The sequence below is a fragment of the Sabulicella rubraurantiaca genome, assembly GCF_017355885.1.
GTDB lineage: Bacteria > Pseudomonadota > Alphaproteobacteria > Acetobacterales > Acetobacteraceae > Roseococcus > Roseococcus rubraurantiacus.
This window is the reverse complement of the sequence record NZ_JAFEUU010000007.1, coordinates 166,586-220,673: the sequence shown is the minus strand read 5'-3', so window position 1 is coordinate 220,673 and position 54,088 is coordinate 166,586. Positions and strand designations below refer to the sequence as shown.

Sequence of the window (54,088 nt, the reverse complement as noted above, 5' to 3'; positions counted from 1 at the left end):
AGCAGACTTCGCGTCGCTGGACGCGTCGAGGCACGATCCGCACTCCTTTCGATGATGATCCGTCCCGCATTCGCGCGGGTCGGCACTCTGGTTCCGAAAGGAACATCCTATGCCCACCGGCACCGTCAAATGGTTCAACGCCACCAAAGGCTATGGCTTCATCCAGCCCGAGGATGGCTCAAAGGACGTTTTCCTTCACATCTCCGAGGTGCAGCGCTCCGGCCTCACCGATGTCCGTGAAGGCGACAGGCTTGAGTTCGAGCTCCAGGCCGGCCAGGGCGGAAAGACCTCCGCGGCGTCCATCCGCAAGGCTTGACGCCAAACTCGAAGGGCGGCCCTTGGGCCGCCCTTCTGCTTTTGAAGGAACACGCGCATGCCCCTGCCCATGCATCGCTTCGGCGTCGGCCAGAGTGTCGAGTTCATCACCGGCCACGGCGCCTCCCATCTTCCACCGGGGCTTTTCACCGTGCAGCGCCTGCTGCCCAACGACCAGCTCGACCGCGAATACCTGCTGCGCGGCGCCGCAGCCGGCGAAACGCGCGTGGCGCGCGAGACCGAGCTGCGGGAAGCGCAGCTGCATCCCAGCGTGCAGCCGAGCCCGCGCAAGCCCTGATCGGCGGCGGCGATCGCCGCCATCGGCGCGCCGTCCCTCGACCTTCACTCTCTTGGGTGGCACGGAGAAGGCATCGGAACCCAGCAGGAGACTCGACCGATGCGCTCCCTTCTCGCCACAGCCCTCGCCACCACGATGGCCGTTGCTGCCTTGCCCGCGCAGGCCCAGGACATGCGGGCTTGCGACGGCGCGGTCAGGGCCTCGATCATCCCGCGCATGGAGTCCGGGCATATGGTCTACCGGGTGCGCCTCGACATCGTCGCCAACGACTTCGTGCCGCGCAACGTGACGCTGCACTTCAACCCGCCCGCCCCCATCACGGTGGATCCCTCCGGCCCCGTGCTGGTGTCGCGCGCCGGCCCGGTCTTCCACCCCATCGGGTATGCGCCGATGCAGGCCGGGCTGCCGAACACTTCGCAACTCCTGCAGCACCTGACGCTGTCCTGCTCGTGACGCGCGGAGCAGAAGGCGGGCGCGGCCCTGCTGGTTAGAAGCAGCTGAAGCGCAATCCGTCCCGGCGGATCATGCTTCAGCCACGCACCCGCACCAGCGCGTCGAGGGCGAAAGCCCCGTCGGAGCGCACCAGAAGGGGATTCACCTCGACGCTCTCGATCCCCTCCTCCGCCGCCGCCAGCTCCGACACGGCGACCAGGGCGGAAACCAGCGCGGCACGGTCACAGGGCGCGGCGCCGCGCCAGCCTCCCAGCAGCCGCGCGCCGCGCACGGAATCCACCAGCGCCCCGGCCCGCTCCGGCGTCAGCGGCGCGCTGGCGAAGGCCACGTCGGCGAATAGTTCCACCGACACGCCGCCTAGGCCGAACATCACCATCGGGCCGAAGACCGGATCGCGCTGCGTGCCGATGATCGTCTCGACGCCGCCCTTCAGCATGGGTGCGACCAGCACCCCGTCCAGCTTTGCCTCCGGACGCATCGCACGAGCCCGGCGCATCAACTCGGCAAAGCCGGCGCGCACTGCATCGGCATCCGCGACGCCGAGCAGGACACCGCCCACCTCCGTCTTGTGCGGGATGTCGTCGGACAGGATCTTCATCACCACCGGGTAGCCGAGCGCATCGGCGGCCGCGGCAGCCGCCTCCTCCGTCGCGCAGGCGTGCTCGGGCGGAACGGGCAGGCCCGCCTCGCGCAGCAGGGCCTTGGCCGCGGCCTCATTTCCCGCGCCCGCCAGCCGCACGCCGGAGGGGCGCGGTGCCGGGGGCGCGGCCGCCTCTGCCTGCAGGTCGCGCAGCCGCGACGCGGCGGCAACGGCGCGGACAGCACGGGTCGGGTCCTCGAAGACCGGGATGCCCAGCGCCTCCAGCCGCAGCCGGATGGAATCCACATGGGTCATCACCGCGACCACGAGACGATCGGGGAAGCGCCGTCGCAGCGCGGCCATGGCCTGCTCCAGCGGCGGGAAGCGCTCCTCGTTGCGGCCGAGATGGGCGAGATAGAACAGGAGGGAGCCAAGCTCCGCGCCCTCCATCATCACCTGGCTGATGCCTTCGAAGACATGCATCCGGCCATTCAGCTGGGCCGTGGTGTCGATCGGGTTGCGTCCGCCCGCGACGGGCTGGATCTCGGTGATGCGCGACAGCGTCTCCGGCGGCATGGGCGGCACGGGCAGCCCCGCCTCCACCGCCGCGTCGGCCATCAGCACGCCGATCCCGCCGGAGACCGACAGGATGCCCACCCCCGGCAGCGGCGGCACCGCCGCGACGGAGCAGAGATAGGCGATGTCCAGCATCTCCTCGATGGAGGAGGCGCGGTAGGCGCCGCATTCGCGGAACACGGCGTCGATCACGCGGTCCTCGCCCGCCAGGGCGCCGGTGTGGGTGGCGGCGGCCGCAGCGCCCTCCTCCGTCCGACCCACCTTCATGACGACCACCGGCTTGCGCGCGGCGGCGGCCTTCAGCAGCGCCGCGCGCAGCCGCTCGCCATTCCGGCACCCTTCCAGCGAGGCGCAGATGACGGCGGTGCCTTCATCCTCCGCGAGGTAGTCGATGCAGGCGGCGACATCGAGATCGGCCTCGTTGCCCGTCGCGATGGCGCGGCTGATGCCCAGGCCGCGGAATCCCGCCACCGCATAGATGTGCGAGCCATAGGCGCCGCTCTGCGTCGCGACGCCGATGCGCCCCGGTCCCGGCCGGGCCGTCGCCAGCAGGGAGGAGAAGGTGCCGAAGAACCCATCGGGCGGGCTGATGGAGCCGAGGGCGTTGGGGCCGGTGAAGCGGATGCCGGCGTCGCGCGCGATTGCGACGAGGCGTTCCTGCATGGCGACGCCCTCGCCCCCCTCCTCCGCGAAGCCGGAGGACAGGATCTGGACGTGGCGGATGCCCTTCGCCACGCAATCCTCCAGCGCCGCCGCGACCAGCTTGGCCGGCAGCACGATGAGGGCGCAGTCCGGAACCTCCGGCAGATCGCGTAGGCTGGGCCAGGCGGGCAGGCCCTGCACCTCGCGGCTGGACACGTTGATCGGGTAGATGCGGCCCGAGAAGCCCAGCTCCTTGATATGGAACAGGGTGCGGCCGCCCAGCTTGTCGGGATCGCCCGAGGCGCCAACCACGGCGACGGAGCGGGGGCGGAACATGGGGTCGAGCGGGTGCATGGAACCTCTCACGCGGCCAGGAGGCGGCGGGCCTGGAAGACGCGCCCGCCATGCTCGAACTCGGCCATCAGCAGGCGCTTGCACAGGCGGATCGCCGGCAGCTCCTCCGTCATGCCCATGCCGCCATGGCACTGGATGGCGGATTCCGCCACCTCGCGCCCCGCGATGCCCAGGCGCAGCTTGGCGAAGGCAATGGCACGCCAGGGCAGCACATCCTCCGTGGTGGCGGCGCGCAGCGCGGCGGCGGTGATGCCGCGCAGATTCTCGTACTCCACGTACATGTCGGCGACGCGGTGGCGCAGCGCCTGCTGCGTAGCGAGCGGCGCACCGAACTGCACGCGCTGGTTCAGATAGGCAACGGTCTGCTCGATCAGCGCGCCCATCGCGGAAACGCCCTCGACGCAGGCCAGCAGGGCGCCGAGATCGCGCGCCGTTTCGACACGCCGCCGCGCCTCGTCGCCCTCCGCCAGCACGGCTTCGGGCACGGCGCCTCGGCACCGGATGTCATAGGCAAGGCGGCCATCCACGCGCAGGCTCGCCACCAACTCCATGCCGGGCGCGTCGGCGCGCAGCAGGAGCAGGGCGGGTGCGTCACCCTCCACGAAGGCGACGACATGCGTGGGGGCGGGCGGCGCTTCGATCCCCACCGCGGCGCCGTGCAGCGCCCCATTGGGCTGGCGGCGCAGCGCTTCCTCGCCGGGGTCCTGGGTCGCGCCGGGCAGGATGGCTGCGATGCGGGCGCTGCCCGACGCGGCATCGGCAAGAAGCGGATGCCCGGACAGCAGCGCCGGCACGACGCCGCAGGCGGTGGCCAGCGGCAGGGCCAGCCCGGTGCGCCCTGCACCGCAAAGCAGTGCGGCGAGTTCGGCGAGGTCGCCCCCGGCGCCGCCCTCCTCCTCCGCCACCGCGATGCCGGGCCAGCCCAGCGCGGCGATGCGGTCCCATTGCGCACGCAGGCACGCGGCCTGGGCGGAAGGCTCCGCGAGGGGCGCAAGCTCGGCGGCGGCTTCCTCGCCGAAGCGCAGCGCAGTCTCATAGGTCTCGCCCGCGACGAGCGGGGTGGCGGCGAAGGGCATGGGCGTCAGTTCCCGAACAACTGCCTGGCGATCACGTTCTTCTGCACCTCGCTGCTGCCGCCATAGATCGTGCGGACGCGCGCGTACATGTAGTTCTGCACCCATTCGAGGCCGGGCGGGTTGGCATTCGGTCCCTCCCCCTCGACGCGGCGGAAGCGGGAGGCAAGGCGCGACCCGACCGCATCCAGCGCCACCTGGCTGATGGATTGCATGGTCACGCTGGTGGAGAGCTTCACCACGGAGGGCAGCAGGCCAAGCGGCTTGCCGTCCATCACCGCCTGCACCGACTCCCGGCCAAGCTCCGCCGCGCCGAGCAGTTCCGCCTCGGCTTCCAGGAGGCGGTGCAGCAGGAGGCCGCGTTCCTCCTCCCGCGCTGGGCCGGCCAGTTCCGTGCGGACGAGGTCGCGCACGCGCTCCAGCGCCATGCGGTGCGGGGCGATGTTGGCGCCGCCCAGCCGCTCCCGCTCCAGCAGGAACTTGCCGTAGGTCCAGCCCTTGCCTTCCTCGCCGATGCGGTTCTCCACCGGCACGCGGACGTTGTCGAGGAACACCTCGTTGACGTGGTGCCAGCCATCGATGGTGCGGATGGGACGGATGGTGATGCCGGGGCTGTCCAGCTTGACCAGCAGCAGGCTGATGCCCTGCTGCTTCTTCTCCTCCTTGGAGGTGCGGACCAGCGTGTACATCCAGTCCGCTTCATGCGCGTGGGAGGTCCAGGTCTTCTGCCCGTCCACGATGTAGTGGTCGCCCTCGCGCCGCGCCGCGGTGCGGAGCGAGGCGAGGTCGGAGCCGGCGCCCGGCTCGGAATAGCCCTGGCACCACCAATCCGACCCGTCGAGGATGCCGGGCAGGAAGCGCTGCTTCTGCTCCTCCGTCCCGAACTCGATGATGACGGGGCCGAGGTGGCGCAGCCCGTGATGGTATTGCGGCGGGCAGTCGCACTCCGCCATCACCTCGTCGAAGATCACGCGCTGGCGGGCATCCCAGCCGGTGCCGCCGTACTCCTTCGGCCAGGACGGGGCGCCCCAGCCATGGGCGTGAAGGATGCGCTGCCAGGGCGCCCAGATCTTGCGCGACAGCTTGCGGTAGCTCGCGACCACTTCGCGGATCTCGGGCGGACAATGGGCGAGGGCGAAGCGCCGCACCTCCTCCCGGAACGCGTCGTAGTCGGGCTCCGCCATCTCAGCGGCCCTTGAAGACGGGCTTGCGCTTTTCCAGCTGCGCCATCCGCGCCTCCTTCGCGTCCTCCGTCTTGGACAGCTCGTAGGTGAAGTTCTGCTCGAAGCGGTAGGCGTCGCGCGGCGGCATCAGCTCGACGAAGTTGCAGCTGTTCTTGGCATACTTGATGCCCAGCGGGCTCTTGGAGGCGATGCGCGCCGCCATCTTCATCGCCTCGGGCAGGAGCTCGTTCTCCGGCCAGACGGAGTCGATCACGCCGAGGCGATACAGCTCCGCGGCCGGGATTCGGTCGCCGGTGAACATCAGCCGCCGTGTCCAGGACTTGCCGAACAACTCGCGGATCATCGCCGCGCCGCCCGCGAGCCCCACGTCGATCTCCGGCATGCCGAACACCGCGTTCTCCGAAGCCATCATGATATCGGAGGAAGCCATGAGCCCGAAGCCGGCGCCTAGCGCCGCGCCGTTCACCGCGCAGATGATGGGCTTCGCGCATTCGCGCATGGCATTGCCCGTCTCGCGCGTCACGCGGTTGTGGCGCCAGTACTGGCCGGGCACCCTCGGGTCGGGACGCTGCTTGAGGTCAGCGCCGGCGCAGAACACCTTGCCCTGTGCCGTCAGCACGACGACGCGGATGTCGTCGCGGTCCGTCGCCTCGTCGAAGATCTCGATCAGCCGGTCGCGCATCTCGGCGTTCACGGCGTTGACGGGGGGGCGGTTCAGCGTGGCGACGGCGATGTGGTCCGCCACCTCCAGGGTCACGACATCCGACGACATGGGCTTCCTTCCCTTTGCGGCGGCCAACCGACCGACCGTTCGGTCGGGAGACTAGGCGCGGCGCGGGGCCGCCGCAAGACGGGGGTCAGCCGGGCGCCGCCTTGCGCCGTACCGCCGCCGGGGCGCGCAGCCCATCGATGATCATGCCGCAGAAGCTGTCCGCGATCTCGGCGGCGGAAAGCGGCCCGGCCGGGTCGTACCAGCGCGGCATCCAGTTGATCGAGCCGAGGACGAAGCGCCCCGCGATCCGCACATCCATCTCGCGCAGGTCGCCGGCCTCGATCCCGGCCTGCAGGATCTCGCGCAGCAATTGCTCGTAGCGGTCGCGCCAGGCGATGCGCTCCTTCCGGGCGCGGGTCTTGGGATCACTCCAGAAGGCGGTGGACCCGGCGATCCAGGCCCAGCGGAAGCGCTCGAAGAAGCGCGCCGTCTCCACCAGGAAGGAGCGCAGCCGGACGAGGGGGGTCGCGGCGGGATCGTCGTGCTTCGCCACGTGCTGGAAGAGCGACCGGGTGGTGCCCATCGCGAGCGGCCGCAGGATCGAGTCCTTGTCGGGAAAGTAGTGATACAGCGTGGCCTTGGAGACGCCGCATTCCGTCGCGATGTCGCGCATGGACACGCCGTCGAAGCCGCGCTGGGCGAAGAGGCGGCAGGCCACGTCGAAGATCTGAAGGATGCGCCCCTGGGGCGGCTCGCCCCCTTCATCCAGTTCCAGCAACTCAACGATCGTGTCCATGGAAGCAGTTGCACATGGCCCCGGCCCGCCCGTAAAGGCCCCCTCCCCCCATGCGGAACGGCGTTGGCCCAGGCGGGGCGGACTGCTATCCTTCCCGTCATGCCACGCGTCGCGGCCGCCCGGCTGCGCTCCGAGGCCGCTGCGCGCCGGTCGCCCCCCAAGCCGTCGCACCCCCCGAGCGGGCCAGTAACCCGCCCTGCCCGCCCCGCGCGCCGGAGCCTCGGCCTGCGGCTGCTGCGGCTCGCCGTGCTGGTGGCCATCTGGGGCGGGCTGGCCCTGGCCGCCGTGCTGCTCTTCTTCACCTGGGACATGCCGCGCGCCGACGAGGCGCTGGCGCGGCAGCGCCGCCCTTCCGTCACGCTGCAAAGCAGCGACGGGAATATGCTGGCGACCCAGGGCGATTTGTATGGCGAGACGCTGCGGCTGCGCGACATGCCGCGCCACCTGCCCGCCGCCATCCTCGCCATCGAGGACCGCCGCTTCCGCGATCATTTCGGCCTGGACCCGGTGGGCATCGCCCGTGCGCTCTACCGCAACTTCTCCGAGGGCGACGTAGTGCAGGGCGGCTCCACCCTCACGCAGCAATTGGCCAAGAACCTGTTCCTGTCTTCCGAGCGCTCCTTCCGGCGCAAGGTGCAGGAAGCTCTCATGGCGCTGTGGCTGGAGAGTCGCTTCAGCAAGGACCAGTTGCTGGAAATCTACCTGAACCGCGTCTACCTCGGCGCGGGCGCGTGGGGGGTGGATGCGGCGGCGCGGGTATATTTCGGCGTCTCGGCGCGGCGGGTGACGCTGCCCCAGGCAGCGATCCTGGCCGGGCTTCCCCAGGCCCCTTCCCGCCACAACCCACGCTCCAACCCCGATGGCGCCATGGCGCGGGGGCGCGACGTGCTGATTGCGATGCGCGACACCGGCGCCATCACCGATGCCCAGATGGAAGCGGCGATCGAGGAGATGCAGATCCCGCCGCGGCCCTCGCGCAATGGCGGGTGGTTCGCCGACTGGATCTTCGAGGACGTGCCGACCAAGTTCCCCGACAGCCGGGACCTCGTGATCCGCACCACGCTCGACCGGCGCTGGCAGCAGGCGGTCGAAACGCGCCTCGCCGCGCTGCTGGACCGCGAGGGGGCAGCGGCGCGGGTGGGTCAGGGTGCAGTGGTGGTGCTGGACGTCGAATCCGGCGCGGTGCGAGCCATGGCGGGCGGGCGCGACTTCCGGCTTTCCCCCTTCAACCGCGCCACCGATGCGCGGCGCCAGCCCGGCTCGACCTTCAAGGCCTTCGCCTTCCTCGCGGCGCTGGAGCGCGGGGCCTCGCCGGGCGACGCGGTCGCGGACGGGCCGCTGCGGATGGGCGGCTGGTCGCCCTCCAACGGGCACTGGCGCACGCGCGGCTCGATCACGCTGGAGGACGCCTTCGCCCATTCGGTGAACACCGCCGCCGTGCGGGTCATGCAGCAGGGCGGCGGACCGCGCGCGGTGGCGGAAGCGGCGCACCGCCTGGGCGTCGAGGGGCGATTCGGACGCGATGCCTCCGTGGTGCTCGGCACCGGTGAGGCGACGCTCCTCGACATGACGGCCGCCTTCGCCGCCCTGGCCAATGGCGGGCGCCGCGTCACGCCCTATGGCATGGCGCGGATCGAGGGGGTGAACCTCGCCATGCCGGCCATGCCGCAGGTGGTGGATGCAGGGACGGCGGCGCAGATGCGGCGGATGATGCAGGCCGTCACTGCGCGCGGCACGGGGCGCGCCGCGGCGGTGCCGGGCATCGTCACCGGAGGAAAGACCGGCACGACGCAGGATTACAAGGATGCCTGGTTCATCGGCTACGCCGCCCTGCCGGGCGGAACCGTCGCCATCGGTATCTGGATGGGCAATGACCGCAATCAGCCCATGGAGGATGTGCGCGGCGGCACCCTGCCCGCCCGTCTGTTCCGCGAAGTGATCGAGGCACGGCTTTCCGGGGGGTAACGAAGCGCGCCTCCTTGCCTTATGTCTTGGCCGCAACATCTACCGAACGCCAGGACAGGACCGACCATGGAAATCCTCCTCGACAGCCCCGGCAGCGATCCCATCAAGGACGGTGACCAGCGCACCTTCATGAAGGACGTCATCGAGGCCTCGCGCGAGGTCCCGGTGCTGGTGGATTTCTGGGCAACCTGGTGCGGCCCCTGCAAGACGCTGACGCCCGCGCTGGAGAAGGTCGTGCGTGCCGCGCAGGGCCGCGTGCGCCTCGTGAAGATCGACATCGACAAGAACCAGCAGCTTGTCGCGCAGCTGGCGCAGATGGGGCTGCCGCTGCAATCCGTTCCCACCGTCGTGGCCTTCGTGAAGGGCCAGGTGGCCGACCTCTTCCAGGGCGCCCTGCCCGAAGGCGAGCTGAAGCGCTTCATCGAGGGCATCCTGAAGATGGCCGGCGGCCAGATGCCCGGTGCCGACATCCTCGCCGAGGCGAAGGCGCTGCTGGAGAACAACGAGCCGGCCGCCGCCCTCGAACTCTTCGCCAGCTTGGCGCAGCAGGAGCCCGAGAACGCCGAGGCGCTGGCCGGGCTGGCCCGCTGCCTCCTCCTGCTCGACGAGGAGGAGCAGGCGCGTCACATGCTCGACAACCTTCCCGAGAAGGTGCGCGACCACGCCGAGATCGTCTCCGTGCGCTCCGCGATCGAGCTGGCGGCGCAGGGGCGCGAGGCGCAAGGCAAGCTTGGTCAGTTCGAGCAGCGCCTCGCCGCCAACCCGGATGACCACGAGGCGCGGATCGACCTGGCGGTGGCGCTGAATGCCATGGAGAAGCGCGGGGAAGCGGCGGAGCAGCTGCTGGAGGCGATCAAGCGCGACCGAACCTGGAACGAGGAGGCGGCGCGCAAGCAGCTCCTCAAATTCTTCGAGGCCTGGGGCTTCGACGATCCCGCAACGTTGAAGGCCCGGCGGGGATTGTCCGCCTTGCTGTTCCGGTGAGTCCCTTCCACCCCCAGCCGGAGGCGCTGCCCGAGGAGATCGCGATCTTCCCGCTCTCGGGCGCCCTGCTCCTTCCCTGGGGGCGGTTGCCGCTGAACATCTTCGAACCGCGCTACCTCGCCATGACGGAAGATGCGCTGGCCCATGGCCGGATGCTGGGCATGATCCAGGGGGACCCGGCTAGGCCGAAACGCCCCGATGGCGGGCCGCAGATCTTCTCCGTCGGCTGCCTCGGTCGCCTGTCCTCCTTCGCGGAGACGGATGATGGGCGCTTCCTCATCACCCTGACCGGTGTCGCTCGCTTCCGCGTGGTGGAGGAGCTTGCGATGCGGCGCGGCTATCGCCGCATCCGTGCCGACTACGCCCCCTTCCTGGCCGACCTGGAGCCCGAGACCCTTCCCGTTCCGCGCACGGAGATCATGACGGCGCTGCGACCCTATTTTGCGGGGCGGGGCATGGAGGTGAACTGGGAGGCGATCGAGGCGCTGAGCGACGCTGCCCTCGTCACAACGCTCTGCATGGTCTGCCCCTTCACCGTGGCGGAGAAGCAGGCGCTGCTGGAGGCGGACACGCTGCCCGAGCGGGCGGGGACCCTCGCCACCCTGCTGCGCATGGCGGTCCATGACGGCGGCGACCTTCCGCCGACTGGCCTCCCAAGCTAGTTTGTCCGCCATGACGGACAACGCCGCCCCCGTGGACCCGAAGCTCCTCGAGATCCTGGTTTGCCCGCTGACCAAGGGCCCGCTGCGCTACGACCGCGAGCGAGGCGAACTGGTGAGCGACAAGGCCGGCCTCGCCTATCCCGTCCGGGACGGCATCCCCATCATGCTGCCGGACCAGGCCCGCAAGATCGAGGGCTGATGCCCAACGCCACCGTCACGGAACTGCGCTACCGCCGCGAGGATAAGGTGCTGGACGTCGCCTTCTCCGACGGCGCCCGCTTCTCCTTGCCCGCCGAGTTGCTGCGCGTGGAAAGCCCCTCGGCCGAGGTGCAGGGGCATGGCCCGGGGCAGAAGGCGATCATCGCCGGGCGGCGCCATGTCGGCATCATGCGGATCGAGCCGGTCGGTCACTACGCCGTGCGCATCGCCTTCGACGATCTGCACGACTCGGGCATCTACTCCTGGGCCTATCTGCGCGAACTGGGCGAGCGCCAGGCCGAACTCTGGGCCGAGTACGAGCAGGCCTTGGCCTTCAAGGGCTTGTCGCGGGAACCTGCGCGCCGAGGATAAAAAGCGCTAAACCTTTCCCGTCGCTGGCACGTTCCCTCCGCATGAAGCGACGCGGATTTCTCATGGCACTGCTGCTAGCCCCCGCGGGGGCGCATGCAGCGGTTGGTGACACATCCAGGCTCTCGGCCATGCCCGACCCCCTGGCCGATCTGGCCCAGTGGGACCCACCCCCGGGGCCGCCCCCCGGTTATTACCCGGAAGGCCGTCGCCGTCGCCGCCCCCGCTGCTGGATCGAGCGGCACCGCGAGCCGGTGCGGAATCGCTGGGGCCGCATCGTGGATTGGCGCTACGTGGAGCGCCGCGTCTGCCGCTGACGCGGCGCTCAGACGCCCATCGCGCGCCGCGCGAAGAAGCGCTTGAGCGGACCGATGCGGTCCACTGCCGCGATGCCCAGGCGCCGCGCGAGTCGCAGCACCCGGACGTCGTTGCCGAAGAGCCGCTCCAGCGCATGGGTAGCGCCGATCATCATCAGCGCGTCCGGCCGCCGCTCCGCCTGGTAGCGTGCCAGCAGGGCGGGGCGGCCCACATCCTGGCCGAGCGCATGGGCCTCGCCCACGAGGCGCGCCAGCGCCCCCACGTCGCGGAAGCCGATATTCAGACCCTGCCCGGCGATGGGGTGCATGCCATGCGCCGCATCCCCCACCAGCGCCAGGCGCTGCGCGACGTAGCGCGTGGCGTGCATGGCGGTGAGCGGGTAGTGCCAGCGCCGCCCGATCGGCTCGATCACCCCGAGCCAATTGCCCAGCCGGCGGCGCAGCTCGCGCGCAAAGCCCGCGTCGTCCAGTTGCAGCACGCGCTCCGCGACCTCGCGCTTTTCCGTCCAGACGAAGGCGCTGGCATGAGGCAGGGTGGAGGTGCCGAAGGAGCCGAGATCGGTCAGGGGAAGCTGCGCGAAGGGCCCTGCGGGCAGGAACAGTTCCAAGGCGCGGTTTCGGTGCGGGTACTCATGCGCGAAGGCGCCGACCAGCCCGACCTGCCCGTAATCATGCCGCATGACGCGGATCCGGGCCTCGTCCCGTAGGGCTGAGCGCCGTCCCTCCGCCCCCACCACAAGCTGGGCGCGGATCACCGTGCCATCCGCGAGGGTAAGGGTGGCGCCGCTTTCCCGCCGCTCGGCGCGGGCCGTCATCGGGGCGAAGACGCGCACGCCCGGCAGTTCGGGCAGGTGGGCATTCAGCGCGACGCGCAGGGCGCGTGCCTCCACCATCCAGCCAAAGGGCTCGCTCCCCACCTCGAAGGCGTCGAAGTCGAGATCGAGGCTGGAAGGCGCCTCGCCCACGCGCCCATCCGCCACCTTGATCGCCTCGATCGGGCAGGGCTCGATCGGCAGGCGCGCCCAGACCCCCGCCTCCTCCAGCACGCGGCGGGAGGCGAGGGCGATGGCGTAGGCGCGCCCGTCAAAGCCCGCCACCTCCATCGGCGGCAGGGGCTGGGCGTCCACCACGGCGCAGGGGACGCCCCTCGCCGCCAGAGCGGCCGCCAGGGTCGCGCCCACCGGTCCGGCGCCGACGATGGCGACGGGGCATTCGATCTCGCTGCTCATGGAACGCATGTTAGCGCGGAAGCAGCGCGCGGCAGAGGGAGCGGGCGAATCCCCGAACTCCTGCACAAGAAACAGGCAATCGTTCCCTCGCTCGTCCGTTTTCCCCTGCCCTGCCCGCTGGCGAGGCGCCCTTCCCCCGTGTCACCCGTGACGACGGCGCAGCGAGGTTCCGCGCGCGGAATCGGAGGGAGAGGCAGGCTGATGAAGCTCGTGATGGCGGTCATCAAGCCCTTCAAGCTGGACGAGGTGCGCGACGCGCTCACCCCGCTCGGCGTGCAGGGGCTGACGGTGACGGAGGTGAAGGGGTTCGGCCGGCAGAAGGGCCAGACCGAGATCTACCGCGGCGCGGAATACCAGGTGAGCTTCCTGCCGAAGCTCAAGATCGAGGTGGTCGTCCCCGGGGAACTCGCGGACGCGGTGGTGGAGGCGATCAGCGCCTCGGCCCGCACCGGCAAGATCGGCGACGGCAAGGTCTTCGTGCTCGACGTGGAGCGCGCGCTGCGCATCCGCACGGGCGAAGTGGACACGGCGGCGCTTTGAGAACGACAATGCACGGGAGATTTGCAGCAATGACGCAGATGACGCGCGCCGGCCTGCTGGCCGCGCCGCTCGCTTCCCTCGCCCTGCCCGCCTGGGCCCAGGGCGCCACGGTGGACACGGGCGATACGGCCTGGATGCTCACCTCCACCGCCCTGGTCCTGATGATGACCATTCCCGGCCTCGCGCTCTTCTATGCGGGCATGGTCCGCAAGAAGAACGTGCTGGCGACGCTGGCGCAGTCCTTCACCGTCTGCGCCCTGGTGTCGGTGCTGTGGGTCGTCGCCGGCTACTCGCTCGCCTTCGGCGAGGGCAATGCCTGGATCGGCGACCTGTCGAAGTTCCTGCTCTCCGGCGTGGCGCTCACCTGGGACCAGCCCTTCAGCCTGGGCAGCGGCGATGCCGCGGTGGCGATGACCATCCCCGAAACCGTCTTCATTATGTTCCAGATGACCTTCGCCATCATCACCCCGGCACTGATCACCGGCGCGCTTGCGGACCGGATGAGGTTCTCGGCGCTGCTGCTCTTCACCCTGCTGTGGTCGCTGCTGGTCTACTCGCCCGTCGCTCACTGGGTGTGGCATCCGAATGGCTGGATCTTCGGCCTGGGCGCGCTGGATTTTGCGGGCGGCACGGTGGTGCACATCAATGCCGGCGTCGCGGGGCTCGTGGGCGCGCTCGTGCTCGGCAAACGGCTGGGCTACGGCAATGACAACATGGCGCCCTATAACCTCACCTACGCGGTGATCGGCGCCGCCATGCTCTGGGTGGGCTGGTTCGGCTTCAATGCCGGCTCCGCCGTGGCCGCGGGCGGGCGTGCCGGCATGGCGCTGCTGGTGACGCATGCCGCCGCCGCCGCCGCCGTGCTCGGCTGGCTCGCCGCCGAGTGGATGATCAAGGGCAAGCCCTCCGTGCTGGGCGCGGTGTCGGGCGCTGTCGCCGGCCTCGTTGCCATCACCCCGGCCGCCGGCTTCGTGCTGCCCGGCCCGGCGCTGATCATTGGCTTCGCCGCCGGCCTGTCCGGCTTCTGGGGCGCCACGGCGCTGAAGCACTGGCTCGGCTACGACGACAGCCTGGACGCCTTCGGCGTGCACGGCGTCTGCGGCGTCCTGGGCGCGCTGCTCACCGGCGTCTTCGCCTATGGCCCGCTCTCGGCCACCACGGCCGCGCCGGAGGGTGTCTCGGGCAGCCTCGACCAGTTCTTGATCCAGATCTACGCGGTCGTTGCGGTGTTCGTCTTCACCGCGATCGCCAGCTTCATCCTGCTCAAGATCGTGGACGCGATCGTCGGGCTGCGGGTGAGCGAGGAGGAGGAGCGCGAGGGCCTCGACGTGACCCAGCACGGCGAGCGCATCGCCTGACCGTCCCTCCCGGACCGGAACCGGCCCCGCGAGGCGACTCGCGGGGCGCTTTTTCATGCGCGGCGCAAGGCCTGCAGCGCCGGCTCCAGCGCGGCTAGCAAGGAGGCCGGGTCGCCAGGGCGCTCATCGGGCCATTCCGCCTCGAACTCCGCGAGCTCGATGCCGCCCAGTCCGGCTTCGGCCAGCACGGCGCAGGAATGGTGCAGCGTGTCCAAGCTGATGCCCCCGGGCACCGTGTACTCGCTCGGAACCTGCCCAGGCTCCAGCACGTCGCAATCCACATGCAAATAGGCCGGGCGTCCTGCCAGCGCCTCACGCAGCCTCGCGGGGAAGTTTGGTCCCGGCGGGACATGACGGATGCCGTATTGCTCGATCACCGCGCGCTCGGGCGGATCGATGTCGCGCACCCCGGCCAGCACGACACGCGACAGGTCGAGCCCCGCGCCGAGGCCGGAATCCCACAATCCGGCAGCGCCGGTCAGCACCATGCCACCGAGATAGCCGGTTGCCGTCGTCTTCGGCTCGTTCAGGTCGGCATGGGCATCGAACCAGGCGATGGCGAGGGCCGGCCGCGCCTTCGCCACCGCCGGCAGGGTCGCGAGCGAGGCGGCGCAGCGCCCGGCGACCGTCAGGCTCGGCGCGCCGGTCGCCAGCTTGGCCGCCAGCCTGTCGCGCAGCTTGAGGAGGCCTGGGCGCGCCGCCGTCAGCTGCGCCTCCCAGCCGCCCTCGACCGGCGGCAAGGGCTCGCCCACCGCCACCGCGCCGACTCCGAGATGGCTGGACAGTGCGGCGGAGAGCTTCGCCGCCCCCGCCATGCCGCGCCGGTTGCGGTCGCCGGCGCGGCCCAGGAACACCGTCGCCGCCAGGGATTCCGTCATCTGCATGAAGGGGCAGTTAGGTGCGGCCTGCGCGCGCAGGAAGCCCTTGACCCGGCGCGACCCCATCACCTTCTCTGAGTCCATGGCCGATTTGACCCTGGTGAAGCGCGGGGACGAGGATACGCTTTGGGCGGTGGTTGCCACCGTTGGAAAGCTCAACCGGGTCGCCGAAGTCTACCGCTCGCGCAACCAGGCCGTGGAGGATCGCGACTGGCGCGCGCGAGAGGTAAGCGCCTACGCGGACTTCCTGCGCCGCTCGAAGCAGCCCGTGCCGCATTACAGCGTGACGCCGATTCGCCGTTCCGACCTGCCGCGCAAGTGGACGCCCCTTCCCGCCCTGGGCTTCTTGCGCGGGCAGTTCATCTAGAAGCCGTCACAGCAGCCGCTCGACCCCCGCCGCAATGGCGAAGAGCCGCGCATCCATGCCGCGCGGCGCCATCAACATCAGCCCTGCCGGGGCGTCGCCCGGCTGGTGGCAGGGCAGGCTGATGGCGCAGATATCCAGGAGATTGGCGATGGCGGTGTTGCGGAGCAGCAGCAGGTTCAGCCGCCCGTACTCCGCTTCCTCCTCCACCTCGGCCAAGCTGGGGGGCGGGATGGGAACGGTGGGGCAGATGACCGCATCGAAGCCTTCCATCTGCGCTGCACATTCCGCCTGCAGCTCGCGCCGCGCCGCCATGACGGCGAGGTAGTCCGCCGCGCTCATCGCCATGCCGCGCTCGATGCGCGACAGGATGCGGGGGTCGTATTCGGAGCGGCGCTCGGCGATCAGTGCTTCGTGCAGCGCGATCGCCTCGGCCGCGGTCAGCCCACCCTTGCGGTTGATGGTAGGCAGGCGCTCCAGGGCGGGAAGGGAAAGATCGGAGATCCGGGCTCCTGCCGCCTCCAGCCGCGCCAGGGCGCGACCATAGGGGCGCGCCACCTCACCGGTCAGACCCTCCTCCACCACCGTGTGCAGGACGCCGAGGCGCAGCCCCGCCACCTCGGCCGGGATGAGGTTCGGCACCTCGTCCGCGCCGGAGATCACCGCGTCGAGAATCTGGCAATCGCGCACGCTGCGCGCGATCGGCCCGATGGAGTCGAGCGAGGAGGAAAGCGGAAAGGCCCCTTCCAGCGGCACGCGATGCGCGGAAGGCTTGAACCCCACCACTCCGCACAGCGCCGCCGGAATGCGGCAGGACCCGCCCGTGTCGGTCCCCAGCCCTCCGAAGCCCATGCCGTCCGCCGCCGCCACCGCCGCGCCGCTGGAGGATCCGCCAGGCAGGCGCCCCGTTTCCCGATCCCAGGGCGAGAGTGGCGTGCCGTAATGCGGGTTCACGCCGAGACCCGAGAAGGCGAACTCGCTCATGTTGGTGCGGCCGAGCACCACGAAGCCGTGGCGGATCAGACGCATCACCGCGGGCGCGGTGTGGGGCGCGGGGCCGCGATCCAGGGCGCGCGACCCGGCACGGGTGACGATCCCCTGCTCGTCGAACAGGTCCTTCACCGTCACCGGGATGCCGGCGAAACGCGACGGCGCGCGCCCGACCTTGCGCAGCGCATCCATGGCCAGGGCGGAGTCGCGCGCCGACTTGCTGTGCAGCGCGGTGAAGGCGCGTGGCCCCTCCCCGTCCCGCGCGCGCGACAGCGCCTCCTCCACCAAGGTGGCGGCGGAGACCTTGCCAGCCTCCAGCATTTGGGTGGCGTCGTTCAGCGTGGGGAAGCCATGGCGCGTCATGTCGCGTTCCGTCCTCCGGATTCGGTTGGTGAGATGATGGGCGAGAGAAAGCGGTGACGGAACCCGTGCTGCTCACCGGCGCGTCGGGGCAGATCTGCGTCGGGCTGGCGCGGGCCATGGCCGAAGCCGGCATCCCCTTGCGCCTCACCGACCGCGTGCCCTTCCCGGACCCCTTGCCGCCGGGCACGCGTTTCACGCAGGGCGAACTCGCCGACCCGGCGCTGCTGCGCGGCCTGGCGCAAGGCTGCCGCGCAGTGGTGCATCTGGGCGGCATCAGCGGCGAGACGGGATTCGCGCGCATCCTGCGTGCCAACATCCTCGGCGCGCATCACGCGCTGGAGGCGGCGCGCCTCGCACGCTGCGGCTTCATCTATGCCGGGTCCAACCACGCGATCGGCATGCACCCGGCCGGAACCGATCTGCCGGTGCGCTGTGCCTTCCGTCCCGACGGGTATTACGGCCTGTCCAAGGCCTTCGGCGAGTTGCAGGTCCAGGCGCATCACCGCCGCACCGGGCTGCCCGTCACCTCCGTCCGCATCGGCTCCTGCTTTCCCGAGCCAGAGGATGCGGCGATGCGGCGCACCTGGCTCGCCCCTGCCGACATGCATGCGCTGGTTCTTCGCGCCCTCGATGCCACGGGCAGCCATCACATCTGGGGCGTGTCGGCCAATCCCGGATTGTGGTGGCACCACGATGACCGCGACAGGATTGGCTGGACGCCGCGCGACGGCACGGGCCGCTTCCCGCCCGCGCCGCCCAATCCCGATCCGGTGTCCCGCAAGCTGACCGGCGGCGACTTCGCCGCCTTCGGCTACCATCCGGAGGAGAAGCGGAGGGAACGCGACATGGCGAAGGACCGGCCTGTGCTGCTCACCGGCGCCTCGGGCGCGCTGGGGCGGATGCTGGCGCGCGAATTGTCGGCGGCGGCGGTCAGGCTGGTGCTGACCGACATCGCCCCCTTCCCCGACGCGCTGCCGCCCGGTTCCCGCTTCGAGCAGGCGGATCTGGAGGATGGCATCGCCATCCTTCGCCTCGCCGAATCCTGCCGCGCCATCCTGCATTTCGGCGGGGTGAGCGTGGAGCGTCCCTTCGAGGAGGTGATCGGCCCCAACATCCGTGGCCTCTATCACGTCTATGAAGCGGCGCGGCGCGAGAGGGCGCGCGTGCTCTTCGCCTCCTCCAACCACGCCATCGGCTTCCACGAGCGCTCGGAGACGCTCGACATCACCTGCGCCTTGAGGCCCGACGGGTATTACGGTCTCTCCAAGGCCTATGGCGAGTTGATGGGGCGTCTCTACTGGGACAAGCACGGGGTGGAGAGCGTCGTCGTCCGCATCGGCTCCTGCTTTCCCGAGCCGCGCGATGCGCGGATGCTGCACACCTGGCTGTCCTATCCCGACCTGGCGCGGCTCTGCCTCGCCACGCTGGCGGCGCCGGAAGTGGGATATGCGCGCATCTGGGGCGTGGGCGACAACCCGGATGCCTGGTGGGTCGAGGATGACCGGGCGCGGATCGGCTGGCAGCCGCACGACGGCACCGCGCCCTTCCGCGACGCGCTGGCCGGAAAGACGAGCGACGACGCGGTGGCGGAGCGCTTCCAGGGCGGCGCCTTCTGCAGCATGGGCTACTCGCGCGGCGACTGAAGCGGGCGTGCGAGGGATGCTTCGAGAAGCCTAGTCTAGCGGCGCCCCCGCCGCGACCCAGGCGACGAGTCGCGCGCGTTCCTCTTCCGTCATCTCCGTCAGATTGCCGGGCGGCATGGCTTCGCTCGCCACTTGCTGGCGCATCGCCTGCGCCCAGCGACGCAATTCCGCCGGGCGTTCCAGCACCACGCCCTTGGGCGGGATGGCGATGCCCTCGAAGGTGGGGCGTGCGGCGTGGCATGTGGCGCAGCGCGTGGCGGTGATGGTCTGCACCTCAGTGAAGGCGGGCGCCTCCGCCCCCGCGAAACGCGCATCGTGGCGCGGCGCGACGACGAAGGCGGTGGCGGCCAGGGCGGCTGCACCGCCCAACGCCATGGCGGTGCTGGTGCGGCCGGAATGGCGCAGGACGAAGAATTGCCGAATCAGCGCCCCTGCCACGACCAGCAGCAGCAGCGCCACCCAGTTCCACCGCCCCTGGGTCAGCATCGGGTAGTGCGGCGACAGCATCATCACCAGCACGGGCAGGGTCAGGTAGGTGTTATGGACGCTGCGCTGCTTGCCACGCTCCCCATGCACCGGGTCGGGCTCCCGTCCCTCGGCGATGGCAGCGACCATCTTGCGCTGCCCCGGGATGATGATGTGGGCCACGTTGGCGACCATGATCGTCCCGAGCGCCACGCCGACCACTAGAAAGGCGCCGCGGCCGGAGAACAGGCTCGTCGCCAGCAGCGCCAGCACGGCGAGCAGCAGAAACCCGGCGCCGAGCAGCGCAGACTCCCGCCCTTCCAGCACCCGGCAAAGCCCCTCATAGGCAATTTGCGCGCCGACGATCAGCGCGAGCGACAGGAGCACCGCACCCCAGACCGGCAGATCGGCCACGGCGGGGTCGATCAAGAAGGTGCTGGCTTGGCCCCAATAGATCAGCGCGAAGAGGGCGAAGCCGCTGATCCAGGTCCAGTAGGCCTCCCACTTGAACCAGTGCAGCCGCTTAGGCAGCGCGGGCGGCGCGCCCTTGTATTTGCGCTTGTAGTAGAAGCCGCCGCCATGCACCGACCATTGCTCGCCGCGCACCAACGGGTCGCCGTCCTTCGGCGCCTCCAGCGAGTTGTCGAGGGCGATGAAGTAGAAGCTGGCGCCGATCCAGGCGATGGCAGTGATGACGTGCAGCCAGCGCAGGCCCAGATTGGCCCACTCCCACAGGAAGGCAGCATCCACCCGCTCAGCTTCCCCGGTAGGTGGTGTAGCCGAAGGGCGAGACGAGCAGCGGCACGTGATAATGCCGGTCCTCGCCCAGGCCGAAGCTCAGCGTCACCTCGTCCAGGAAGGGCGGGTCGGGCAGGGAAACGCCCTGGGCGCGGAAATAGGCCGCGACCTGATAGACGAGCTGGTAGCGGCCGGTCTGGAACCCCTCGCCTTCCAGCAGCGGCTTGGGAGCGCGGCCATCCTCGTTCGTCTCGCCCTCGGCCAGCTTCACGCGGGCATCGCCCTCCAGCCGGAACAAGGTGAAGCGCATCCCGGCGCCGGGCCGGCCATGCGTGGTGTCGAGCACATGGGTGGAAAGGCGGCCCATCGGAATCCCCTGCTGTGCCGCAAGCCTGCCGCGCTCCGCCGCGCGGTGACAAGGCCGCACCCGGCATCCCCCGATGGGAGCCATGCCAGCTGCGGCCTTGATCGCTGCTCCCCCTCCCCCTAAGCCCCCAGGGGAGGAGAGCCTCCATGCCCGACACCACTGCCCCGAACCTCGTCGCCGCCGTCAGCGAGGCGCGCCACTGGGACCAGATGATGGCAATGGCGCGGATCGGCGCCTTCACCGATCCGGACGGGAACGAAGGCGTGAACCGCCCCTGCCTTTCCGCGCTGGACCGCGAGGCGCGGCGCCTTCTCATCAAGGAGGCGCAGGGTATCGGTCTCGGTGTTTCCATCGATGCCTGGGGCAACCTCTTCCTGCGGCACGAGGGCACGGATGCGACGCTCGCCCCGGTGCTGACGGGCAGCCACATGGACAGCCAGCCCAATGGCGGCCGTTTCGACGGCATCTGGGGCGTGATGGCCGGTCTCGAAGCGGTGCGCGCCATCCGCGAGGCCGGCATCGCCACGCGCCGCCCGATCGAGGTGGTGGCCTGGACCAACGAGGAAGGCGGCCGCTTCGCCCCTGGCTGCATGGGCTCCATGGCCTTCACCGGCTTCGCGCGCCCCGACACCTGGGATGCGGTGGCCGACAAGGACGGCATCACGGTGAAGGAGGCGCTGGCCGAGCACCTGGCGGAAGAAGCGGACATCCCGCGCCGCCCCCTCGGCGTGGTCGAGGGTCGCGCGCCGCACGCCTATGTCGAGGCGCATATCGAGCAGGGCCCGCTCCTCGAGCGCGAGGGGCAGGATGTCGGCATCGTCACCGGCATCCAGGGCAGCCGATGGTTCCTGGTGGAGATCCAGGGCCGCACCGACCATGCCGGCACCTCCCCCGTCTCGCTGCGGCAGGATGCGGTGCAGGACGCGGTGCGCGCCATCAACGCGCTGAACGCGCTGATGCACGATCCCACGGACGTGCTGCGCTTCACGGTGGCGTCCATCGAGGTGTCGCCAAACACCTCCAACACCGTGGCCGACCGGGTGCGCTTCACCATCGACTTCCGCCACCCGGACAACACGGTGCTCCAGGCGCGCGGCAACGCCATCGCCGGCGTCATCCAGTCGGCGCTGCGCCATTGCCGCTTCACCCTGACCGAGCGCTTCCACGCCGCCCCGGTGGAGTTTCAGCCCCCCGTGCCGGACGCGCTGGAACGCGCGGCGCGCGCCCAGGGGCTGAAGGCGAAGCGCATGCCCTCGGGCGCCTTCCACGACGCCCAGTTCCTGGTCCCGCACTGCCCGACCGGGATGCTGTTCATCCCCTGCCGCAACGGTGTGTCCCACCACCCCGCCGAGTACGCGTCGCCCGAGGCCCTGGCCGCCGGCACCCGCGTCCTCGCCCAGGCCCTCCTCCAACTGGCGAACGATTGATGTCCCTCTCCGAGACGCCCGAGCGTCTTTCCCTCGCCAAGGGGCGCATCCGCGCCCTCCTGCTCGAGAACATCTCCCCCACCGCCTCCGCCCTGCTGGCGGAGGAGGGCTACACCAACGTCCAGCACGAGAAGAAGGCGCTGGAAGGGGCGGTGCTGGCCGATGCGCTGCGGGGGGTGCACATGCTGGGCATCCGCTCCCGTACCACCATCACGGAGGAGGCGCTGCAGTCGGCCGACCGGCTGATGTCCATCGGCTGCTTCTGCATCGGCACCAACCAGGTGGATTTGGAGGCGGCGCGGCAGCGCGGCATCCCGGTCTTCAACGCGCCCTTCAGCAACACCCGCTCCGTCGCCGAGCTGACGCTGGGCGAGATCGTGATGCTGCTGCGCGGCATCTTCCCGAAATCGGTCGCTGCCCATGCCGGCGACTGGGACAAGTCGGCCGAAGGCTATCGCGAGGTACGCGGCCGGACGCTCGGCATCGTCGGCTACGGCAATATCGGCTCCCAACTCTCGGTGCTGGCTGAGGCCTTTGGGATGCGGGTGATCTACTACGACCACACGGCGAAGCTGCCCCTGGGCAATGCCTCGCGCTGCGCCTCCCTGGCCGAGCTCCTTCACTGGTCGGACATCGTCACCCTGCACGTGCCCGAGACGTCGGAGACGATGGGCATGATCGGCGCCGAGCAGATCGCCGCCATGAAGCCCGGCGCGGTGCTGATCAACAATGCCCGCGGCACGCTGGTGGACCTCGACGCGCTGGCCGGGGCGCTGCGCTCGGGCCATCTCGCCGGCGCGGCGCTGGACGTGTTCCCGGAGGAGCCGAAGCGCAACGGCGACCCGTTCCTTTCCCCGGTCCAGGGCCTGCCCAACGTCATCCTGACCCCGCATATCGGCGGCTCGACGGAGGAGGCGCAGTCCCGCATCGGAGAGGAGGTGGCGCGCAAGCTCGCCGACTATTCCGACACGGGCAGCACGGTGGGGGCGGTGAACTTCCCGCAGGTGGCCCTGCCTGCACGTCCAACCGGGACGCGCTTCATGCACGTGCACCGCAACGCCCCCGGCGTGCTGGGCAACGTCAACCAGGTCTTCGCCAAGCGGGGCGTGAACATCGCCGGCCAGTACCTGCAGACGGATGGGGAGATCGGCTACGTGGTGGTGGATGCCGGCGCCACGCGCAATGGCGAGGCCATCCTGGAGGAGCTGCGCGCCCTGCCCCACACCATCCGCGCCCGCCTGCTCTACGAGCGCGAATAGCCTCTAGCGGCGCACCCGGCGGCCCCGCCGGTGGCGCCACCAATCCTGCGCCGGGCCGAGCAGCAGCAGCGGCGCACTGAGCAGGGTCAGGAGGCCCAGCACCGCCGCCGCGCCCTCGGCCCCCGAGGCGAAGGCGGCGATCGTTGCCCCGGCCAGGGCCCCGATCAGCGCCGCCGATGCGAAGAAGATGGCCAGCATCAGACGGTGGCGCGGCGAGAGCCAGGGCGGCGGGCCCGCGTCGCCTTCCCGCGCATGGCCACCCAGTCCGATGTCGTAGGTGCGGCCACGATCCAGGCCGAAAGGCAGTCGTTCCGTCAGCGGCGCACCACGAAGACGCGCAACCCCTGCGGCTCGATCCCCATGCGGCGCAGGCGACGCCGGCGCCACCAGATCATCACCGTCGCGAAGAGCGCGGCGCCGATCGCCACGGGCAGGAGCAGCGCGGCGAAGAACAGCGCAACCGCGGCCAGGAGCAGGCCAGCCGCCACCACCGTGACCAGCACGGCGATGCCGCCGGCGCGCACCAGGAACCGGTCCAGCCCGGAGGGGCGCGGCTTTTCGCGGAACTCTCCCTCCGGCGTCATGTCCAGGACGGGCGGGTGGCGGTGGTCGCTCATGCCGGGCATGTTGCCCGGCCTGCCCCGCGCTTCAAGGGAGAAAAGCGGACATGCCCCTGCTCGGCTGCATCGCCGATGACTTCACCGGCGCCACCGACCTCGCTTCGATGCTGGTCCGCAACGGGATGACCGCCGTCCAGACCATCGGCGTCCCGGACGGCAAGCTGCCCAAGGCCGACGCGGTGGTGGTCGCGCTCAAGTCGCGCACCATCCCGGCCGAGGAGGCGGTGGCCCAGTCCCTCGCCGCCTGCGACGCGCTGCTGGCGGCCGGAGCGAAGCAGATCCTGTTCAAGTACTGCTCCACCTTCGACAGCACGGATGCGGGCAATATCGGCCCGGTGGCGGAGGCGCTGCTGCGCCGCCTCCAATCCGGCTTCGCCATCGCCTGCCCCGCCTTCCCGGCCAATGGGCGCAGCGTCTTCCAGGGGCACCTCTTCGTCGGCGCCGCGCTGCTCAGCGAGAGCGGGATGCAGGACCACCCGCTGACGCCCATGACCGACCCCAACCTGGTACGCGTGCTGGCACGGCAGTGCCAGGGCTCGGTGGGGCTGATCCCCTTCGCCGTGGTGGAGGCAGGCGAGGCCGCGATCCGGCGCGAGATGACGCGGCTGTCGGAAGCCGGCCGCCGCCTCGCCATCGCTGACGCGGTGACGGATGGGCACCTCGTGGCGCTCGGCGCCGCCTGCGCGGGCCATGCGCTGATCACCGGCGGCAGCGGCATCGCCATGGGCCTGCCGGAGAATTTCCGCCGCGCCGGGCTTCTGCCAGCGCGCGAGAATGCCGGAGCACTGCCGGAGGTGCAGGGTGCCTGCGCCGTGGTGGCAGGCTCCTGCTCGCGCGCCACGCTGGGGCAGGTCGGCCTCGCGCGCGACCACGTGCCCACGCTGGAGCTGGATGCGCTTGCGACGCCCGATGCCGACGCCCTGGCCGGGCAGGCAGCCTCCTGGATGGACGGCAAGCTCTCGGGGGAGCGGCCGGTGGTGATCGCCGCCTCCGCGCCGCCCGAGCGCGTAGCGGCGCTGCAGGCGCGGCTGGGACGCGACGCGGCGGGCGCGCTGGTGGAGGAGACGCTGGCGCGGGTGGCGGAGGCGCTGGTGGAGCGCGGGGTTCGACGCCTGGTCGTCGCCGGGGGCGAGACCTCGGGCGCGGTGGTGCAGCGCCTCGGCGTGCGGTCGCTGCGCATCGGCGGGGAGATCGATCCCGGAGTTCCCTGGTGCTGGACGGAGGCGGCGGGCGGCATGCGCCTCGCGCTCAAGAGCGGCAATTTCGGCGCGCGCGACTTCTTCCTGAAGGCTTTCTCCCATGGATGAGGCGGCGCTGCGCGACCTGCTGGTGGAGATGGGCGCCAGCCTGTTCCGGCGCGGCTTCAGCGTCGGCAGCGCGGGCAACATCTCGGTGCGGCTGCCCGACGGCTACCTGATGACGCCCACCAACTCCTCGCTCGGGCGGCTGGAGGCAGAGCGCATCAGCCGCCTGGATGCAGGCTGGAACCACGTGGGCGGCGACAAGCCGAGCAAGGAGGTGTTCCTGCACCGCGCGGTGCTGGAAGCGCGTCCGGAGGCCGGAGCGGTGGTTCACCTGCACTCCACGGCGGCGACCGCCATCTCCTGCCTTGCCGCGCCGGGCGACGAAGCGCCCATCCCGCCGCTGACGCCCTATTTCGTGATGCGGGTCGGGCGGCGCCTGCCGGTCATTCCCTATTACCGTCCGGGCGACCCGGCGATGGAGCCTGCCATCCACGAGGGAGCGAAGGGCGCGAAGGCGCTGCTGCTGGCCAATCACGGCCCGGTCGCGACGGGTGCGACGCTCACCGACGCGGTCTATGCGGCGGAGGAACTGGAGGAGGCTGCGAAGCTGGCGTTGCTGCTGCGCGGCGCATCGCCCCGCCTGCTGGCTCCGGCGCAGGTGGACGACCTGCTCGGGACCTTCGGATAAGGAAAGGGCGCCGCCCCCCTTGCGGGAAGCGGCGCCCGGCTGGGCGCTGAGCGCGCCCAGGACTCAGGAGGCGGAAGTCTCGCCGCCAGCCGACGAGGCAGGAGCCTGCGCAGCAGCAGCGGCCTTCTTGGCGGCGCGAGTCGCCGCGGCCTTCTTCGCGCGCTCGACCAGCGCCGGGTTCTTCTTCGGCGCGGCAGCCTTGCGCGTGGTGGCGGCCTTCTTGGCAGCGGTCGCACGCTTCGGGGCAGCAGCCTTGCGCGTGGTCGCGGCCTTTTTGGCAGCGGTCGAGCGCTTGGCGGCAGTGGCGCTGCGAGTGGTCGCGGCCTTCTTGGCAGCGGTGGCACGCTTCGGCGCGGCGGCCTTGCGGGTCGTCGCGGCCTTCTTCGCGGCAGTCGCACGCTTCGGGGCAGCAGCCTTGCGCGTGGTCGCGGCCTTCTTGGCAGCGGTCGAGCGCTTGGCGGCGGTGGCTCCGCGCGTGGCCGCGGCCTTCTTGGCGGGGGCGGCCTTCTTGGCCGTGCTCGCCTTCTTGGCGGGCGCCGCCTTCTTGGTGGCGACGCGGCCGCGTGCGGTGGTCGCCTTCTTCGCCGTGCGGCGGGTCGTGCTCGCCATCGCCATGGCCTGGGCCCGCGGGGCGGTCTCGTTGATGTCGGTCACTGTGCGGTCTCCTTCTCGCGCCTCAAACGCGCGGCTTGTTCGCCCCTTGCGGGGCTGGCCGCGACGCAGGCGCGCCGCAGCCCGGTTGGGGAAAGATGGCGCAGGCCATCGAACGTCGAAGGCGGAGCGGTTGGGCGCTTCGCATGGTCCGTCGCGATGTCTGATCCGGTCCGAGAGGCAAGGATCGTCCTTCCTGCAGCGCGTTCGCATCGCTCGCTTCGTCTTGGCTGCCTCCACTCCGCGCGTTGCGCGCGCCGCTTAGGCATGAACGAATCGACGTGCGATGCGTACACGCGCAACGCTATCGGAATCAGCGAGTTGCGTGTCAAACACATTCTGCACGTCAACGCGCATTTTCCTGACCGATGAGTCGTCCGAGCAGCAGAAGGGCCGCGTGACTCTCGTCACGCGGCCCTTTGTGAATCAACCGTTAGCGGTCAGCGCTGGTCGATCGGCACAACCTTGCGCTGCTCCAGGCCCGTGTAGAGCGAGAGTGGGCGGATCAGCCGGTTGTCGGCGCCCTGCTCGATGACATGCGCCGCCCAGCCGGTGATGCGCGAGCAGACGAAGATCGGCGTGAAGAGCGGGATGTCGAACCCCATCAGGTAGTAGGCGGGCCCGGCCGGGAAATCGAGGTTCGGGTGGATGTTCTTGCGCTTCAGCATGATGTCCGCGAGCACGGCGGAGGTGTTCATCCACCGCTTGTCGCCCACCACCTCGGCCATCACCTCGGCGTATTTCTTCATGGTCGGCACCCGGCTGTCGCCGTTCTTGTAGACCCGGTGGCCGAAGCCCATGACCAGGGCCTTGTGCTCGAACTTGTCCTCGATCCACTCCGCCGCCGCCTCGGGGGAGGGAATCTCCTTCAGCATGTGCATCACCGCCTCGTTGGCGCCGCCATGCAGCGGCCCCTTCAGCGCGGCGATGCCACCCGTGATGGCCCCGTGCATGTCCGCCATGGTCGAGGTGATGGTCCGGGCGGTGAAGGTGGAGGCGTTGAAGGTGTGCTCGGCGTAGAGGATCATGCTCACGTCGAAGGCCCGGATGACCTCCTTCTGCGGCACCTTGCCGAAGACCATGTGGAAGAAGTTCTCACAGAAGGGCAGCGACGCGTCGGGGGCGATCGGCTCTTCCCCCTTGCTCAGCCGGTGCGCCGCGGCCACCGCCACCGGGATCTTGGCCAGGAGGCGCATGGCCTTGCGGCGCTGCGCGGCCTCGCCTACGTCGGCGCTTTCCGGGTCCTCCATGCCCATGAAGCTCACCGCCGTGCGGATCGCATCCATCGGGTGCGCGTCCTTCGGGAAGTCGCGCAGCACCCGCAGCAGCGCGGGGGAGAGCTGGCGGTTCGCCTTCTCCTCGGCCTGGAAGGCCGAGAGCTGGGAGCGGTTCGGCAGCTCCCCGTTCCAGAGCAGGTAGGCCGTCTCGTCGAAGGAGGCCTCCTCGCACAGATCCTGAACCGCGTAGCCGCGATAGGTCAGGGAGTTGGTCTCCGGCATCACCTTGGAGATGGACGACTCGTCGGCATAGACGCCGACCAGGCCCTTCCGGACCTCGATCTTCTCGCTCATGGCTTTCCTCACGCGATTGGCCTGGCGCGAGCGTAAAGCGGCGGTGCGGCCTGTCCACTCTCCGGGAGGCGCGGACGATGCGTCCCATCGGAGGTCGCGATTGGGCGAGCGATTGCGGCGTCGCTAGGCTGCGCGACAACCGATGGAGGAGATGCCGATGACGTTCCGCACGACCGCGCTGCTGGCCGCCGCCCTGATCTGCGTCGCCGTCCCGGCCGCTTGGGCGCAGCAGGACTGCGTCGCCGCCGGCCTGGCAACGTTGCTGTCCTTCTCCTCGACGCTGGGCGGGATCAGCGGCAGCACCGGGCAATTCAGCCGATCCTATTCCGTGCTGGCGCGCGTCTCGACGCGCGTGTCCTCCATCGCCCCGTCCTTCACCCATCCGCGCGCGGCGCAGCAGGGCATCGGCAGCTGGGTCATGCTTGCGCCGCAAGGACCGGGCGCGCCGCCGGGCGTGGTGGAGATGATGCTTCCCCTCGGCGCGGTGTCGGGCGACCCGGTGCCGGAGGCGGAGCTGCGCGCGCATACGCGGCTGCTCTGCCGCTGAGGCGCGCGGCGCGGCGCAAGGAAGGGCGCCGCGCACTGGCGGAAGGGGGCGTGCCCCCCTCCCCGTTTCACCGACGAAGCGGCGGTCAGAAGATGCCCGGCTTGCTTTCGAGCAGCTCGCCCCGCGGCAGGGCGACGTTCAGCAGATGAAGCTCACCCGCGCCCAGGCGCGGCAGGTCCTGCACCACCTCCAGGAAGCGGTTCTGCTCGCGCGCGGTGAGGATGCCCTCGGTCAGGGTCAGGAACTTGCCGATATACTGCTCGCGGCCGAAGGGGCGCGCGCCGCGCGGATGGGCATTGGCGACGCCCAGCTCGTCCACGAGGGTCGTGCCGTCCTTGAAGCGGATCTCGACGCGGCCGCCGAAGGCGAGGGTGTCGGGATCGCGGGAGTGGTAGCGCTCGGTCCACTCGGGGGCCTCGCGCGTCTCGATCTTGTGCCACAGCGCCACCGTGTCCGGCCGCGCCGCCCGCTTGGGGGCGTAGCTGTCCACGTGGTGCCAGCGCCCGTCCTGCAGCGCGACCGCGAAGATATACATGATGGAGTGGTCCAGCGTTTCGCGGCTGGCCTTCGGGTCCATCTTCTGCGGGTCGTTCGCCCCCGTTCCGATCACGTAGTGAGTGTGATGGGAGGTGTGGATGGTGATCTTCTCGATCGCGTCGAAGTCGGAGATTTGCTCGCGCATGCGGAAGGCGAGGTCGATCAGCGCCTGGGACTGGTACTCGGCCGAGTGCTCCTTGGTGTAGCTGTCCAGGATGGCGCGCTTCGGCTCGCCCGCCGCAGGGAGCGGCACCTGGTAGTAGCTGGGGTCGTAGACCGTGTTGCGCCCCTTCGAGTCGGCCTGGGTGCGACCGGACAGGACCCAGGCGATCACGCTGTCCTCGCCCTCGTAGATCGGGCTCGGCGCGCCCTCGCCGCGCATGCAGCGGTCCACCGCCTCGACCGCCAGCTTGCCGGCATGGGCCGGGGCATAGGCCTTCCACGAGGAGATCTCGCCCTTGCGGCTCTGCCGGAAGGAGATGGAGGTGTGCAGTGCCTGCTGGATGGACTGGAAGATCACCTCCTGCTTGAGGCCGAGCAGCGTGCCGATGCCGGCAGCGCTGGCGGGGCAGAGATGGGCGATGTGGTCCACCTTGTGCTCGTGCAGGCAGATGGCGCGCACGAGGTCGATGTGCAGCTCATACCCGGTAGCGAGGCCGCGGATCAGCTCCTTGCCCGAGCGGCCCATCGCCTGCGCGACGGCAAGGATCGGGGGAATGTTGTCGCCGGGATGGGAATAGTCGGCGGCAAGGAAGGTGTCGTGCATGTCCAGCTCGCGCACCGCCGTCCCGTTGGCCCAGGCGGCCCATTCGGGCGAGACGGTGGTGCCGGCGGGCACGCCGAACACCGTGGCGCCGCCTTCCTTCTTCTTGTGCCCCAGCGCCATGCCGCGCGCGGAGACGACGGGGCGGCGGTTGATGGCCGCAATGGCGACGGAGGCGTTGTCGATGATCCGGTTGATGATCATCTCGGCCGTGTCCTTGGGAACGGCCACCTTGTCCGCCGCGACGGCGGCCATCTTCCAGGCGAGCTGGTCTTCGCGCTTCAGAAGCGCCTTGGACGGGTGGACCTTCACGTCATGAAGCTGCATCGCGCCTCTCCTCTTGGTCGGGTGGCGTCTTCTTTGCCCGGGATGTGGCCCCCGTCCAATCCGTTCACACCGGGTTTTCGATACGGTTTTCGTATTGCATGATAGGACATGGTTGATTTTCGTTCCCTGCGCCGCATGGGCCACTTCCTGGCCGTTGCGGAGGAAGGGCATTTCGGCCGGGCCGCAGCTCGGCTCGGTCTTTCGCAGCCCCCGCTGACAGCGCAGATCCAGGCGCTGGAGGCGGAGCTTGGCGTTCGCCTGCTGGAGCGCGGGCGTCGCGGCACCCGGCCGACCCGCGAAGGCGAGGCGCTGATTCCGATCCTGCGCCGCATCGCCGAGGACGCGAAGCGCGCCGAAGCCTTGGCGCGCGAGCTGCGGGACGGGCGCCACGCTCCGATGGCCATGGCCTGCGTCACCTCCGCCCTGTTCGACTTCCTGCCCCCCTTCAGCCAGGCGCTGCGCAAGATGCAGCCCGAGCTCGCGCTGGCGGTACAGGAAATGGACACGACCGACGCGCTCGAGGCGCTGCGGCGCGGCGACGTGGACTTCGCCCTGGTGCGTCTGGACGAGCCGCATGCACCCTTCAGCGTGCAGCTCCTTGGCCGTGATCGCCTCCTCGCCGCCCTGCCCGCCGATCACTTCCTCGCAAAGGGCGACCTGCCCATCCGACTCGCCCGACTGGCGAACGAACCGCTAGTGCTGCTGCCCCGCTCCATCTCCGCCGCCTATTTTGACCGGCAGGTGACGGCGTGCCGAGAAGCGGGATTCGAGCCGCGCGCGATCCGCGAGGCCGGTTCCGCCATGGCGCAGCTCGCCTTCGTCGCTTCGGGCTTCGGCGTGGCGCTGGTGTCCTCCGGCATTGCCGGGCTGCGCCCACCCGGCGTGGTGTTCCGCGAATTGGCGGGCGGCGTGCCGTCCGTCGGCGTCTCCCTGGCCTGGAATCAGGAGCGCGACACGGACACGGTGAAGCTGGCGCGCGAGGCGGCTTGGCAAGCCTTCGGGGAAGGGTAGCCTCGCCGCAAGACAGCGGAGAGCGACACATGACCGAATCCCCCTTCGACCGCGTGATCCTCGGCGACCTCGTCCTGCCGGACCGGGTGCTGGAAGGCGGCTGGATCGGGGTGCGCGACGAGGCGGTCGCCGCGATCGGCACCGGCGAGGCGCCCGCCGCGCGCGACACGGCCGACCATCGCGGGATGCTGGTGCTGCCGGGCCTCGTGGACGGGCACATGCACACCAGCAGCAGCACGGGCTGGTCCGGAATCGAGGGCGCGACGATGTCGGCCGCCGCCGGCGGCGTCACGACCTGCGTGGACATGCCCTATGACGTGCCGGTGCCCGTCACCGACCGCGGCATCCTGGGCGACAAGCTGGAGCAGGTGTCGCGCCTCGCCCATGTGGACATGGCGCTCTATGGGACCATCCGGAAGGACGGGAACGTGGAGGACATCGCCGGGCTGATCGAGGCCGGGGTCTGCTCCTTCAAGCTCTCCACCTATGAATACGACGCGGTGCGTTTCCCGCGCATCGACCACCCCACCATGCTGCGTGCCTTCCGCGAGATCGCGAAGAGCAACCTTATGGTCGCGATCCACAACGAGGATCAGGAGCTGGTGGAGCGCCTGACCGAGCAGGCGAAGGCGTCGGGCGAGACGCACCCGATCATGCATTGCCGGACGCGGCCGCCCATCACCGAATCCATGGCCGACCTCGAGATCTTCGAGATGGCGCTGGAAACAGGCTGCCACGTCCACATCGCCCATTCCTCCCTCGCCCGCGGCTTCGACCTCGCCGAGATGTTCCGCGCGCAGGGCGCCCGCACCTCCGGCGAGGCTTGCATCCAGTATCTCTGCATGACGGAGGAGGACATCGTCCGGCTCGAGGGGTTCGGAAAGTGCAACCCGCCCTTCCGCACGGCCGACGAGGTGGAGCGGATGTGGGCGGCGGTGAAGGCCGGCAAGGTCGGCTACGTCTCGACCGACCACGCGCCGTGGCCGCGCGAGCGCAAGCAGTACAAGGGCGACATCTTCGCCGTCGGCGCCGGGCTGACGGGGATGCAGAGCTTCGCCCCCCTCATGCTCACCCTGCTGGAGCAGCGCGGCCTGCCGGTGACGCTGCTCGCCTCGCTCTCCGCCGAGCGGCCGGCGCGGTTCCACGGGCTGTTCCCGAAGAAGGGCGCGATCCGCGTCGGCGCGGATGCCGACCTGCTCGTGATGGAGCGTGGGCGCTTCCGCTTCGACGCGCGCGAGATCCGCGACCGCGAGGATGCGCGCTGGTCGCCCTATGATGGGATGGAGATGCGCGGGCGCGTCGCCGCCACCTATCTGCGCGGCACGCGCATCTGGGACGGGAAGGAAGTGCTGGCGAAGCCCGGCGCCGGGCGCTTCGTTCCGCGCCAGCACGGGGACGGCTTCCTGGGCTGAAGCCAGGTCAGGCGACCGCCAGCGCCTCCTCGCGCGACGGCGCCTCGGCCTCGGGCCGGGGCAGGTTGCGGGTCCAGAAAGCGTTGCGGCGCGGGCGTGGCGCGAAGGTGCTGTGCAGGATGCGCGCATCCTCGATGCGGGACACGTCGAACATCCGCCAGCCCTCGCCCGGGCTGTCCGGGCCGCGCGCCAGCCCGGCGGTCTGCCAGGTCAGCAGCCCGACATTGCCAGTGGAAAGCCGGCCCACGGCGTGCGGGTGCACGACGCGCCACGCGCCGCCATACAGCAGCTCGACGACGCGGCGGTCGCGCACGGCATCGGCCAGGACGCCGATGCGGCGCTCCATGGCTTCGGGGGGAAGTGGGGGCTGTTGGACGCGCCCCCGGCGGGTGCGGATCATGTGGAACATATAGGAAACGGAATAGATTTTTCCAGGGTTTGCGGCGGGGGCTTCGCGCGGAACCGGCCCTGGCGCATCCTGCCCTCATGCCTCGCATCCTGACGCTTGCCGGCGCGCAGACCGGCCCCATCCAGCGCGCCGACAGCCGCGCCCGGACCCTCGACCGGCTGATCGCCCTGCTCGAGCAGGCGGCGAAGGGCGGCGCGCAATGCGTCGTCTTCCCTGAACTGGCCCTGACCACCTTCTTCCCGCGCTGGCTGCTCTCCGAGACGGAGCTCGATGCCTATTTCGAGACCTCCATGCCCAACCCGGAGTGCCAGGCCCTCTTCGACCGGGCGCGGGAGCTTCGAGTCGGCTTCTATCTGGGCTTCGCGGAGCGGACGGCGGAGGGCAAGCGCTTCAACACTGCCATCACGGTCGGGCCGAATGGCGCCATCCTCGGCAAGTACCGCAAGGTCCACCTCCCCGGCTCGGTCGAGCCGCGCGCGGGGGACCGGTTCCAGCAGCTAGAGAAGCGCTACTTCGAGTATGGCGACTTGGGCTTCCCCGCCTTCCGTGGCCCAGCGGAATGGCATGGCGCGGTGATGGGGATGCTGGTCTGCAACGACCGCCGCTGGCCGGAGGCGTGGCGCTGCTACGGCCTCCAGGGCGTCGAGGTCATGCTGATGGGCTACAACTCCGCCGCCTATGACCCGAATGGCGGGACGACCGAAGGGGCGGAGCTTCGCACCTTCCACTCCACCCTCGCGGCACAGTCCAACGCCTACATGAACGCCACCTGGGCGGTGAGCGTGGCGAAGGCCGGAAACGAGGACGGCTCGGGGCTGATCGGCGGCTCGGTCATCGTCAGTCCGGACGGCATCGTCGTGGCCCAGGCCCAAACGCTGGAGGACGAGGTACTCCTGGCGGAATGCGATCTCGATGCCTGCCGCCAGGGCAAGGAGAAGATGTTCAACTTCGCCGCCCATCGCCGGCCGGAGCATTACCGCCGTATCGTCGAGCAGGTCGGAGCCACCCCACCCGCGGAGTGATCCACCGTGGAAAGGGCAACCAGACAGGGAGTGTGAGGGTTAAGGGCGCGCATCCTGAATCCGAAGGAGGAACTGATGCTCTTCGCCCAGCTGACCCGTAAGGCCGCCGTGCTCGCCCTGGCGGGTGGTTCCGCCCTCGCGCTCTCTGCCTGCGCCTATGTGGAGCGCGACCGTCCCTCGGCCCCGAATCCGCAGGCCACCGTGGTCGTCCCGCAGACGCCGAGCGCGGCCGTCGTGACGCCCGTGCCGGCGGCGCCCACCACCGTGATGGTGCGCTAAGGCCTAGCGCCTGAGCCCATTCGCCCCGCAAGGGGCGAGGGACCGGGCCAGGAGCGTGATTCGCCGGCCGGGACGACGCCTTCCGTCCGGGTCACGCTCCGGCCCGCTTTCGCGTGACCCTTCAGTCGCGTGCTGGTCCGAACTCGGCGTCGCGATGCACCCAGGCCGAGATCAGGACGCCGAACCCCGCCATCACCGTCAGCATGGCTGAGCCGCCATGCGAGATCAGTGGCAGCGGCACGCCGCCCACCGGGATCGAGCCGGTGACCATGGCCACGTTCACGAAGATGTAGAGGAAGTAGTTGGTGCCCAGCCCGATGGCGAGCAGGCGCCCGAACTGGTGCCGGCAGCGCAGCGCCACGAAAAGGCAGAAGGCGACCACCAGCATCAGCAGTGCCAGCGTGCCCATCGCCCCCACCAGCCCGAACTCTTCGGCGATCATGGTGAAGATGAAATCGGTCTGCTTCTCGGGCAGGAAGTTCAGGTGGCCCTGCGTGCCCTGCATGAAGCCCTTGCCCCACATCCCGCCTGAGCCCAGGGCGATCTTGCTCTGGATGATGTTGTAGCCAGCGCCCAACGGGTCGCTCTCGGGATCCAAGAAGGTGGTGATGCGGGCGCGCTGGTAGTCCTTGAGGTGCCCATAGGCGAGCGGCGCCGCGAGGGCCGCGCCCCCCAGCACGATCGCGAATTTCCACCACCGCACCCCGGCCGCCCAGAACATCGCCCCGCCCAGCATCAACGTGATCAGCGAGGTGCCGAGATTGGGCTGCTTGAAGATCAGCGCAGCCGGAATCAGCACCAGGATGAGCGGCGGCAGGAGGTAAAGCGGATTGCCCACGCGCTCCCAGCTCGCCCGCTGGAACCAGGCGGCGAGGGTCAGCACGAGGATGATCTTCATCGCCTCGGAGGGCTGAAGCTGCAGCGGGCCCAGGTCGATCCAGCGCTGCGCGCCCTTGCCCACCTCGCCATGCAGGGCGACCAGCACCAGCAGCCCCACGCCGCCCAGATAGGCGAGCGGCGCAAGGCGGGCATAGAGGCGGATATCCACCATGCCCATGCACAGCATCATCACCACGCAGAAGCCGAAGCGCAGCGCATGCTTGGAGGCATAGGCCTCCGGCCCGCCCCCGGCGGAATACAGCGCGACATACCCCACCGCCGCGATGGCCGAGAGCAGCATCACGAAGGGCCAGGGGATCTGCCAGAATTTCTGCAGGAGACCGGCGCCGCGATCCCGTGTCAGCAGGCGCCGCTCGAAGACTGCCGACATCAGCCCCTCCCCTCCGCGATGCGCTGGCCCGGCGCGGGCTGGGTGCGGAAGCGGTTGAACACTTCCACCAGAACATCGCGCGCCAGCGGCGCCGCCGCGCCCGAACCGCTCGTGCCGTGCTCCACCACCACGCTCACCGCATAGAGCGGGTTGTCATAGGGCGCATAGGCGACGAAGAGCGCGTGCGGACGCCATTCGCGCGGCAGGGATTCGACGCGGAATCCGCGCTCGCGCTGCTCACGGGAAACGCGGCGCACCTGGGTGGTGCCGGTCTTGCCTGCCATCTGCACGCCCAGCGCCCCCGGCAGGCGGGAGGAGAGCGCCGTCCCGCCCGGCTCGTTCACCACGGCCCACATCGCCTCGCGCACAAGGCGCAAGTCGCGGTCGTTGAGGCCGAGGCTGGGCCAGTCCTCCGCCCTCCCGCCCCGCACCGGCCGCCCGCCGATGGCGCGCGTCAGATGCGGCTGAATCGCCCGCCCGGTGGCGAGCCGCGCCGACATGGTGGCCAGCGAGAGCGGCGTCAGCTGATAGAAGCCCTGGCCGATCCCGTGCACCACCGTGTCGCCCAACGCCCAGCTTCGCCCCTGGCGCTCGCGCCATTCGCGCGTGGGGACGTGGCCGGGCCGCGTCCCTGGCAACTCGATGTCGAGCGGCACACCGAGGCCCAGGCGCCGCGACATCGCGGCAATGCGGTTGATGCCGAGGCGGCGCGCCATCTCGTAGTAATAGACGTCGCAGCTCACCTTCAGCGACTGCCGCAGATCCACCGAGCCGTGTCCGCCCTTGTTCCAGCAATGGAACCGCGTGTCGCCCAGGTCGAAATGGCCGGGGCAATGGACCCGCTCGCCCGGCGTCGTCACACGCGCCTCCAGCGCCGCCAGCGCCACCACCATCTTGAAGGTGGAGCCGGGCGCGTAGAGCCCGTTGGTGGTCTTGTTGATCAGCGGCGTCGAGCGCTGGCTGGTCCATTGCCGCCACTGCGCCGCCGAGACGCCGGCATTGAACACGTTGGGGTCGAAGGAGGGCTGGGAGGCCATGGCCAGCACCTCGCCATTGCGGGCATTCAGCACGACGACTGATGTCCCCTCGGCGATCTTGCCGCGCACGGTGCGCTGCAACTCGGAGTCCAGGCTGATCTCGACGTCCTGGCCGGCCACGCCCTCACGCCGGTCCAGCTCGCGGATCACGCGGCCCACCGCGTTCACCTCCAGCTGCACCGCCCCGGCGCGGCCGCGCAGCGTCGTCTCGTGGAAGCGCTCAATGCCCGCGCGGCCTACCCGCACCCCGGGAAGCTGGAGCAGCGGGTCGCCATCCATGTCGCTCTCGGCCGGGGGCGCGACGTAGCCGACGACGTGGGCCAGATGCTCCGCCTGCGGATAGATGCGCGTGGTGCCCACGTCGATCAGGATGCCCGGCAGATCGGGCGCGTTGACCTCGATGCGCGCCATCTCCTCCCAGGACAGGAACTCGCGCAGCGTCACGGGGACGAAGCGGCGGCGGCGGCGCAGCTCGCGCTCGACGCGCGTGCGCTCGTGATCCTGGAGCGGGACAATGCGGTGGAAGGTATCGAGCGTCGCGCCGATATCCTGCGTCTGCTCCGAGACGAGGAGGGCGCGCCAGTTCAGCCGGTTCGCCGCCACCACCGTGCCATTGCGGTCCAGCACCCGCCCGCGGGGCGGGGAAAGCAGGCGGGCGGAGACGCGGTTCTCCTCCGCCAAGGTGGCGTATCGCTCCCCCTGCTCGACCTGGAGCGTGTGCAGCCGGTGACCCAAGAAGCCGAACAGCCCCGCCTGGCCACCCGCCAGCAGCAATGCCCGTCGCGTGAAGACAGAGCGGCGGCGCTCCTCCTCCAGCTTCACGCCGCGCATGGTGAAATTCTCGATGCCGCTCTTGGCGCGACGGAGGCGTGGCCACTTCATGCCCCCTCCTCCGCCCGCGTCATCGCCATATGGATGCGGCCCAGCGTCCAGCCCAGGGCCGGATAGGCGCCGGCTGCCAGCCCCGCCTGCAGCAGGGCCGGCACACGGGAAGGCATGTGCCAGTCCAGCAGCCCTGTGAGCACGAAGCCGAACGCGGAAGCAACCGCCGCCACGGCGCAGAAGCAGAGCCAGACCACCGTGAAGCCCTGCCGCACCAGCCAGAGCCGCATCCGCAGCGCCACGCCGTGCACCAGCAAAAGGGTCAGCACCCCGACGCCCAGCGGCGCAAAAGTGAGCAGGTCCTGCAGCAGTCCCAGGCCAAAGACCACGGGTGGCGACATGGCAGCGGGGCGGAAGACGCTCCAGAAGAAGACCGGTGGCAGGGCCAGCGCGGCGACGAGGCCCGGCGCCCCCACCGGCACCACCGCCGCGATCAGCAGCAGCGCGATGCCCAGCGCAGGAAAGGCGGCGCGCGCTGCGGCATCGAGCCGGCGCAGCGTGCCCATTGGCGGCTGGGGGCGCCCCTTGCGGGCCATGGTCAGCGCCGCGCCCTCGGCTCCGGCCGCGCCACGGCCTCGGGCGGCAGGATGCCGGACAGGCCGAAATCGAAAAGTCGCAGCACGTCGAGGCGGTCCAGCTGCGCGAACAGCTCGACTTCCACCCCGCCGCCCTCGCTGATCCTCACCGTGCCGACGGGCAGTCCGGCCGGAAAAGCGCCGGCCTCGGCGCTGGAAACGACGCGGTCGCCATCGCGTGGCGGCGTGCCCTCGGGCCAATGCTGCAGGCGCGGGCGGCTGCCATTGGTCCCGACCATGATCGCCCGTGCGCGCGAGCCTTCGAGAACCACGGGGATGCGGCTGTTCATGTCGGTGGCCAGCAGCACGCGCGCGGAGCGGTTCCCCACCTCCGTCACGCGGCCAACGAAGCCGCGCTCGTCCAGCGCGACCTGGCCCTTACGGACGGCGTGGTTCGGCCCGGCCCCCAGCAGCACGGCGCGGGCATAGGTGCCGCCCGCATCGGCCACGACGCGCGCAGTGCGGAAGGCAGGCGCCGGATCGGGCACCCAGGAAAGCTGGCGGCGCAGCAGCGCGTTTTCGGCCTCCAGCGCCAGGGCGGCGGCCTGCCAGCGGTGCAGGCGCTCATTTTCCTCGCGCAGCCGGGCATTCTCCGTGCGGAGGTTCCACAGCGCTTCCGCCTCGCGGAGCCCACCGCGCACCGCCTGCACTGGTTCCTGCACCACCGCCCAGATCGGCGAGAGGGCATCGGCCAGCGCCATGCGCGCACGCTCCACCAGCAGCGCGTCGGCCTTGCCGAGCAACATGATCCCGAAGGCGGCGGCGATCAGCACGGGCAGCGAAAGCCGTGCGAGCGCCTGCCGCAAGGGAATGGACAGTCGGATCAAGGCTCCCCCGAACTCAGCCTGGGCCGCAGCCTGGCCGACCCCGCCTTAATACATCGAGGACAAGACCTGGCGAAGCTTCTTGATCTCTTCCAGGGCGCGGCCCGTTCCCAGGGCGACGCAGTTCAGCGGCGCCTCCGCCACCACGACCGGCAGGCCGGTGGCGTCGCGCAGCACCTCGTCCAGGCGGTAGAGCTGGGCGCCGCCGCCGGTCAGCACGATGCCCTTGTCCACGATGTCGGCCGCAAGCTCGGGCGGGGTGTTCTCCAGCGCCACCTTCACCCCGTCCAGGATCTGGCTCACCGGCTCGCTTAGCGCGTAGGCGATCTCGCGCTGGCTCACCACCACCTCGCGAGGGACGCCGTTCATCAGATCGCGGCCCTTCACCTCGGTCAGCGGGCCGTCATCCCCCTCCGGGGGCTGGGCCGCGGCGCCGATCTCCATCTTGATGCGCTCGGCCGAGCTTTCGCCGATCAGTAGGTTGTGGGTGCGGCGGATGTAGGAGATCACCGCCTCGTCCATCTTGTCGCCGCCGACGCGGACGGAGCGGGCATAGACGATGCCACCCAGCGAGATCACCGCCACCTCGGTCGTGCCGCCGCCGATATCCACCACCATGGAGCCGGAGGGCTCCGTCACCGGCAGCCCGGCGCCGATCGCGGCCGCCATCGGCTCCTCGATCAGGAGCACCTTGCGGGCGCCCGCGCTCTCGGCGCTTTCCTGGATGGCGCGGCGCTCCACCGCCGTGCTGCCGGAGGGCACGCAGACGATGATCATCGGCGAAGCGAAGGAGCGGCGGTTGTGCACCTTGCGGATGAAGTGCTTGATCATCTCCTCCGCCACCTCGAAATCGGCGATCACGCCGTCGCGCAGCGGCCGGATGGCGGCGATGTTGCCGGGCGTGCGGCCCAGCATCTGCTTCGCTTCCTCGCCCACCGCCAGCACCTGCTTGCGGCCGCGATTGTCGGCGATTGCCACCACCGACGGCTCATTCAGCACGATGCCCCGCCCCTTCACGTAGACCAGCGTGTTGGCCGTGCCGAGGTCGATGGCCATGTCGGCGGAGAGGAAGCCGAACAGGCGAGAGAACATGCGTGAGGAACCTTCCGGGCGGGAGGGAGGGGATGCGCGGCTGCCTATACCCTCGCGCCCCGAGCGGCAAGGCAGTGAAAGCCCGAGGCGCCGTCAGACCGAGGAAAGGATGGCAGGCTCCAGCCCCGCGGACTTCGCCGCGGGATGGGATGGGTTGCGGAAGCGCAGCTCGCCTTCCGGCGCGGCGCCGGAAAGGCCAAGCATCTCGTGCCGCGTCGAGCAGGTGACCGCGACGACGCGCTTCGCCTCCTCCGTGGTGAGGAAGCGGCGGCACTCGCCTTCCAGCTCCAGCGAGGCGCACAGGTCGCGCCATTCGGCACCGTCGAGGTCGTCCAGGAACAGGGACAGAATGCCGGGCTGGCGGCCGGTGAGGCGGCTGCCCGCGGCCTCGCGCAGGTGGCGGGCAGCGGCGGCGGCGACATCATTCCCCTGACCGGTCCGGGCGGCCATGACCAGCACGCTGCCCGACTGCGGGTCGCCCGTGACGGCGAGGTGCGCCTCGGCGCCGAATTGCTGGCGCAGGCGCTCGGGCAGCGCCCCGGCGGCCTGGGCGCCAGCCAGCACCAGCGGGTCCAGCTTCAGCAGCATGTCCGCCTCGGAGTGATGGCGCCTCTCGGTGGCTAGCATGGCGGCGATGCGCTCATGCAGCGCGGCAATGCCGCCCGGCTCGGCCAGTCCCTCGGGCAGGGTCATCTTCAGGACGTAGCGACCGGGATGGGCGGCGAGCCAGGTCTGCAGTTCAGGGTTCACCCGGTCCACCAGCGCGGCAAAGACGCCCTTGTGCAGGGGGCGCCCCGCTTCCGCGGAGAGCGCCTCGCACGCCACCTCCGCGACCGCGTGTTCCCGCCGGACCAGCAGGTCATAAGGGGCGCCGAAGAGCAGCCCATCGTGCCGGACCTCGAAGCCGCGCGCGCGGAAGGTGGCGGCGGTGCGGAGGAGGTGCAGCAGGGGCACCAGCGTCCCCTGTCCCTCCAGCCCGCGCTCGACCAGGGCGCGCAGGCGGCGGCGCGGCTCATCCTCCAGCGCGGCGTCCAGTGCCGCCGCCTCACCCGCCAGCGCGGCGAGGCGCTGCTCGGCGGGGGCGGCAGGACTTCGGGAGGAAAGCCGGGCCAGGGTCAGTTCCAGCGCGTGCCGCCGCTGCGCCGTCCGCGCCGCCAGCGTCCCGGACCGCGTCTGCCCGACCAATTCCGCGATCCGGGCGCGCCAGCGCTTGCTTCCCGCAAGGAGGAGAAACGCACGCAGCGAAACGCCTTCGGAAGCGGCGTCGGCGAGTGACATGGGGCTCTCGTTCGAAGGTTTCGGCCGGCGCCGCGCAGCGGCTCCTTTCGGAAGCATACAATCCCTTCCGCGGCCGATTCAATCCCGAGTTCTTCAGTCAGGCATTTTCACGCGGCAGGCGCGGCACGCTGGGGGCCTCCGGATTCTGGGCGCGATGGCGCAGCAGGTGGTCGGCCAGGACGCAGGCCAGCATCGCCTCACCCACCGGCACGGCACGGATGCCGACGCAGGGGTCGTGCCGGCCGACCGTCCGGAGCTCCGTCTCCTCGCCTTCCACCGTGACGGCGCGGCGCGGCGTGAGGATGGAGGAGGTCGGCTTCACCGCGAAACGCGCCACGATGGGCTGGCCGGTGGAGATGCCACCCAGCACCCCGCCCGCGTGGTTGGCTAGGAACTCCACCGTGCCGTCCTGGCGCATCCGCATCTCGTCGGCATTTTCCTCGCCGGAAAGGACGGCCGAAGCGAAGCCGTCGCCGATCTCGACGCCCTTCACCGCGTTGATGCCCATCAGCGCCGCCGCGATCTCGGCATCCAATTTGCCGTAGATCGGCGCACCTAGGCCCGGCGGCACGCCCTCGGCCACCAATTCGATCACCGCGCCGACGCTGCTGCCGGCCTTGCGGGTGGCGTTCAGCAACTCCTCCCAGCGCGCGGCGGCCTCGACATCGGGGCACCAGAAGGGGTTGCACTGGGTCTCCGCCCAATCCCAGCGATCACGCTCCACGCGGTCCGCGCCGATCTGCACCAGGGCGCCGCGGATCACCACGCCGGGGCCGAGCACGCGCCGCGCGATGGCACCGGCCGCGACGCGCATCGCGGTTTCCCTCGCGCTGGACCGCCCGCCGCCGCGATAGTCGCGCACCCCGTATTTCAGGTGATAGGCGATGTCGGCATGGCCCGGGCGGAAGCTGCGCGCGATTTCCCCATAATCCTTGGAGCGCTGGTCCTCGTTCTGGATTTCCAGCGCGATGGGCGTGCCGGTGGTCCGCCCCTCGAACACGCCGGAGAGGATGCGGACGGCATCCGGCTCGCGACGCTGGGTCACGTGGCGGGAGGTGCCGGGGCGGCGCGCATCCAGGAAGGGCTGGATGTCGGCTTCGGCGAGGGGAAGCCCGGGCGGGCAGCCATCCACCACGCAGCCAATGGCCGGGCCGTGGCTCTCGCCCCAGGTGGTGACGCGGAACAGATGGCCGAAGCTGTTGTGCGACATGGCAGGCCGGGCTTACCCGCTCCGGCAAAGCTCCGCCAGACGGGCCGCCAAGGCCGCAGCCTCCCCCGTGATGGCGACGCGCTTGATGCGCGCCGTCTCGCCAGCGAGGAGGGTGACGGCAGACGGCCGCACCCCCAGCGCCTTTGCAAGGAGGCGCAGCACCGCCGCATTCGCCGCGCCCTCGACGGGCGGGGCGGCGACGCGCAACCGCAGGAGGGGCGTGCCATCCGGCCCTTCCGCGATGCCCTCCACCGCGTCGCGCCGCGCGCCGGGGGTGACGCGCAGCGCGACAACGACGCCCTTGGGCGTTTCCCGCCAGGGCGGCGTCAATGATCCCAGGGCGCGCGCCGGGATTCGAGGCGCGCCTCCAGCCGCGTGACACCGATGTCGCGCAGGATGTGGTCGTCCAGTTCGTCCAGCGCCTGGCGCGTGCGGAACGCGCGCAGCATCAGCATCAGCGCCTGGCCCCAGGGACGCGCCGGCCGGCTCAGCGGCCGAAGCAGGGCGACGGGGTGCAGATGGGCGCTCATGACGGGACTCCTTTTCGTATCCGTGCTTCACGAAAAATCCCTCATTGGCATTCATCAGTCCAACGACTAATAATGAAGTCCATCATCAGCCAAATTGATGCCTCATGCTGCCCTCCGGCCTCGACCCCGACCTGCTTCGCTCCTTTGTGCTGATCGCCCAGGGCGACAGCGTCACCGCCACCGCGCGCAAGGTTGGACGCACGCAATCCGCCGTCTCCATGCAGATGCGGCGGCTGGAGGAGATCCTCGGCGAAAGCCTGCTGCGCCGCGACGCGCGCGGCCTTCAACCCACCGACAAGGGGCTGTGGCTGCTGGAGCGGGCGCGCACCCTGCTGGCGCTGAACGAGGAGATCATCACCGAGTTCCGCGCCGCGCCCATCACCGGGCAGGTCTGCCTCGGTTCGCCCGATGACTACACGCTGCAATGGCTGCCCGGCATCCTCGCCACCTTCGCCCGTACGCATCCGGGCATCGAGGTAGACGTGCTGTGCATGTCGAGCGAGGAGCTGGCGCAGCGCCTGACCGGGGACCGTCTGGACCTCGCCATGCTGACCGAAGGCCATGGGCGCGAGGGCGAGGAGCTTTGGCGCGGTCCGCTGCGCTGGGTCGGCCCGGTGGGCGCGCAGCTTCATCGGCGCGACCCGGTGCCGCTCGCGCTCGCGCGGCCCGGCTGCACCTGGCGCGTCGCTGCCGTCTCGGCGCTGGGCCAGGCGGGGCGGCGCGTCCGCGTCACCTACAACAGCACCACCCAGTCAGGCTGCTTCGCCGTGGCCCTGGCCGGGCTGGCGCTGACCGTCTCCACCCCGACGCGCCTGCCGCCCGGCCTGTGCTGGATGGGCGAGGCAGAGGACCTGCCGCCCTTGCCCGAAATGGGCATCCAGCTGGCGCTGTCCGACCGGCTCCGCGCGCGCCCGCGCTTGCCCGAAGGCGTGGCTGCCCTGGCCCAGGCGATCCGCGAGGGCTTCGCGGCCACCTGAAGCCACAACCGGGGATATTCGCGTCCCGCCTCAACCTTGGCCTTCTCAAAACGTCTTGGCTTCAAAGCGTTACCAAGACGGAGGCCTGTGTATGTCGGGAAGCATCATCCAGGGCACGAATCTGCCGGACACTATCCGCCCCGGCTTTATCTCGGGCGGTGTCACTGGCGGTCAGCCTGGTGATGGCAATGACACGATCTTCGGCAATAACGGCTTCGACGCCATTTCCGGCGGCGGTGGCAACGACCTGATCTCCGGCGGCGACGGCGACGACAGCCTGGATGGCGGCGCGGGCGATGACCGCATCCTGGGCGATACGGGCAGCGATATCCTGCGCGGCGGGCGCGGCAGCGACACGCTGGATGGCGGCGCAGCCTTCGACACCGCGGATTACACCAGCGATGAGGATCCGACGCAGCCCGGCTTCCGTGGGGCGATCGTCAACCTCTCCGCCTCCTCCGTCACCTGGAATGGCGACACCGTTGCCAGCAATCGCGCCCTGGACAACTGGGGCAACACCGACGTGCTGATCGGGATCGAGGCCGCGCGCGGCACGGTGCGTGCGGACTACATGGTTGGCAGCACGGGCGACAACTTCCTCGATGGGCACGGCGGCAACGACACGCTGATCGGAGGCGAGGGCGACGATGCCCTGCGCGGAGGCAGCGGCAACGACTCCCTCAATGGCGGCACGGGCTTCGACGTCGCCGTCTTCAGCAGCGAGGAGGACGGGGCCGGCGCGCCGACGCGTGGCGCCATCGTCAACCTCACTGGCACCACCCAGGTCGTGAATGGCGAGACCCTGGCCGGCTTCACGGCCGTCGACACCTGGAGTGGGCTGGACGCGCTGAACTCCATCGAAGGCGCCTTCGGCTCCGCGCTGGGCGACGTCCTCATCGGCAATGCGGACGCCAACCTCCTGTTCGGCGATGGCGGGAACGACACGCTCTGGGGCAATACGGGCGACGACACGCTACGCGGCGGCAGCGGTGACGACACGCTGGATGGCGGCGAAGGCACGGACCTGGCCGACTACAGCGTCATCTACGACTCCAGCGGCTTCGGCACGATGGGCGCGATCGTGAACCTTTCCGGCGTCTCGGTCACGGTGCGCGGCCAGAATGTCGCGGCGCGCTCCGCCATCGACAATTGGGGCGGGCGTGACACGCTGATCTCCATCGAGAACATCACCGGCACCCAGTTCGGCGACGTGCTGATCGGCGATGAGGGCTCGAACTTCATCATCGGCAATGGCGGCAACGACACCATCTTCGGCAATGGCGGCGTCGATATCCTCGTCAGCGGCTCGGGTGCGAATACCTTGGTGGGCGGGGCGGGCGACGAAGTCTTCTTCGTTTCCAGCCTCTCGGCCCTGGTGGTCGAGGAGGCTGGGGGCGGCACCGACTCCCTCTGGTCGCTCGTCGATGGCTTCGTCGTGCCGCTGCATGTTGAGGTCGCCGCGCTGGGCGGCAACGCCCGCCTGATCACCGCCTCCAATGGCGGCATGCAGCTCTTCGCCAATGCCAGCCTCGCCTCCACCCTCATGGGCGGCAACGGCAACGACACGCTCAACGGCTCCGCCTTCGCCGACACGCTCTCGGGCGGCGCGGGCAACGACGTCGTCTATGGCAATGGCGGCGCCGACGCGATGATCGGGGGAACGGGCGATGACATCTACGTCGTCACCGATCCCACCGCCCGCATCACGGAACTCGCCGGCCAGGGCATCGACATCGCCGTGCTGGACGGCAACTTCGCCTTCACGCTCGACCCGGATGTCGAGTTCGGGCTCATGATCAACAATGCCCACATCCTGGCTGCCTCCGACACCGGCTCCACGCTGGTGAATTTCGGCAACCTCGCCGCCACGCTGACCGGCGGTACTGGCAACGACACGCTGTTCGGCAACACGCTGAGCGGCGAGACCCTTTCGGGCGGTGAAGGCAACGACACGCTGGTGGGCGGCGGCGGTGCCGACACGCTGATCGGCGGCACGGGCGACGACACCTACAACATCCAGCATGCCGGCATCACGGTGATCGAGCAGGCCGGTGAAGGCCAGGACTTCGCCTTCGTCTACATCAATGGCTGGACCGTGCCTCTCGGCCTTGAGGTCGCCCAGCTGGTTGGACTCGCCAACCAGCTTACGGGCGGCACGGGTGCCCAGACACTGGTGGGCAACACGGATCTCGCCTCCCCCCTCGATGGCGGGGCGGGCGATGACACGCTGATCGGCACGAGCTTCGCCGATCGGCTGCGCGGTGGCACCGGCAACGATGTCATCGTCTCCGGCGGTGGTGCGGATCAGCTGATCTTCAACACGCCAAACTGGGGGGCAGACAATGTCTTCGGCCTCGTCGCCGGCTCGGGCTTCGATGTGGATCTGCGCGGCTCGGGCGTCACCAGCCTCGCCGCCGTCAGCATCACCGCCTTCGACGGAGGCGCGCTGCTCAACTCGGCCCAGGGCTCCATCGGCTTCTTCGGCCTCACCACCCAACAGGTGCAGGACGCGCTGATCTTCTGATCAGCCCGGCGAGGGACGCACCACGAGGCGCGTCCCTTCTACAGACGTCACCAGCACCGCCTCGCCCATCCCGGGCGGGGCGAGGCCGGGTTCGGGCAGTGCGTCCCACACGCTGTCGCCCAGCCGCACCCGCATCCCGGTTGACGAGGACGCGGCGACGATGCCGATGCGCCCCACCAGCCCATCGCCCGGCCGGTTCACCGGAGCTGGCGGGGCCTCGCGCTGCAACCACAGCCCCGCCCCCACCGACAGGCCGAGCAGGGCCACGAAGGCCCCGACCAGCTCCATCCACTCCATCGGGTTCAGATGCGCGACCACCGCCGTGGCCAGTGTGGCGAGGCCGATCCACAGCAGGAACACGCCAGGCAGCAGCAATTCCGCGCCCAGCAGGATCAGCCCGATGATGCCGAGAAGAGCGGGAATCCCCATTGCGTTCAGCCTTTGCGCGCCGCATCGACCAACTGCATCGCCTGCGCGATGCCGCCGGCGAGCGAGGCGCTTTCCATCGGCACGAGGATCAACTTGCTGGTCGGATTGCCGACCACCTGGCCGAAAGCCTCCACGTATTTCTGCGCGACGAAGTAGTTCAGCGCCTGCGCTCCGGCGCCCTGGGCCGCCTGCGCCACCATGGACGTGGCCTTAGCTTCCGCCTCCGCCAGACGCTCGCGCGCTTCCGCGTCCAGCCGCGCGGCCTGGAGCCGGCCCTCGGCGGCCAGGATTTCCGCCTGCTTCTCGCCCTCGGCGCGCTGGATCTCCGCCTGCCGCTCGCCTTCCGCGCGGGCGACAGTGGCGCGGCGCTCGCGCTCGGCCGTCATCTGCAGGTTCATGGCGCGCACGAGCGTCTCCGGCGGCTCCACCTTGCGGAGTTCCACGCGGCTCACCTTCACGCCCCAGGGATCCGTTGCGCCATCCAAGATGTTGAGGAGCGAGGTGTTGATGCGCTCGCGCCCCGACAGCGTGCCGTCCAGATCCATCTCGCCGATCACGGAGCGGATGTTGGTCATGGCCAGCGCGGTCAGCGCGCCCTCCAGGTTCAGCACCGCGTAGGCCGCCTTCTCCGGCACCATGACGCGGTAATAGACGATGCCGTCCACGCCCACCGTCGCGTTGTCGGCAGTGATGACCGATTGCTCGGGGATGTCGAGCACCGTCTCCATCACGGTCAGCTTGCGCCCGATCTGCTCCATATAGGGGATGAGGAAATTCAGCCCCGGCCCGAGCGACCGGGTAAAGCGGCCGAAGCGCTCCACCGTCCAGACCTGTCCCTGGGGCACGGTGCGCACTCCCATGGCGACGGTAAGCACGGCCAGCGCCACCAAGGCGACCAGAAACAGGTCGAGCAGCGACATCTGCACTTTCCTTCCAGGATTCTCTCCATGTATGGTAGCGTGACGCAGCCGTGGAACGCACGTGACGACTGCCGACAACCCTCACGCATCCGCGTGGCTGGGCTCGGCGTTCTTTCCACATGCGGATCGCACCTGCCCTTCTCCTCATCCTGGCCGCGCTCCCCTCCTGCCGTGAGGAGGAGCGCTCGCCCATTAGCGCCGAGGCGCCGCAGGCGCGCGTCGTCGCGGCCACGCAGGCGGTCGAGGCACCATTGCGCGCGCGGCTGCGCACGGACGCCGATCCTCAGCAGCGTGGCGTGCAGGTCTTCGCGCAGGCAGCACCGGCAACCTATGCGGTGTGCGGCCGTGCCAGCGCCTCCCACGCCCCGGCCGATCCCTTGATCCCTTATGTGGGCGTCGTGACCTTCGAGGGCGCGGAGCCGCGCCTCGCGAGCCTCGCCGTCGGAACGAGCGGCGCCGAGGCCACGCGCGTCTTCCTGGAGATGGTGGATCGCTGCTTCGAGGGCGGTGGCCCTGCCCCGGGCCCAACGCGCATGACGATGCGCTCCATGCCGCCCGTTCCGACCGGCGTCATGCCGGCGGAGCGGCCCGCGCCCGGTGCCACCCTGGTCTCGACGGCTGCCGCCGAGCCGGCGTCGCGCCAGCGCCTCACCGTCGTCACTTCCGCGCGCCACGGCGCCAATCTGCGCCACGCACCGCGTGGCGAGGTGCTGCGGACCGTGCCGCGCTCCTCCACCCTAGAGGTGATGGGCGAAGCGCCGGGCGGCTGGTTCAAGGTCGGCGAGAATGGCGAGGCCTTTGGCTGGGTCCACGCCTCCGTCCTGGAATCCGGGCCGCGCTGAGCGGCAGCGGATCAGCCGGGGATCGCCACCTTCGTGTCGTTGCCGGCGGTGGCGAAGACGCGGGATAGCGGAACGGAGATCAGGCATTCCAGCCCGCCGGGATTCCAGCGGCGCTCGACCTGCCCCTCCAGCTGGCCTTCCGCCATCGCCTCGATGATGCGTGAGCCGAAGCCCCGGCGCACAGGCGGCTCGGTGACGGCGGGGCCGCCGCTTTCGGTCCAGCGCAGCCGCAGCATCCGCTCGGCCTCGTCCGCCTCCCACTGCACCTGAACCAGCCCGCCCGGACGGGACAAGGCACCATACTTGGTGGCGTTGGTCGCAAGCTCATGCAGGATGAGCGAGAAGCCCTGCGCCGCCTCCGCCGCCACCAGCAGCGGGCCTCCGGACAATTCGGCACGCGGCGGCGCGTCGGGGCCGGTCGCCTCCTGGCCCAGGAACGACTCAAGCTCTCCTTCGGCAAGGGTGCGGAGGTCGGCGCCGGCCCAGCGCGCATCGGCGAGCAGCGTGTGGGTGCGCGACATGCTGCTTACCCGTCCCTCAATGGCGCGCGCATAGGTGGCGACATCCACCCGCGGGGTCAGACGCACCGCCGCCAGCACCACGGCCAGGGCGTTCTTCGCGCGATGATCCACCTCGCGGGCGAGGAGGCGCTGCCGCTCCTCGGCCAGCTTGCGCTCATTCACGTCCTCCGCCACGCCGCGCACCGACAGCGCCGCGCCGCTCTGGGCGTCGCGGCCCAGCACCGCGCCATGAACCGAGACCCAGCGCCAGGACAGGTCGGCGGCTCGGATACGGTGCTCGGTGCGGATCTCGCCGCCCTCGCCCGATCGCAAGGCGCGGGCAAAGGCCTCGCGTGCCTCGGGCGCGTCATCGGGGTGGATGCGCGACAGCCAGGCATCCAGCCCCATCCTGGTGCGCGGGCGTGCTGGCTCGCCCATGATCTCGGACATGCGCGCGGACCAGGTGCAGAACCCTGAAGGCGCATCCAGTTCCCAGGCGCCCAGCCGCGCACCCTCGATGGCAAGGCGCGCACTTTCCTCGCTCGCGCGAAGCTCCAGCTCCATGGCTCGGTGCGCGGTCACGTCGGTCAGCGCCTCGACCACGGCGAGCGGCTCTCCGTCCGGGCCACGACGCAGCGCCTTGTGGGCGCTGACCACCAGCGACCTACCGTCGCGGCGGTGCTGCCGCAAATCACCCTGCCAGACCCCGTCGCGCCGCAGCGCCGCCTCGATCTCGGCCCGGGGCTGCGGGAAGCTCGTGCCCAGCAGCGTATGCGTGTCGCGGCCAAGCACTTCCTCCGCGCTCCAGCCATAGAGTCGGTGGGATCCCTCCGACCAGGAGAGGATGCGCCCCTCCATGTCGCGGGTGAGGAAGGAGGCGAGGTCCACCGTGGCGACGAGCTCTTGCAGACGCTCTTCGCTGTCGCGCAGCGCGGCGGTGCGCCGCTCCACCCGTGTCTCCAGCTCCGCATTCGCGTCGGCCAGGGCGCGCTGCTTGCGCCCGACCAGCAGCGCCATCCAGGCAAGGCCGAGCGTCGCGGGCAGCGCTGCGGCCAGCAAGGGCAGCACGCCGCTGAACCATCGGCGGATGATGGAGGCGCGCGGGCGTGCGGCGGTGGCATAAACCGGATATCCCTCCACCCGGTGAAAGGCGGCGACCCGCGTCACCCCAGCCAGCGGGGAAGTGGCGGTCAGGGTCAGGTGTTCCTCCCCCTGCGCCATGCGCGTCAGGGCCGGGTGACTGGGCTGGAGACGCGCACCAGGCGTGACGGAGGCGGAGCGCGCCAGAATCAAGCCGTCGTCGCGGATCAGGGAAACCATGTCTTCTGCATGGTTGGAGGCGAGGCGCTGCAACCGTGCCTCGAGCTCCTCGACATAGACCGAGGCATTGATCACCCCGTCATAATCCTGCGGCGGCAGGCCGTTCCCCGTCGCGACGCGCCGCTTCGTCAGGGCGAAATAGGGGCGGCGCGTGCTGAGCCCGAGATAGACTTCGCTGACATGGATGCGCGGCGCATCCGAGCCGCGCAGCGCCGTGTTGAAGTCGCGGCCAGGCAGCGCACTTCCGCCAGAGACCGAAACGACGGCGCTGGAAACCAGCGGCAGGGCGTGCCGGTCATGCACGAAGATGTAGGCTTCCTGCTCCGTTGCGCTGCCCGGCTGCAGGGCGACAGGGTTGCGCAGCCGCACATGCAGCTCGGCCTCGCGGCGGCGGATCTCCTCGTCGGAGAGGCCCGCCAGGATCTCGTTCGCCCGGTGGATCCGCATGACCAGCCCGTCGAATAGCCGCTGCACGTATTCCGCCGAAACTTCCGCGGCGTGGGCCACTTCGCGCTCCGCCTCGCGCCAAGCCTGGTTCCAGGAGATCCAGGCGCCGCCGGCGGTAAGGAGCAGCGGCAGGAGGAGCGCAGCCCAGAAAAGGGCGCGCGTATGCGCCGCCAGGCCGGCCGATGCTGGACTGCCGGACAGATTCATGCGTCCCTCACGGCGTGCCTGACCATGCCGAAACCCTATTGCAGATGCGGCCCATTTGCCACGCTGGCTGGCTGAAGGGATGAATTGCCCAATGGCATCGCGACCTTCAAGCTATAACGGCGTTGGAACCTCGTGAGCACCGCCACCCTCCCCATGCCGCCCGTCCCTGTCCGCGCGACCTGGACCGCATCTCTCCTCGTCCTGCTGCCGGCCCTGGCCGTGCTGCTCTTCGTGTTCCGCGAGGAAGCGGCAAACGCCGTCCACATCTGGACCAACACCACCGCGTACAACCATGGCTGGGTGGTGCTGCCCATCGCCGCCTGGCTGGCCTGGGAGCGGCGGGACCGGCTGCGGATCCATGCGCCCCGTCCCGCGCCGGCCTTCGGGCTCCTCGCCATTCCGCTGGTCCTGGCATGGCTCGCCGCGGAGCGGCTGGGCATCATGGAAGGTCGGCAGCTGGCCGTACTCGGGCTCTGCCTCATCCTGGTGCCGGTGGTGCTCGGCTGGCGCCTCACCCTCGCCTTCGCCGGGCCGCTGGCCTTTCTCATCTTCCTGGTGCCTTTCGGCGAGTGGGCCGTCCCGACGCTGCAGGCGATGGCTGCGTGGCTGGTGGATATCGGCCTCGACCTCACCGGCATCCCGCATCACGTGGACGCGCTGATGATCGAGGCGCCGTCCGGGTCCTTCTATGTGGCCGAGGCCTGTGCCGGGCTGCGCTTCATGGTGGCGACCCTGGCCTTCGGTGCGGTCTATGCGCTGACCATGTTCCGGTCCCCGGGGCGACGGCTGGTGGTGCTGGCCCTGTCGGTCATCGTGCCGATCCTGTCCAACGCGGTTCGCATCGTGGGGCTGATCGTGGTGGCCGAGTGGCAGGGCTCCGCGGCCTCGGTCGCGGCGGACCACCTCATCTATGGCTGGTTCTTCTTCCTGCTGGTGATCGTGCTGGTGCTCCTGGCCGGCCTGCCCTTCCGCGAGGCGCCTGCGCGCCCCGTCATTCCCGCCACGCCCCCCGTCGCGCAGCCGCGCCCGCTGGCACTGGCCCTCGGCACGGTGCTGGTGGTCGTGCCTGCGCTGGTGGCCACTGCTGCCGCCGCCCGCCTGGAGGGGCTCGGCGGCGGAGCGCCCACGAACCGTCCTCTGCCCCTTCAAGCCATTCCCGGCTGCGAGCTGGAGGGCGAGGCGCTGCGCTGCCCGGGCGGCGTGCTGTCGGCCCGGACGCTGGTCTTCCCGCCCGCGGCGGAATGGGACAGCGTGGCCCGGGAACGCCGGACCGCCCTCGGCGCGGTGGAGGACCAGGACCTCACCTTCGACATCACGGCCGGGCCGGTGCGCTGGCGCGCCCGCCAGCCGCATTCCTCCGCCGACGTGCTGGCGGCGGCGGCCTTCCTGGACGGGCGGCAGGCCGGGGACGGCATCCGCAGCCGCGCCCGCCAGGCGCTGCGCGCCCTACGCGACACGGGCGATGGCCGGCCGGTCGTTGCGGTGGTGCATTGGCGGGGGGAGCCGGGCAGCGATCCGACGCGCGGCCGCGCCTGGCTGCGCGAGGTGATGGAAGCACAGGGCGAGGCGCTGGCCGCCCGCGCCATCGCTCTGTCGCGCGGAGAGTAACCGTCCCCGCCGTCGCGAGGGGTGTCACGCCTTCGGGCATGCGCCCTAATCCGCTCGCTTCTTCAGCCGAAATGCGTTGTGGCGAGCAGGCTGCTTCAACGCAGCCCGGTGTTGCTGACCGACCATCGTGCTTGCCGGCTGCGCCAACCCGTCACCCCGCGCGGATCACCGGGGCCCGCAGGGCCAAAGATCAAAGATGCCAGTCGCTCGCCGAGTGGTGGGACGGGTGCGAGGTGTCGAAGCCCGTTTCGGAGGTCGCGAAGGGTGGCCCGTGGCCGGGCTTGCCCGCCGGGTGCGGCTCATTCGCGAGGAGATCGAAAGTTGGCTCCACCGAATTCGGTCCATGCTCCGCCGCGTGCGACTTGGAACCGCCGCCCGCCAGAAGCCCGTCGAGACCCGTCGCCTTCTCCGCCTTGCCCTTGCTCCCGAGATCGATGTGCGTCGGAGCGCCGCCGGGGATTTCTGGTAGCACAAGCGTGAGCACGGGCTCGGCTTCCTCCGCCGCCTGCTTGCCGTGCGCCTTGTCCGGCCCCTCGGCCGCAGGCATCGAGGTCGAGGCGGGAGGGTTGCTCTCCTTCGCAGCCTGTCCCTTGCCCGACCCGGCCGTCTCAAGCTCGAGATGGACTGGATGCAGTGGCACGGCTGGGAAGTCGGCGCCTTCATCATGCGGCTTGCCGGATGGTGCCGCCTCGTTCGGAGCGGAACTCTCCGATGGCTTGCCATGCGACTTGCCGGGCTGCGTGACCTCCAGCGTGGCTGGGATGTGTGCTGGCGCCTTCTCGGATGGCTGCCCGCTGGCCTTTCCTTGATTGCCGCTCCCTGTCGCTTCCGGCAGGAGGTCGTCGATCGTGGCGGTGATAGGGAGCGTCTTATCCGTCTGCTTGTCGTGCCCTTTGCCTGGCAGATCGTCCACCAGCAAAGGCGTGACGACTGCAGCTGGGAGAGGAAGCTCCTTCTCGGGTTGCTTGTCGTGCGCGTTGCCCGGCCCGTCTGCCGCCAGCCCCAGCGGCAGCTTGGTTTCGATGCCCGGCGGGGCACTATCCTTTGACGCCTCCGGCTCGTCGCGCTTTGCGTGGCCGGGAGGCACGAACAACCCGACCTCGAGAACCGGCAGCAGGGCGGTAACCGGGCTTGGTTCCGCGACCACCTTTGCCGGCTGATTCTCGTGCGCCCGACCGGGCTGGCCCTCTGCCGGATTGGCTGCCGCTTCGGCCCGATGGCCAGGCCCCCTGTGCAGCGCGGCAACAACATCGGGCAGGCCGATCGCGATGGCGGGAAGCAAGGGGCTGGGATCGGCGCCTTTCCCGTAGCCAAGCCCAAGCGCATTCCCAGGATACGTGATCGCCTGGACGGTCTGCTCCAGCAACGGCAGCGGGGCGCCCGTTGGACGCGTCGGACCGGCATCGCCCAATCCGGGAGGCGAAGCAGGGGCGGCG

The 54,088-nt window shown here is 70.2% G+C and carries 55 protein-coding genes (1 of these 55 only partly in view); 26 read left to right on the top strand and 29 right to left on the bottom strand.

Going from position 1 to position 54,088, the window contains the following annotated elements:
* Positions 1 to 109: 109 nt before the first annotated feature.
* The 3 genes from JTJ31_RS14740 (at position 110) to JTJ31_RS14730 (ending at position 1,066) form a co-directional block, all read left to right on the top strand.
* Positions 110 to 316 carry a cold-shock protein gene (locus JTJ31_RS14740; RefSeq protein WP_207539475.1) on the top strand — a complete coding sequence of 69 codons (207 nt, stop codon included), beginning with the start codon at positions 110 to 112 and terminating at the stop codon, positions 314 to 316.
* A 57-nt stretch (positions 317 to 373) separates the two neighbouring features.
* On the top strand, positions 374 to 613 hold the full coding sequence (locus JTJ31_RS14735; protein ID WP_207539474.1) for a hypothetical protein: 240 nt from the start codon (positions 374 to 376) through the stop codon (positions 611 to 613).
* Between the two features lie 99 nt (positions 614 to 712).
* Entirely contained in the window at positions 713 to 1,066 is a 354-nt protein-coding gene (locus JTJ31_RS14730) for a hypothetical protein (protein WP_207539473.1), read from the top strand.
* Between the two features lie 76 nt (positions 1,067 to 1,142).
* On the opposite strand, the gene JTJ31_RS14725 is transcribed toward JTJ31_RS14730, so the two are convergent.
* From JTJ31_RS14725 to JTJ31_RS14705, 5 genes are all read right to left on the bottom strand, one after another.
* Positions 1,143 to 3,218: an acetate--CoA ligase family protein gene (locus tag JTJ31_RS14725; protein WP_207539472.1), complete on the bottom strand. Its 2,076-nt coding sequence runs from the start codon at positions 3,216 to 3,218 to the stop codon at positions 1,143 to 1,145.
* A gap of 8 nt (positions 3,219 to 3,226) precedes the next feature.
* Positions 3,227 to 4,294: an acyl-CoA dehydrogenase family protein gene (locus JTJ31_RS14720; RefSeq protein ID WP_207539471.1), complete on the bottom strand. Its 1,068-nt coding sequence runs from the start codon at positions 4,292 to 4,294 to the stop codon at positions 3,227 to 3,229.
* A 5-nt stretch (positions 4,295 to 4,299) separates the two neighbouring features.
* Positions 4,300 to 5,475 (bottom strand): acyl-CoA dehydrogenase family protein, encoded by a 1,176-nt coding sequence (locus JTJ31_RS14715; RefSeq protein WP_207539470.1) that lies wholly within the window; start codon positions 5,473 to 5,475, stop codon positions 4,300 to 4,302.
* A 1-nt stretch (position 5,476) separates the two neighbouring features.
* Positions 5,477 to 6,247, bottom strand: a complete 771-nt coding sequence (locus tag JTJ31_RS14710) for an enoyl-CoA hydratase/isomerase family protein (RefSeq protein ID WP_207539469.1) — start codon at positions 6,245 to 6,247, stop codon at positions 5,477 to 5,479.
* An 85-nt stretch (positions 6,248 to 6,332) separates the two neighbouring features.
* Positions 6,333 to 6,983: a TetR/AcrR family transcriptional regulator gene (locus JTJ31_RS14705; protein ID WP_207539468.1), complete on the bottom strand. Its 651-nt coding sequence runs from the start codon at positions 6,981 to 6,983 to the stop codon at positions 6,333 to 6,335.
* Between the two features lie 99 nt (positions 6,984 to 7,082).
* Between JTJ31_RS14705 and JTJ31_RS14700 the strand changes: the two genes are divergently transcribed.
* The 6 genes from JTJ31_RS14700 (at position 7,083) to JTJ31_RS14675 (ending at position 11,478) form a co-directional block, all read left to right on the top strand.
* A complete protein-coding gene (locus JTJ31_RS14700; RefSeq protein ID WP_207539467.1) occupies positions 7,083 to 8,948 on the top strand; it encodes a transglycosylase domain-containing protein in 1,866 nt (621 codons plus the stop codon).
* A gap of 66 nt (positions 8,949 to 9,014) precedes the next feature.
* The gene (locus JTJ31_RS14695) at positions 9,015 to 9,932 is read left to right on the top strand and encodes a thioredoxin family protein (RefSeq protein WP_207539466.1); all 918 of its coding nucleotides are present in this window, start codon (positions 9,015 to 9,017) and stop codon (positions 9,930 to 9,932) included.
* Positions 9,929 to 10,594, top strand: coding sequence for an LON peptidase substrate-binding domain-containing protein (locus JTJ31_RS14690; RefSeq protein WP_207539465.1), 666 nt, complete (start codon positions 9,929 to 9,931; stop codon positions 10,592 to 10,594). The genes JTJ31_RS14695 and JTJ31_RS14690 overlap by 4 nt, the downstream gene beginning before the upstream one ends.
* A gap of 10 nt (positions 10,595 to 10,604) precedes the next feature.
* Entirely contained in the window at positions 10,605 to 10,793 is a 189-nt protein-coding gene (locus tag JTJ31_RS14685; protein WP_207539464.1) for a Trm112 family protein, read from the top strand.
* Positions 10,793 to 11,164: a gamma-butyrobetaine hydroxylase family protein gene (locus JTJ31_RS14680; RefSeq protein WP_207539463.1), complete on the top strand. Its 372-nt coding sequence runs from the start codon at positions 10,793 to 10,795 to the stop codon at positions 11,162 to 11,164. The genes JTJ31_RS14685 and JTJ31_RS14680 overlap by 1 nt, the downstream gene beginning before the upstream one ends.
* A gap of 128 nt (positions 11,165 to 11,292) precedes the next feature.
* Entirely contained in the window at positions 11,293 to 11,478 is a 186-nt protein-coding gene (locus JTJ31_RS14675; protein ID WP_207539462.1) for a hypothetical protein, read from the top strand.
* An 8-nt stretch (positions 11,479 to 11,486) separates the two neighbouring features.
* Here JTJ31_RS14675 and JTJ31_RS14670 read toward each other — a convergent pair whose 3' ends face one another.
* Positions 11,487 to 12,707 (bottom strand): UbiH/UbiF/VisC/COQ6 family ubiquinone biosynthesis hydroxylase, encoded by a 1,221-nt coding sequence (locus JTJ31_RS14670; protein ID WP_207539461.1) that lies wholly within the window; start codon positions 12,705 to 12,707, stop codon positions 11,487 to 11,489.
* Between the two features lie 201 nt (positions 12,708 to 12,908).
* On the opposite strand from JTJ31_RS14670, the gene JTJ31_RS14665 reads away from it, so the two are divergent.
* Together JTJ31_RS14665 and JTJ31_RS14660 are read left to right on the top strand one after the other, a co-directional pair.
* The gene (locus JTJ31_RS14665; RefSeq protein WP_207539460.1) at positions 12,909 to 13,247 is read left to right on the top strand and encodes a P-II family nitrogen regulator; all 339 of its coding nucleotides are present in this window, start codon (positions 12,909 to 12,911) and stop codon (positions 13,245 to 13,247) included.
* Positions 13,248 to 13,276: 29 nt separating this feature from the next.
* On the top strand, positions 13,277 to 14,605 hold the full coding sequence (locus tag JTJ31_RS14660) for an ammonium transporter (RefSeq protein WP_328805750.1): 1,329 nt from the start codon (positions 13,277 to 13,279) through the stop codon (positions 14,603 to 14,605).
* Positions 14,606 to 14,658: 53 nt separating this feature from the next.
* On the opposite strand, the gene JTJ31_RS14655 is transcribed toward JTJ31_RS14660, so the two are convergent.
* Positions 14,659 to 15,567, bottom strand: a complete 909-nt coding sequence (locus JTJ31_RS14655; RefSeq protein WP_207539458.1) for an arginase family protein — start codon at positions 15,565 to 15,567, stop codon at positions 14,659 to 14,661.
* Here JTJ31_RS14655 and JTJ31_RS14650 point away from each other — a divergent pair.
* Complete coding sequence (locus tag JTJ31_RS14650) at positions 15,566 to 15,850, top strand: hypothetical protein (RefSeq protein WP_207539457.1); 285 nt, start codon at positions 15,566 to 15,568, stop codon at positions 15,848 to 15,850. The genes JTJ31_RS14655 and JTJ31_RS14650 overlap by 2 nt on opposite strands.
* Before the next feature lie 6 nt (positions 15,851 to 15,856).
* On the opposite strand, the gene JTJ31_RS14645 is transcribed toward JTJ31_RS14650, so the two are convergent.
* Complete coding sequence (locus JTJ31_RS14645) at positions 15,857 to 17,200, bottom strand: amidase (protein WP_207539456.1); 1,344 nt, start codon at positions 17,198 to 17,200, stop codon at positions 15,857 to 15,859.
* Between the two features lie 53 nt (positions 17,201 to 17,253).
* Between JTJ31_RS14645 and JTJ31_RS14640 the strand changes: the two genes are divergently transcribed.
* The gene (locus JTJ31_RS14640) at positions 17,254 to 18,843 is read left to right on the top strand and encodes an NAD-dependent epimerase/dehydratase family protein (RefSeq protein ID WP_207539455.1); all 1,590 of its coding nucleotides are present in this window, start codon (positions 17,254 to 17,256) and stop codon (positions 18,841 to 18,843) included.
* 30 nt (positions 18,844 to 18,873) lie between these two features.
* On the opposite strand, the gene JTJ31_RS14635 is transcribed toward JTJ31_RS14640, so the two are convergent.
* Complete coding sequence (locus tag JTJ31_RS14635) at positions 18,874 to 20,058, bottom strand: urate hydroxylase PuuD (protein ID WP_207539454.1); 1,185 nt, start codon at positions 20,056 to 20,058, stop codon at positions 18,874 to 18,876.
* Positions 20,059 to 20,062: 4 nt separating this feature from the next.
* Positions 20,063 to 20,413, bottom strand: a complete 351-nt coding sequence (gene uraH / locus JTJ31_RS14630; RefSeq protein ID WP_207539453.1) for a hydroxyisourate hydrolase — start codon at positions 20,411 to 20,413, stop codon at positions 20,063 to 20,065.
* A 146-nt stretch (positions 20,414 to 20,559) separates the two neighbouring features.
* On the opposite strand from uraH, the gene JTJ31_RS14625 reads away from it, so the two are divergent.
* Positions 20,560 to 21,840: a M20 family metallo-hydrolase gene (locus tag JTJ31_RS14625; RefSeq protein ID WP_207539452.1), complete on the top strand. Its 1,281-nt coding sequence runs from the start codon at positions 20,560 to 20,562 to the stop codon at positions 21,838 to 21,840.
* On the top strand, positions 21,840 to 23,099 hold the full coding sequence (serA, locus tag JTJ31_RS14620; protein ID WP_207539451.1) for a phosphoglycerate dehydrogenase: 1,260 nt from the start codon (positions 21,840 to 21,842) through the stop codon (positions 23,097 to 23,099). Before JTJ31_RS14625 ends, serA begins: the two co-directional genes overlap by 1 nt.
* 3 nt (positions 23,100 to 23,102) lie before the next feature.
* Here the strand turns inward: serA and JTJ31_RS14615 are convergent, their stop codons facing one another.
* Both JTJ31_RS14615 and JTJ31_RS14610 read right to left on the bottom strand, forming a co-directional pair.
* The gene (locus tag JTJ31_RS14615; RefSeq protein ID WP_207539450.1) at positions 23,103 to 23,486 is read right to left on the bottom strand and encodes a hypothetical protein; all 384 of its coding nucleotides are present in this window, start codon (positions 23,484 to 23,486) and stop codon (positions 23,103 to 23,105) included.
* Positions 23,414 to 23,716 (bottom strand): hypothetical protein, encoded by a 303-nt coding sequence (locus JTJ31_RS14610; RefSeq protein ID WP_207539449.1) that lies wholly within the window; start codon positions 23,714 to 23,716, stop codon positions 23,414 to 23,416. The genes JTJ31_RS14615 and JTJ31_RS14610 overlap by 73 nt, the downstream gene beginning before the upstream one ends.
* A gap of 50 nt (positions 23,717 to 23,766) precedes the next feature.
* Between JTJ31_RS14610 and otnK the strand changes: the two genes are divergently transcribed.
* Positions 23,767 to 25,026 (top strand): 3-oxo-tetronate kinase, encoded by a 1,260-nt coding sequence (gene otnK / locus JTJ31_RS14605; protein WP_207539448.1) that lies wholly within the window; start codon positions 23,767 to 23,769, stop codon positions 25,024 to 25,026.
* Entirely contained in the window at positions 25,019 to 25,651 is a 633-nt protein-coding gene (gene otnC, locus JTJ31_RS14600) for a 3-oxo-tetronate 4-phosphate decarboxylase (protein WP_207539447.1), read from the top strand. Before otnK ends, otnC begins: the two co-directional genes overlap by 8 nt.
* 63 nt (positions 25,652 to 25,714) lie before the next feature.
* On the opposite strand, the gene JTJ31_RS14595 is transcribed toward otnC, so the two are convergent.
* A complete protein-coding gene (locus JTJ31_RS14595; protein ID WP_207539446.1) occupies positions 25,715 to 26,305 on the bottom strand; it encodes a hypothetical protein in 591 nt (196 codons plus the stop codon).
* A gap of 437 nt (positions 26,306 to 26,742) precedes the next feature.
* Positions 26,743 to 27,873, bottom strand: a complete 1,131-nt coding sequence (locus JTJ31_RS14590; RefSeq protein WP_207539445.1) for a bifunctional 2-methylcitrate synthase/citrate synthase — start codon at positions 27,871 to 27,873, stop codon at positions 26,743 to 26,745.
* A 157-nt stretch (positions 27,874 to 28,030) separates the two neighbouring features.
* On the opposite strand from JTJ31_RS14590, the gene JTJ31_RS14585 reads away from it, so the two are divergent.
* Entirely contained in the window at positions 28,031 to 28,420 is a 390-nt protein-coding gene (locus JTJ31_RS14585; RefSeq protein ID WP_207539444.1) for a hypothetical protein, read from the top strand.
* Positions 28,421 to 28,505: 85 nt separating this feature from the next.
* Here JTJ31_RS14585 and JTJ31_RS14580 read toward each other — a convergent pair whose 3' ends face one another.
* The gene (locus JTJ31_RS14580; RefSeq protein ID WP_207539443.1) at positions 28,506 to 30,047 is read right to left on the bottom strand and encodes an MmgE/PrpD family protein; all 1,542 of its coding nucleotides are present in this window, start codon (positions 30,045 to 30,047) and stop codon (positions 28,506 to 28,508) included.
* A 108-nt stretch (positions 30,048 to 30,155) separates the two neighbouring features.
* Here JTJ31_RS14580 and JTJ31_RS14575 point away from each other — a divergent pair, with 108 nt between their 5' ends.
* On the top strand, positions 30,156 to 31,058 hold the full coding sequence (locus JTJ31_RS14575) for a LysR family transcriptional regulator (protein ID WP_207539442.1): 903 nt from the start codon (positions 30,156 to 30,158) through the stop codon (positions 31,056 to 31,058).
* Positions 31,059 to 31,087: 29 nt separating this feature from the next.
* Entirely contained in the window at positions 31,088 to 32,470 is a 1,383-nt protein-coding gene (locus tag JTJ31_RS14570) for a dihydroorotase (RefSeq protein WP_207539441.1), read from the top strand.
* A 7-nt stretch (positions 32,471 to 32,477) separates the two neighbouring features.
* Here JTJ31_RS14570 and JTJ31_RS14565 read toward each other — a convergent pair whose 3' ends face one another.
* Positions 32,478 to 32,870 (bottom strand): WYL domain-containing protein, encoded by a 393-nt coding sequence (locus JTJ31_RS14565; protein ID WP_207539440.1) that lies wholly within the window; start codon positions 32,868 to 32,870, stop codon positions 32,478 to 32,480.
* 86 nt (positions 32,871 to 32,956) lie between these two features.
* Between JTJ31_RS14565 and JTJ31_RS14560 the strand changes: the two genes are divergently transcribed.
* Positions 32,957 to 33,901, top strand: a complete 945-nt coding sequence (locus JTJ31_RS14560; protein ID WP_207539439.1) for an N-carbamoyl-D-amino-acid hydrolase — start codon at positions 32,957 to 32,959, stop codon at positions 33,899 to 33,901.
* A 75-nt stretch (positions 33,902 to 33,976) separates the two neighbouring features.
* A complete protein-coding gene (locus JTJ31_RS14555) occupies positions 33,977 to 34,180 on the top strand; it encodes a hypothetical protein (RefSeq protein WP_207539438.1) in 204 nt (67 codons plus the stop codon).
* Positions 34,181 to 34,301: 121 nt separating this feature from the next.
* Here the strand turns inward: JTJ31_RS14555 and rodA are convergent, their stop codons facing one another.
* The 9 genes from rodA to JTJ31_RS14510 all read right to left on the bottom strand — a co-directional run bounded on the left by rodA (position 34,302) and on the right by JTJ31_RS14510 (position 42,878).
* Complete coding sequence (gene rodA, locus JTJ31_RS14550) at positions 34,302 to 35,450, bottom strand: rod shape-determining protein RodA (protein WP_207539437.1); 1,149 nt, start codon at positions 35,448 to 35,450, stop codon at positions 34,302 to 34,304.
* Complete coding sequence (gene mrdA / locus JTJ31_RS14545; RefSeq protein ID WP_236020212.1) at positions 35,450 to 37,369, bottom strand: penicillin-binding protein 2; 1,920 nt, start codon at positions 37,367 to 37,369, stop codon at positions 35,450 to 35,452. Before mrdA ends, rodA begins: the two co-directional genes overlap by 1 nt.
* Complete coding sequence (locus tag JTJ31_RS14540; RefSeq protein ID WP_207539436.1) at positions 37,366 to 37,905, bottom strand: rod shape-determining protein MreD; 540 nt, start codon at positions 37,903 to 37,905, stop codon at positions 37,366 to 37,368. Before JTJ31_RS14540 ends, mrdA begins: the two co-directional genes overlap by 4 nt.
* Before the next feature lie 2 nt (positions 37,906 to 37,907).
* Positions 37,908 to 38,771, bottom strand: coding sequence for a rod shape-determining protein MreC (gene mreC / locus JTJ31_RS14535; RefSeq protein ID WP_207539435.1), 864 nt, complete (start codon positions 38,769 to 38,771; stop codon positions 37,908 to 37,910).
* 45 nt (positions 38,772 to 38,816) lie between these two features.
* Positions 38,817 to 39,860 (bottom strand): rod shape-determining protein, encoded by a 1,044-nt coding sequence (locus JTJ31_RS14530; RefSeq protein ID WP_207539434.1) that lies wholly within the window; start codon positions 39,858 to 39,860, stop codon positions 38,817 to 38,819.
* 93 nt (positions 39,861 to 39,953) lie between these two features.
* Entirely contained in the window at positions 39,954 to 41,138 is a 1,185-nt protein-coding gene (locus JTJ31_RS14525) for a hypothetical protein (protein ID WP_207539433.1), read from the bottom strand.
* Between the two features lie 97 nt (positions 41,139 to 41,235).
* The gene (gene aroC, locus JTJ31_RS14520; protein WP_207539432.1) at positions 41,236 to 42,348 is read right to left on the bottom strand and encodes a chorismate synthase; all 1,113 of its coding nucleotides are present in this window, start codon (positions 42,346 to 42,348) and stop codon (positions 41,236 to 41,238) included.
* Positions 42,349 to 42,360: 12 nt separating this feature from the next.
* On the bottom strand, positions 42,361 to 42,678 hold the full coding sequence (locus tag JTJ31_RS14515; RefSeq protein WP_236020209.1) for a DUF167 domain-containing protein: 318 nt from the start codon (positions 42,676 to 42,678) through the stop codon (positions 42,361 to 42,363).
* Complete coding sequence (locus JTJ31_RS14510; protein WP_207539431.1) at positions 42,675 to 42,878, bottom strand: DUF1127 domain-containing protein; 204 nt, start codon at positions 42,876 to 42,878, stop codon at positions 42,675 to 42,677. Before JTJ31_RS14510 ends, JTJ31_RS14515 begins: the two co-directional genes overlap by 4 nt.
* A 104-nt stretch (positions 42,879 to 42,982) precedes the next feature.
* Here JTJ31_RS14510 and JTJ31_RS14505 point away from each other — a divergent pair, with 104 nt between their 5' ends.
* Together JTJ31_RS14505 and JTJ31_RS14500 are read left to right on the top strand one after the other, a co-directional pair.
* On the top strand, positions 42,983 to 43,855 hold the full coding sequence (locus tag JTJ31_RS14505; protein WP_207539430.1) for a LysR substrate-binding domain-containing protein: 873 nt from the start codon (positions 42,983 to 42,985) through the stop codon (positions 43,853 to 43,855).
* Positions 43,856 to 43,946: 91 nt separating this feature from the next.
* Entirely contained in the window at positions 43,947 to 46,379 is a 2,433-nt protein-coding gene (locus tag JTJ31_RS14500) for a beta strand repeat-containing protein (protein WP_207539429.1), read from the top strand.
* Here JTJ31_RS14500 and JTJ31_RS14495 read toward each other — a convergent pair whose 3' ends face one another.
* Both JTJ31_RS14495 and JTJ31_RS14490 read right to left on the bottom strand, forming a co-directional pair.
* Complete coding sequence (locus JTJ31_RS14495; protein WP_207539428.1) at positions 46,380 to 46,808, bottom strand: NfeD family protein; 429 nt, start codon at positions 46,806 to 46,808, stop codon at positions 46,380 to 46,382.
* A 5-nt stretch (positions 46,809 to 46,813) separates the two neighbouring features.
* A complete protein-coding gene (locus JTJ31_RS14490) occupies positions 46,814 to 47,728 on the bottom strand; it encodes an SPFH domain-containing protein (protein ID WP_207539427.1) in 915 nt (304 codons plus the stop codon).
* A gap of 119 nt (positions 47,729 to 47,847) precedes the next feature.
* Between JTJ31_RS14490 and JTJ31_RS14485 the strand changes: the two genes are divergently transcribed.
* Positions 47,848 to 48,570, top strand: coding sequence for an SH3 domain-containing protein (locus JTJ31_RS14485; protein ID WP_207539426.1), 723 nt, complete (start codon positions 47,848 to 47,850; stop codon positions 48,568 to 48,570).
* Between the two features lie 11 nt (positions 48,571 to 48,581).
* On the opposite strand, the gene JTJ31_RS14480 is transcribed toward JTJ31_RS14485, so the two are convergent.
* Positions 48,582 to 51,044 (bottom strand): PAS domain S-box protein, encoded by a 2,463-nt coding sequence (locus tag JTJ31_RS14480; RefSeq protein WP_207539425.1) that lies wholly within the window; start codon positions 51,042 to 51,044, stop codon positions 48,582 to 48,584.
* 132 nt (positions 51,045 to 51,176) lie between these two features.
* Here JTJ31_RS14480 and xrtA point away from each other — a divergent pair, with 132 nt between their 5' ends.
* On the top strand, positions 51,177 to 52,652 hold the full coding sequence (gene xrtA, locus JTJ31_RS14475) for an exosortase A (protein WP_207539424.1): 1,476 nt from the start codon (positions 51,177 to 51,179) through the stop codon (positions 52,650 to 52,652).
* A 190-nt stretch (positions 52,653 to 52,842) separates the two neighbouring features.
* On the opposite strand, the gene JTJ31_RS14470 is transcribed toward xrtA, so the two are convergent.
* On the bottom strand, positions 52,843 to 54,088 hold the 3' portion of the coding sequence (locus tag JTJ31_RS14470; RefSeq protein ID WP_207539423.1) for a hypothetical protein. Its footprint extends 950 nt past the window's final position; 1,246 of the gene's 2,196 nt are visible here — the last part of the coding sequence; the start codon falls outside the window, past its right edge; its stop codon occupies positions 52,843 to 52,845.

Bases quoted from the DNA above. Each gene is read 5' to 3' on its own strand.
- JTJ31_RS14740 (WP_207539475.1), top strand. From the start codon at position 110: ATGCCCACCGGCACCGTCAAATGGTTCAACGCCACCAAAGGCTATGGC.
- JTJ31_RS14735 (WP_207539474.1), top strand. From the start codon at position 374: ATGCCCCTGCCCATGCATCGCTTCGGCGTCGGCCAGAGTGTCGAGTTC.
- JTJ31_RS14730 (WP_207539473.1), top strand. From the start codon at position 713: ATGCGCTCCCTTCTCGCCACAGCCCTCGCCACCACGATGGCCGTTGCT.
- JTJ31_RS14725 (WP_207539472.1), bottom strand. From the start codon at position 3,218: ATGCACCCGCTCGACCCCATGTTCCGCCCCCGCTCCGTCGCCGTGGTT.
- JTJ31_RS14720 (WP_207539471.1), bottom strand. From the start codon at position 4,294: ATGCCCTTCGCCGCCACCCCGCTCGTCGCGGGCGAGACCTATGAGACT.
- JTJ31_RS14715 (WP_207539470.1), bottom strand. From the start codon at position 5,475: ATGGCGGAGCCCGACTACGACGCGTTCCGGGAGGAGGTGCGGCGCTTC.
- JTJ31_RS14710 (WP_207539469.1), bottom strand. From the start codon at position 6,247: ATGTCGTCGGATGTCGTGACCCTGGAGGTGGCGGACCACATCGCCGTC.
- JTJ31_RS14705 (WP_207539468.1), bottom strand. From the start codon at position 6,983: ATGGACACGATCGTTGAGTTGCTGGAACTGGATGAAGGGGGCGAGCCG.
- JTJ31_RS14700 (WP_207539467.1), top strand. From the start codon at position 7,083: ATGCCACGCGTCGCGGCCGCCCGGCTGCGCTCCGAGGCCGCTGCGCGC.
- JTJ31_RS14695 (WP_207539466.1), top strand. From the start codon at position 9,015: ATGGAAATCCTCCTCGACAGCCCCGGCAGCGATCCCATCAAGGACGGT.
- JTJ31_RS14685 (WP_207539464.1), top strand. From the start codon at position 10,605: ATGACGGACAACGCCGCCCCCGTGGACCCGAAGCTCCTCGAGATCCTG.
- JTJ31_RS14680 (WP_207539463.1), top strand. From the start codon at position 10,793: ATGCCCAACGCCACCGTCACGGAACTGCGCTACCGCCGCGAGGATAAG.
- JTJ31_RS14675 (WP_207539462.1), top strand. From the start codon at position 11,293: ATGCCCGACCCCCTGGCCGATCTGGCCCAGTGGGACCCACCCCCGGGG.
- JTJ31_RS14670 (WP_207539461.1), bottom strand. From the start codon at position 12,707: ATGAGCAGCGAGATCGAATGCCCCGTCGCCATCGTCGGCGCCGGACCG.
- JTJ31_RS14665 (WP_207539460.1), top strand. From the start codon at position 12,909: ATGAAGCTCGTGATGGCGGTCATCAAGCCCTTCAAGCTGGACGAGGTG.
- JTJ31_RS14660 (WP_328805750.1), top strand. From the start codon at position 13,277: ATGACGCAGATGACGCGCGCCGGCCTGCTGGCCGCGCCGCTCGCTTCC.
- JTJ31_RS14650 (WP_207539457.1), top strand. From the start codon at position 15,566: ATGGCCGATTTGACCCTGGTGAAGCGCGGGGACGAGGATACGCTTTGG.
- JTJ31_RS14655 (WP_207539458.1), bottom strand. From the start codon at position 15,567: ATGGACTCAGAGAAGGTGATGGGGTCGCGCCGGGTCAAGGGCTTCCTG.
- JTJ31_RS14645 (WP_207539456.1), bottom strand. From the start codon at position 17,200: ATGACGCGCCATGGCTTCCCCACGCTGAACGACGCCACCCAAATGCTG.
- uraH (WP_207539453.1), bottom strand. From the start codon at position 20,413: ATGGGCCGCCTTTCCACCCATGTGCTCGACACCACGCATGGCCGGCCC.
- JTJ31_RS14625 (WP_207539452.1), top strand. From the start codon at position 20,560: ATGCCCGACACCACTGCCCCGAACCTCGTCGCCGCCGTCAGCGAGGCG.
- serA (WP_207539451.1), top strand. From the start codon at position 21,840: ATGTCCCTCTCCGAGACGCCCGAGCGTCTTTCCCTCGCCAAGGGGCGC.
- JTJ31_RS14610 (WP_207539449.1), bottom strand. From the start codon at position 23,716: ATGAGCGACCACCGCCACCCGCCCGTCCTGGACATGACGCCGGAGGGA.
- otnK (WP_207539448.1), top strand. From the start codon at position 23,767: ATGCCCCTGCTCGGCTGCATCGCCGATGACTTCACCGGCGCCACCGAC.
- otnC (WP_207539447.1), top strand. From the start codon at position 25,019: ATGGATGAGGCGGCGCTGCGCGACCTGCTGGTGGAGATGGGCGCCAGC.
- JTJ31_RS14590 (WP_207539445.1), bottom strand. From the start codon at position 27,873: ATGAGCGAGAAGATCGAGGTCCGGAAGGGCCTGGTCGGCGTCTATGCC.
- JTJ31_RS14585 (WP_207539444.1), top strand. From the start codon at position 28,031: ATGACGTTCCGCACGACCGCGCTGCTGGCCGCCGCCCTGATCTGCGTC.
- JTJ31_RS14580 (WP_207539443.1), bottom strand. From the start codon at position 30,047: ATGCAGCTTCATGACGTGAAGGTCCACCCGTCCAAGGCGCTTCTGAAG.
- JTJ31_RS14575 (WP_207539442.1), top strand. From the start codon at position 30,156: ATGGTTGATTTTCGTTCCCTGCGCCGCATGGGCCACTTCCTGGCCGTT.
- JTJ31_RS14570 (WP_207539441.1), top strand. From the start codon at position 31,088: ATGACCGAATCCCCCTTCGACCGCGTGATCCTCGGCGACCTCGTCCTG.
- JTJ31_RS14565 (WP_207539440.1), bottom strand. From the start codon at position 32,870: ATGATCCGCACCCGCCGGGGGCGCGTCCAACAGCCCCCACTTCCCCCC.
- JTJ31_RS14560 (WP_207539439.1), top strand. From the start codon at position 32,957: ATGCCTCGCATCCTGACGCTTGCCGGCGCGCAGACCGGCCCCATCCAG.
- JTJ31_RS14555 (WP_207539438.1), top strand. From the start codon at position 33,977: ATGCTCTTCGCCCAGCTGACCCGTAAGGCCGCCGTGCTCGCCCTGGCG.
- rodA (WP_207539437.1), bottom strand. From the start codon at position 35,450: ATGTCGGCAGTCTTCGAGCGGCGCCTGCTGACACGGGATCGCGGCGCC.
- mrdA (WP_236020212.1), bottom strand. From the start codon at position 37,369: ATGAAGTGGCCACGCCTCCGTCGCGCCAAGAGCGGCATCGAGAATTTC.
- JTJ31_RS14540 (WP_207539436.1), bottom strand. From the start codon at position 37,905: ATGGCCCGCAAGGGGCGCCCCCAGCCGCCAATGGGCACGCTGCGCCGG.
- JTJ31_RS14530 (WP_207539434.1), bottom strand. From the start codon at position 39,860: ATGTTCTCTCGCCTGTTCGGCTTCCTCTCCGCCGACATGGCCATCGAC.
- JTJ31_RS14525 (WP_207539433.1), bottom strand. From the start codon at position 41,138: ATGTCACTCGCCGACGCCGCTTCCGAAGGCGTTTCGCTGCGTGCGTTT.
- aroC (WP_207539432.1), bottom strand. From the start codon at position 42,348: ATGTCGCACAACAGCTTCGGCCATCTGTTCCGCGTCACCACCTGGGGC.
- JTJ31_RS14510 (WP_207539431.1), bottom strand. From the start codon at position 42,878: ATGAGCGCCCATCTGCACCCCGTCGCCCTGCTTCGGCCGCTGAGCCGG.
- JTJ31_RS14505 (WP_207539430.1), top strand. From the start codon at position 42,983: ATGCTGCCCTCCGGCCTCGACCCCGACCTGCTTCGCTCCTTTGTGCTG.
- JTJ31_RS14500 (WP_207539429.1), top strand. From the start codon at position 43,947: ATGTCGGGAAGCATCATCCAGGGCACGAATCTGCCGGACACTATCCGC.
- JTJ31_RS14495 (WP_207539428.1), bottom strand. From the start codon at position 46,808: ATGGGGATTCCCGCTCTTCTCGGCATCATCGGGCTGATCCTGCTGGGC.
- JTJ31_RS14490 (WP_207539427.1), bottom strand. From the start codon at position 47,728: ATGTCGCTGCTCGACCTGTTTCTGGTCGCCTTGGTGGCGCTGGCCGTG.
- JTJ31_RS14485 (WP_207539426.1), top strand. From the start codon at position 47,848: ATGCGGATCGCACCTGCCCTTCTCCTCATCCTGGCCGCGCTCCCCTCC.
- JTJ31_RS14480 (WP_207539425.1), bottom strand. From the start codon at position 51,044: ATGAATCTGTCCGGCAGTCCAGCATCGGCCGGCCTGGCGGCGCATACG.